Below are 57671 nucleotides of genomic sequence, written 5' to 3' on the forward strand. Positions count from 1 at the left end.
TCACCGCTGCCTCTCGGGCTTTCGCTTCTAACGCGGCATAATCACTGCTCGTCAGTTGAATATGGCTAATACGGTTTATGCCATCGCCTAACGCACCATCCAGTACCGCGTTTAGATTAGTGAGATCATTTAAGGTCACTGTCACTTGACGCTCGGCGCGGTAACCCGTTAATTCTGGAGCTTTATCTTTGGGATACTGATAACGTGGTGACAGGTTGATGTGCGCACTTTCTATTTGTTCACGCGTAACACCTTGCTTATTCAAACGGTTAATAAACTCAGCTACCGCTTTGTCCGAGGCGAGCTTGGCGGCTTTGGCGCTTTTTCTTTCTGATACTACAGCAACATGGATCATCGCCATATCTGGCTTGGCTGTCACTTCACCGACCCCTGTGATTTCAAGATGGGGAAAATCGATATTAGCCATGGCGGCAGGTGCCATCACCAGTGCACTGGTCAACAGCACCATAGCTTTGAGTTTACGCATACGGTCTCCTTAAATGGGTTCACGATTTTACTAACACTCAGGTAAGACTCTCGATGAGCCAAAAGGCTCCCTGTATTTGGTCAATTTCCGGTTAAGATTGCACTAATGCACGCTGTGCCGCTTGTTGGCAAGCATGGGTCATTTCCGACAACACACCACTTTCCATTGCCCAATAGTGCCAATAAAGATGGCGGGCCTCGACTTTACCCGGCATCACATCAATCAAGGTTCCCTCCTCGAGCTGCTTTAACACCATTAAACGGGGGATTAAACAATACGCCATACTTTTACTCGCCATCGCGACAAAGGCCTCAGACGAACGAACAATGTGACGCCGCCACCCTGCGGCAGGCATCGCAAAATGGGACGCAAGAAAGTCCGCGTGCATATCATCATGCGCATCGAAAATGACGGCGGGTGCCGCCATTAAGGCCTCCCTATCGATCCCTTGGGAGAAATATCGCTGAGCAAAAGCAGGGGTTGCTACACAGCTATAGTCCATGCGACCCAAATACAGGCAATCACATCCATGCATGGGTGTGGAGTCTGTGCTAATGGCTGCAATTGCCTCACCACTTCGCATCCGTTTCAAGGTGCGGCTCTCATCTTCAACGAGCAAATTGAGATCAATCGCTTGCGCATCTAACAAGGGGGAGAGTGCCGGTAGCAACCATGTCGCGAGGCTATCAGCATTGGTGGCAATTGATACCGAGAGTACGGAGCCATCCGCATCTGGAGCAAGCTCTGGCAATGTCTCTTGCTCCAAAAGCTGAACACGCCGGTACAAACCCAGTAGACGCTGTCCAATCGGTGTTAGCCGAGGTGGCTGCTCGCGAACCATCACAGGTTGCGCAATTTGTCGCTCCAGTTGTTTGATCCGCTGCGAGACCGCCGATTGGGTAATAAACAACGCCGCAGCGGCACGCTCAAATCCCCCTAAGGTGATCACCGCGTCTAACGCTTCCACGCCTCGATAGTCCATACTCACCTCCCATAAGTTAAACTAATTAACCATAAATATAATTAAGTTCACTTAATAGCCATCCCTGCTTAAAGTGGGAGTCATACCTCGTGATAAAAGGATCAAACCGTGAGTAGTTTTTTTGTGGCGCTCCAAGGCTTGGGGCTAAGCCTAACCATGATTATTCCTATCGGCGCACAGAATGCCTACGTGATTAACCAAGGGATCAGCCGTGAACATCATATGACCACCGCTTCTATTTGCTTTTTATGCGATATCATACTGATTTCAAGTGGTATTTTTGGCGGAGGCGCCCTGCTGGCTAGCTATCCGGTGTTGCTCAACACCATTACACTAGCCGGCATCGCATTTTTAAGTATGTATGCATGGCAGTTTATTCAAAGTGCTCGCCAGCCTGCCGAGAACGACGTGTCCACGCCCACGATGAGCCGAGGCCGACGTGCCGTGATTATCGGTGCGCTAGCGGTGACGCTACTCAATCCACATGTCTATTTAGATACAGTCGTTGTCCTGGGTGCCATTGGTGGACAGTTTGCCTTTGATGAGCGTGTTGCCTTTACGGTAGGCGCATTACTCGGCTCTTGCTTATGGTTTTATGGTTTATCCGCAGGGGCGGCGCGCTTATCTCCTTGGCTATCTACCCCGTCGATTCGCCGCCTGCTCGATATCTTAATGGCCAGTATGATGCTTTTTGTCGCGATAAAACTCGCATTAGGCTTGTACACGCGCCTCGTCGCAGGATAAAAAAACGGCACCCATTAGGTGCCGTTTGGTGATCGACGTTAAAGCGCAAGTTATTCACTCACATCACCGCGGTTGATATGTACACTCATTTGCGGGAATGGGATCTCAATATTGTGCTCGTCCAGAGCTTCTTTCATCGACTGCAGCAGCTCATAATATACGCTCCAATAGTCGCTGGTTTTCACCCAAGGGCGAACCACAAAATTCACGGATGAGTCCGCCAGTGTCATTACACCAATTGTCGGCGCAGGATCTTTCATAACCAGAGGATGATTGGTCACCACTTCCGTTAAAATGGCTTTGGTCTTTTTCAGATCCGCGTTATAAGACACGCCAATGGTGTAATCAATACGACGTGTCGCATGTTTAGAGTAGTTGGTGATTGGACTACTGATCACCGAGCCATTAGGCACCACAACCATCTTATTATCAGGCGTGGTCAATACCGTGGAGAAAATTTGAATCGACTCGACCGAACCGGCGACGCCAGCCAATTCGACGTAATCACCTGATTTAAATGGACGAAAGGTAACAATTAAGACACCAGCAGCAAAGTTGGCTAGTGACCCTTGCAAAGCCAAGCCCACCGCTAAACCTGCCGCACCGAGAATCGCGATGACGGACGCGGTTTGTACCCCAATCCGGCTGAGCGCGGCAATCAATACAATGATAAAGAGCAGATAACGCACCAAGCCGTGAATAAACTCCACCACTGCGTTATCCATTTGACGCTTGCGCATCACCGCAGCCAGTGAATTGGCCAAGCCTTTCACCACGAGGTTACCGATAATTAGGATCAGTAACGCAGACAAGATGTTCACGCCATACTGGATCAATAGATCTTGGTGATCGACAAACCATGTTTGCGCAAACTTAGCGCCTTCTACTACCGCGTTTTCCTCACTCATTCCCTTGTCCCTCTTTTTGGACCATCAATGATAAAGCTATGCTAACAGGGTTTGGCCTACTTGTGTCTAGCTTTGTAGCACGAAACTGAGACAGTTATAGGCGACGTCTCCGAAGTGGTATCCAATCAGGTATAAAAAAACCCGCCAAATGGCGGGTTTTGATGACCGGAGAAACGATACTTACAGTACGTCAATCGCGTTAAGGTCAGAGAATGCTTGCTCCAAACGGACAACCATAGATTCTTGACCTTTACGTAGCCATACGCGTGGGTCGTAGAATTTTTTGTTTGGTTGGTCGTCGCCTTTCGGGTTACCGATTTGGCCTTGCAGATAGGCTTCGTTCTCTTGGTAGTATTGACGAATACCGTTCCAAGTCGCCCACTGGGTATCGGTATCGATGTTCATTTTGATCACACCGTAACCGATAGACTCTTCGATCTCTGCTTGTGAAGAACCAGAACCACCGTGGAATACGAAGTTCAGCGCGTTTGGTGCAAGACCAAATTTCTCTGCACAGTAGGCTTGAGAATCACGCAGGATGGTTGGTTTTAGAACCACGTTACCTGGCTTGTATACGCCGTGTACGTTACCGAATGAAGCGGCGATGGTGAAACGGTGGCTAACTGCAGACAGTTTCTCGTACGCGTAGGCAACTTCTTCTGGCTTGGTGTAAAGATCTGCGGTATCAACATCGCTGTTGTCCACGCCATCTTCTTCACCACCGGTGATGCCCAGTTCGATTTCCAGCGTCATGCCCATTTTGTCCATGCGCGCTAGGTACTCTGCACAGATTTCCATGTTCTCTTCCAGTGACTCTTCAGACAGGTCAATCATGTGAGAAGAGAACAAAGGTTTACCGTGTTCTTTGTAGAAAGCTTCACCGGCGTCTAGCAGACCATCAATCCATGGCAGCAATTTTTTCGCTGCGTGGTCAGTATGCATGATCACAGGCACACCATAGACTTCAGCCATTGCGTGTACATATTTTGCACCCGCTACTGCGCCTTTGATTTGTGCTTCTTGACCGTCTAGCTTCAGGCCTTTACCTGGGAAGAAGCCAGCACCACCGTTTGAGAACTGGATAACAACCGGTGCTTTTACTTTCGCAGCGGCTTCCATCACAGCGTTGATAGAGTCAGTGTTCACCACGTTGACTGCTGGCAGCGCAAATTTGTTCTCTTTGGCGACTTCAAATACTTTCTGAACGTCATCGCCCCAGATAACGCCAGGTTTTACAAAATCAAAAACTTTAGACATGGCTCTCGTCCTATTAACTCGGGTTGTCTTTGCTTAAACTTCGTGAAGGTGCCACAGCACCTTACTAGGAATGGTGCAATCGTTTACGACTCGGCCTATTGTAGTCAAACGAATGCGAAAACGGGAGACATCGCTCCCGTTTTATCACGTCAATTACGCGTCTTTAGCACGTGCTTCTAGCATTTCTACCGCTGGTAGTGGTTTGCCCTCAACAAACTCGAGGAACGCACCGCCACCTGTGGAAATGTATGACACGTCAGCTTTAATGCCAAACTGGTCGATGGCAGCCAAGGTGTCACCGCCACCCGCAACAGAGAAGCCTTCTGACTCTGCAATCGCTTGTGAAATACCCTTAGTGCCCGCTTCAAAGTTCTTGAATTCAAACACGCCTACAGGACCATTCCACAGGATGGTTTTAGCGTTTTTCAGAATGTCAGCCAGTGCTTGGGTGGATTCTGGGCCTAGGTCGAAGATCATGTCATCGTCTTGCACGTCTTCAACACGCTTGATCTCAGCGTCTGCGTTTTCATCAAACGCTTTGGCACACGCCACATCTGTTGCCACTGGAATATGGCACTCTTCCATCAGCGATTTCGCGGTCTCGACCAAGTCTGCTTCGTACAGAGACTTGCCCACATTATGACCGGCAGCAGCGATAAAGGTGTTGGCGATACCGCCACCTACAACAAGCTGATCCGCCACGGTTGACAGAGATTTCAGCACTGTCAATTTGGTCGATACTTTTGAACCACCCACAATCGCCACCATTGGGCGCGCAGGGTTATCCATCGCTTTACCCAGTGCATCTAGCTCGTTCGCCAGAAGTGGACCTGCACAGGCAATCGGTGCATGCATACCCACGCCGTGAGTCGATGCTTGCGCACGGTGTGCAGTACCAAATGCGTCCATCACAAACACATCACACAAAGCAGCGTATTGTTTTGATAAAGCTTCGTCGTTCTTTTTCTCGCCTTTGTTAAAGCGTACGTTTTCTAGAACCACCAGCTCACCGGCATTCAGTTCAAGGCCATTCAGGTAGTCTTTGGCCAAGCTAACCTTACAATCCAATGCATCGTCAAGGTAGTTAACAACAGGCTGTAGCGAGAATTTGTCTTCAGGCTGGCCTTCTTCAGGACGGCCAAGGTGAGAGGTCACCATCACTTTCGCACCTGCCGCAAGGCAGTGCTTGATGGTTGGTAGTGACGCCAAAATACGCGCGTCAGATGTGACTTTGCCATCTTTCACTGGCACGTTGAGGTCTGCACGGATAAAGACACGCTTTCCGGCAAGATCCAAGTCGGTCATCTTAATTACAGACATAAGGTCCTCTCTATAAGGTTGCAAATTGAAACTGACTTAATCAGGGCGATACCCCCACTTGCTGGCTACTGCGTTGTCGCTGCCATGGCAAGGGTGGTATCCAACATTCGGTTGGCAAAACCCCACTCGTTGTCACACCAAACCAGCGTTTTAATCAGCTGATGGTTACTCACCCGCGTTTGTGACCCATCGACAATGGCGCTATGTGAGTCATGGTTGAAGTCAATCGACACCAAGGGCGCTTCGGTATAATCCAGGATACCGTCTAATGTACATCGAGATGCGGTTTGCAGAGCTTGATTTACGTCATTAACTTTCACTTTAGTACGTACAGTGACACTTAAATCCATCGCTGTCACGTTTATCGTCGGTACTCGAACCGAGATCGCCTCAAACTTGTCAGAAAATTTCGGAAAAATCCTACCAATCCCGACATGCAATTTGGTGTCTACCGGAATAATAGACTGACTTGCCGCACGTGTGCGACGCAGATCGGTATGGTAGGCATCGATCACTTGTTGATCATTCATCGACGAGTGAATCGTGGTAATGGTGCCTGACTCAATGCCAAAGTGCTCATCCAGCGCTTTAATCACGGGCACAATGCAGTTGGTGGTACAAGAACCGTTTGAGACGATACGATCATCGCTGGTCAGTGCTTCGTGATTTACACCAAAAATAACCGTACGATCGACATCTTGGCTGGCGGGATGGGAAAACAGTACTTTTTTCGCCCCCGCGGCAATGTGAGCCTCACCATCGGCGCGCGTGCCGAATTTACCGGTACAATCGAGCACAATATCGACGTCTAGGTCGCGCCAAGGCAAAAGGTGGAGTTCGGATAAGTGAAGAAGACGAATGCTGTCAGTAGCAACGAACAGATGTTCTTGATTGAAAGACACCGGCCACCCGAAACGCCCATGGCTGGAGTCATACTGCAGCAGGTGGGCCATCGCTTCTGGTTCCGCGAGTTCATTGATCGCCACCACTTGGATGCGATCCTGTTTGCCGCTTTCATACAAGGCGCGCAATACACTGCGACCTATGCGACCAAATCCATTAATTGCGACTCTTAGTGTCATGTCCATCGGTGCTCGTTTGACAACGCCGCCCAGTGTATCTCAAGCACGTAAAAGACGCACGTCTTATGTGAGGCTAATCACGCGACTGATCATACTATCCCATCCAAAAACGCCCGTTTGGCAACAGGCCAAAACGGGCGCGGCAGTGTTATCGCGGTCTCTATTCTGATGATAAAAGAGACATACAGGTAAGAACCTCCTTAGAAGTGGATATTCATCCCTACCCAGTAGCGACGCTCATCGCTGATGTAACCGTAATCGTCATAGTCCAGCGATTTATCCAGCAGGTTGTATATCGCCCCTTGCAACTCAATGGAATCGGTCAGTTGGTAGTTCGCCCCGGCATCCACCATGGTATACGCGGGTTCGATATTGCTGCGCGATGATGGGCCTGTTACCGGATCCATTTCTTTACCACGGTAAGTCACGCTCGCCCATGGGCTGAGTTTTTCGGTTGCTTGCCAGTTCACTTCACCATGCGCTAGCGATTTCGGGATTTGATTGAGTGGCTGCCCTTTATACTCACCGGTTTTTTGTTCCGAGTCGGTATAGGTGTAGCTGGCACTCACATCCACGGTATCACCGATGGGCACGAAAATACTCGCTTCCATCCCTTGGGTAACCGCTTCATCCACATTGACGCGATAGGTTGGATCCGATCCCCATTTGTTTGGTCCCGCAGTACACACAGTATCGGGGCACGTCACGCGAGTGATCTTGTCTTTAAAGTCATTGTGGAACACACCAATCGACCCCGTGATGCCGTTATCCCCTTGATAGTTGAGGCTCAACTCGGTATTCACGGATGTTTCAGGGTCAAGGTCGGGGTTGCCGTAGATATTACCGCCACGGCTCACTTGTGCCCAGTTAGGCGTAATTTCGCGAAGTTGCGGAGACTTAAAGCCTGTTGCCACCCCACCTTTTACAATCCAGTTATCGGTAACTTGATAGACCCCATACAGGCGAGGACTGGCGTGATAATCGTAGTTTTCATCGTGATCCACACGAAGCCCTAAAGTGACACTAAACGGCTCCAAGACTCGCCATTCATCCTCAACAAAAATCGCTGATTGCGTATTATCGATACTGGTCTTGGTCGACGCTTGGTTGGAGGTAAAATCTTCCAACTTCGCATAGACAACAGAGCCACCCACCGTGAGGGTATGCGCCTCGAAATCGCGCACTAAGCTGGTTTTAAACTCGGTATTTTCGATGGTCATTTCGCGGCTTTTATTCCGACTCTGCTCGTATTGCAAGTGGCTGTCAGACCATCCCCAGTCCCAATTCCCTTTGTGGCTGACCGCTATCGACTGACGCCGATATTCATTATTGCTGTTCTCACAGCTGCCGCGACAAAGACTATCGTCACTCGGTACGGAGCGGCCGACATGACCACGGCGATCTTGTGCGTTGACGCCAAGGTCAAGCTCCCACCGGTGCAAATCGTTATGATCGTAAGTCAAAGTGGTGGATAAAGAGCGTAATGACTTATCTTCATAACCGTACTGGATATCATCTTCTTGGCGCTGCGTGTTTTGACCCGTCAGTTTCAATCCAACTTTGTCACTTAACATGCCTGATAGGTAAAAGTTAGCGCTTTGCTCATCGCCCGATGCGCGGTTTTCTTGCATCACCGTACTTAGCTGTACGTTACCGTGCCAATCTTGTTCACCACGACGAGTAATAATGTTGATAACCCCCCCGATCGCATCCGAGCCATACAGGGTTGACATAGGGCCACGAATGACCTCAATACGTTCAATCGCTTGTAGCGGTGGCAACCACCCCTGCTCAATGCCCGGGCCATCACTGTTAGGGCGTGTTTCACGGCTTGAAGTTCGTCGACCATCCACCAAAATCAGGGTGTATTTTGAAGCCATGCCGCGAATACTGATGTCCGTCGTATCGCCACCGCCAGTCACCACCACACCCGGTACCCGTTTTAATGCGTCGGTCACATCACGATAGTAACGCCCTTCTAACTGATCTCGGCTGATCACACTGATACTGGCTGGTGCTTTGGCTGTCACCTGCTCAAACCCAGAAGCAGTGATCACCATGGTTTCCGTATTGGCTSCCTCAGCGGCAGAAAGTGAGGCTATGGGCATTCCCGCTAATACCATCCCAACCACAACGGGACGAAGACGACTAGACATATCTTACTCCATTATTTGATAATAATTATCATTTGATTAGTGAGAATTATTCATATTAGAGTAAGGAAACCCAGCCCTAAAACTGGAACAACTTGTTCCAGTTTTAGAACGTGAAACAAGTAAGCATTTATTTCATCTTACTGATAAAAAAGAAAAATAGGATAAGGAAGTATGCAGGACCTTGCCGCTATCCGTGCGTTCGATGCCCTTTGCCGCCATCAAAGCTTGACCGCAGCGGCTGACGCACTTCACCAGCCCAAATCGACCATTAGTCGTCGGCTGGCACAATTAGAAAGTGATCTTGGCCAAGCGTTAACCCAACGGCAGGGAAATCGCTTGGTACTCACTAAAGCCGGCGAAACCTTTTCGCGCTATTGCTCGCAAATTTTGGCCCTTGCCGAGGAAAGCCAAGAAGCCATTCACGGTCTGAATAATGAGCTAAAAGGGCCAATTGAAGTCATTTGCCACCCGGCGCTCATGCGTGGCTGGGCTGGCCCTTTACTGAATCATTTTTTAACCGAGCACCCCAAAGTGTCCATCACCTTAACCAGTGAGCTGAGCGCACAGCGTATACAAGCGGCTGACATTGTTATCTGGGCCGACGATGTGATGCTCCCCACTAACTGTCGCACCCAAACACTGGGTCACTGGCACTACGGCATTTACGCCGCGCCCGCGTATGTTCAGGCACTTGGTCCGTTTTCACACCCATCCGCGCTGGATGATCACGCTTGGCTGGATGTATTTGCGCTCCGCCGACGTGGACTCACGCTGTTTCATTCCCATCAGGCTCCCTATCATTTGAGCGCGCTTCCCAGCCGGTTTAACTGCGATATGGTTGCGATTCAAATCGATGCCATTGCCAACGGACAAGGTGTGGGCCTACTACCTACATGGAATGCTGAAGGGTATCAGGCGCATCACCCAGACAAGATTATTCGCTGTTTGCCACAATGGCAGTCGGCCGCGATACCGATTCGATTATATAGCGCCTCAGGGAGGCTTCCTTTGCGGATAGAGACACTGGTGGAGCGGTTTATCAATCGCGCTCCCAAAGCGTGGACAGAGGCTCAGATGGCCGATGATGCGATGCCTGCAGCCGTCGAATAACGCCTGACGGAGCAATCGTTTGCTATACCTAGATAGATAGCGCTATGCATCAACTTGCTTGCGTTTGTCACAATTACGAATAGAATAGACGTCTAGAAGTTAAAACATCTGAGATGATCGGCGATCGATTTCGCCTCGTATCGTCGGTATCCTTGATAAACAATGAGAGTGTCACATGGCTAAGCACCTGTTTACTTCAGAGTCTGTCTCTGAAGGCCATCCAGATAAAATCGCAGACCAAATTTCAGATGCCGTTTTGGATGCAATTCTTGAGCAAGATCCAAAAGCGCGCGTTGCCTGCGAAACTTATGTAAAAACCGGCATGGTAATGGTCGGCGGCGAGATCACCACCTCAGCGTGGGTCGATATTGAAGAGCTGACACGCCAAACGGTTCGCGACATTGGCTATGTACACTCAGACATGGGCTTTGATGCCAACTCGTGCGCGGTGCTCAATACCATTGGTAAGCAGTCACCAGATATTAACCAAGGTGTTGACCGTGCCGATCCCAAAGATCAAGGCGCAGGCGACCAAGGTATTATGTTTGGTTACGCAACCAACGAAACCAATGTTCTTATGCCTGCCCCGATCACTTACTCGCACCGTTTGGTCGAACGCCAAGCCCAAGCGCGTAAAGACGGCACCCTAGATTGGTTGCGTCCGGACGCCAAAAGTCAGGTCACCTTTGCGTACGACAACGGCAAGATCGTCGGCATCGATGCCGTTGTACTTTCTACTCAGCATTGCGACAGCGTCTCTACCGAAACCCTGCGTGAAGCGGTGATGGAAGAGATTATCAAGCCAGTTCTGCCCGCAGAATGGCTGACCAAAGAAACCAAATACTTCATCAACCCAACCGGTCGTTTCGTGATTGGTGGCCCAATGGGCGACTGTGGTCTTACTGGCCGTAAAATTATCGTCGATACCTACGGCGGGGCAGCCCGTCACGGTGGTGGTGCATTCTCCGGTAAAGATCCATCGAAAGTTGACCGCTCAGCCGCCTATGCGGCGCGTTATGTCGCAAAGAATATTGTCGCTGCCGGTCTGGCGGACCGCTGTGAAATCCAATTGTCTTACGCGATTGGTGTCGCCGAGCCGACTTCTATCATGGTCGAAACCTTTGGTACCGAAAAAGTGGGCCCTGAAGTCATTATCAAGGCGGTGCGTGAAAACTTCGACTTGCGCCCATACGGTCTGCAGGAAATGCTAGATCTGCTACAACCGATTTATAAGCAAACCGCCGCATACGGTCACTTTGGTCGTGATATTTTCCCTTGGGAGAAAACCGACAAAGCCGAGCTATTGCGCGAGTTTGCTAAACTTGGTTAACCTTGGGCTAACGCTCATTGTGCACAAAGAAAGGAAGGGAAGCAGCGGCTTCCCTTTTTTAATCACCCATGTGTTGTGACACATGTTAAATGACGCATGTTACATGACACTAAGACGTTAACTCGAGTAAGGTAACGATTGCCATGCCCGCTGTCTCTGCGCCACTGGCTGATGCCGTTTTTGAACGGGTACGCGAGTGCATTGACACCGCCAACCACCAGCTCGGTATTCAACTGACTTATCCCGACATCGGCCTGTCGCTGCGGGGACGTGCCGCCGGCACAGCGCATCCGACCCAATGGCGATTGCGTTTTAATCCCGTGCTGCTTCAACAGTCTCCTCACGTGTTTTTTGAGGAAGTGATCCCGCATGAAGTCTGCCACCTCGTCACCTTCGCATTGTATGGACGTGTTAAGCCTCACGGCTCACAATGGCGCTCCTTGATGGAAAACGTGTTTCAGGCACCGGCCAACACCACCCATCAACTCGATATTACCGTCGTTCAAGGCAAAACGTTTGCCTATGCGTGCCATTGCGGGGAAGTGGCCTTGACCGTACGGCGCCACAATAAAGTGCGACGCGGTGAGGCGAGCTACCGATGTAAACGCTGTCACCAAACGCTGATGCCAGTATCCGCGGTACTATAATCGCGTTTTTCTCGTCTTGGTTTTTTTCGTGTCTATCCCCATATCAACACAAGCCTCCCAGTCACAGAACAGCATGTTACACTGGCAACTTATTGATCACGGAACTCAAGCATTATGCGTATTCCTCGAATTTATCACCCAGCCCCTTTGCCATCACAAGGCGATGTGACGCTCACCGACGATGCGGCCAATCATATTGGTCGCGTTTTGCGCATGCAGCCAGGCCAAGCCGTGCTGCTTTTTGATGGCAGTGGCGCTCAGTTTCCCGCCACTTTAAGCGATGTCACTAAAAAACAGGTGTCCGTGACCATCAGTGCACGAGACGATCACAGTGTGGAGTCGCCTCTTGACCTTGAGCTTGGACAAGTGATCTCGCGCGGCGAGAAAATGGAGTTCACCATTCAAAAATCGGTCGAACTGGGCGTCAATGTGATCACACCGCTGATATCAGCGCGGTGCGGCGTGAAGCTCAATGCAGAACGACTCGAGAAAAAACGCCAACAATGGCAAAAGATCGCCATTGGTGCCTGCGAACAAAGTGGCCGCAACCGCGTCCCAGAAGTTCGTCCTGTGATGATGTTGGAGGCGTGGAGCCAAGAAGCCTTTGCCGGACTGAAGCTCAACCTACACCCTCGCGCCCCGTATTCCATTAATACGCTGCCAGAGCGTCCATCGAAGCTACGCTTATTGATAGGCCCTGAAGGTGGATTGTCCGATGAAGAAATCGCCATGACGCGCGATTGTGACTTTAAAGAAATTTTACTCGGCCCCCGTGTATTGCGGACCGAAACCGCTGCATTGACGGCCATTACCGCCTTGCAAGTTCGTTTCGGCGATTTGGGCTAGTTGGCGAACAGGAGAATCAAGATGAAAATTGGTGTTGTGATGGATCCGATCTCGGCCATCTATATAAAAAAAGATTCCACGTTTGCCATGATGTTGGCAGCACAAAAACGCGGTTGGGAAGTGCATTATATCAACATGGATGATATGTCGATGTTGCAAGGCGCGCCATACGCGAAAACCCATCAAGTCTCGCTACAAGACGATCCGAACGATTGGTATCAAATTACCCACACTCAAACACAGCCACTGAGTGCGTTTGATGCCATTTTGATGCGTAAAGATCCCCCGTTTGATACCGAATATATTTACGCGACCTACATGCTAGAGCGTGCCGAGCAAGCGGGAGTATTGATTGTTAACAAACCGCAGAGCTTGCGCGATTGCAATGAAAAGCTTTATACCGCGTGGTTCCCAGAACACACTCCGACCACGTTAGTGACCCGTCGTGCCGACGAGATCAAAGCATTCCAGGCCGAACATGGCGATGTGATTTTAAAACCGCTCGATGGCATGGGCGGCGCGTCTATCTTTCGGGTCAAACAAGGCGATCCGAACCTGTCAGTAATTATTGAAACCCTGACCGAGCACGGCAGCCGTTTTTGCATGGCGCAAACCTTCGTACCTGATATCAGCAATGGCGACAAACGTATCTTAGTGGTCGATGGTGAGCCGGTGCCGTACTGCTTGGCGCGTATTCCTGCCGATGGCGAAACACGTGGTAACCTTGCCGCTGGCGGACGTGGTGAAGCACGCCCCTTATCCCCCACCGATTGGGAGATTGCGCGCGCGGTTGCGCCAACGCTTAAAGAGAAAGGCTTAATTTTTGTCGGCCTTGATGTCATTGGCGACAAGCTGACTGAAATCAACGTCACCAGCCCCACCTGCATCCGCGAAATTGATGCAGCGTATGATATCTCGATTGGTGATTTGCTGATGGATGCCATTGCAACACGTTGCCAAGGGTAAGTCAGTGGGCGCATTTAATGCGCCTATTTTCACCTAACTTTGTTTTTTAGCGCATACTCAAAGTACGCGTCTCAACGGGAGAACGGCGATATGAATCTGAAAAATCATTTTTTAGTCGCAATGCCAAGCATGACCGATAGCCGTTTTCAACATGGTGTGATTTACGTGTGTGAGCATAACGATGACGGCGCGATGGGATTGATGATCAATCAGCCTATCAATATCTCGGTGGGCAAAATGCTCGACCAAATCGAGGTTGAACGCCAGCTTCCGCTCTCACAAGCCAAAGATAGCCTGGCTCAACCCGTCCTGTTTGGCGGCCCAGTGTCGGAAGATCGCGGCTTTGTGCTCCATCGTGCAGATCGAAGCTTTGGCACGAGCATCCCACTGTCTGACGATCTTGCGGTCACTACCTCCAAAGACATACTGTCTATTTTGGGAACCGATGAGCAACCCGACCAATTTATTGTCGCGCTCGGCTATGCCGGATGGGAGCCCGGGCAGCTTGAGCTGGAGTTAGCCGAAAACAGCTGGTTAACCTTGGAAGCCGATCCCAAAGTGATTTTTGACACCCCCCTTAGCGAGCGTTGGCAAAAAGCCCTCGATCAACTGGGGATCAACGCGGCGAATTTATCTTCAGAAATAGGACACGCATGACTTCACACACCGTGCTTGGGTTTGATTATGGCGTTAAAAGTATTGGCGTTGCGATCGGTCAATCGTTAACGGGAACCGCACGCCCCCTATGTGCATTAAAAGCCCGCGATGGGATCCCCAATTGGGAAGAGATCGCGTCATTACTCAAAGAGTGGCAACCCGATGTTTTGGTGGTCGGGTTGCCACTTGACTTGAATGGTGAACCACTTGAGACCATCACCCCGCGCGCCCGCAAATTTGCCAACCGTCTGCATGGACGTTTCGGTTATCCTGTCGAACTGCACGACGAACGTCTTTCCACTCGGGAGGCCCGCGCGGCATTGTTCGAACGTGGTGGCTATAAGGCACTGCAAAAAGGCGCGGTCGATGCACAATCTGCGGTGGTGATTATCGAAAGTTGGTTTGAACGCCAATACGCCGATTAATCCTGAGAACCCGCTCTTTCAATTCGTACATGATCCAGTGCGCTGCCCGGCGCACTGTGCTTGGCACCGGTTTTGATCATCAACTTCAATTCATTGGCCGAGTCAGCATGCCGCAGCGCCTCATCCTCACTGATACTCCCTTGCACATAAAGCGCATACAGTGATTGATCAAAGGTCTGCATACCAAAATGCTCCCCGCTCAACATGGCTTTTTTCAACGCGTGCAGTTCACCATTACGGATCAGCTCTGCCACATGCGCGTTATTGATCAATAGTTCAAAGGCACCATGCCGCCCAACTCCATTCACGCCCGGTACCAACTGTTGAGCGATGACACCTTTTAAGTTCATCGATAAATCAAATAAAAAGGTCTCTCGCTGTGCTTTAGGCATCAAGTGTAATGCTCGCTCTAGTGCTTGGTAGGCGTTATTCGCATGTAAAGTGGCCAAGCAAAGATGGCCCGTTTCCGCAAACTGAAGCGCGAAGTTCATGGTTTCTGGTGTGCGTATTTCACCAATCACCACCATATCTGGCGCTTGCCTGAGCGCATTTTTTAGCGCTGTTTCATAATCTTGGGTATCAATACCAATTTCGCGTTGACTGACAATGCATTGCTGATGCTCATGAACAAATTCGATTGGATCCTCAACCGTTAGGATATGGCCTTGGCCATAATGATTACGAAACCCCATCATCGCAGCCATGGTTGTCGACTTACCCGACCCCGTCGCCCCAACCACTAGCACCAAGCCTCGCTTTTGCATCGCAAGCTCTTCGAGCACCACTGGGGTGCCTAACGATGACAAACGCGGAATCTCGGTTTCTATCCGACGGATCACCATGCTGGGCATATCGCGCTGCCAGTAAGCACTGATCCGAAAACGCCCAACACTGCGTTTTACCGCAAAGTTCGCTTCTCGCGTGGTAATAAATTGCTGTTTTTGTTCCTCGTTCATCGCACTGTTCAACATGACGTTGATTGCCGCCAAAGACAACGGCGAAGACAGAGGTTTTAAGCGTCCATCCACACGTAACATCACAGGCGCATCCACGGAAATATACGCATCCGAAGCGGTGTGTTCTTGCATCGCCACCAGCACACTACTGAGTTTCATGCTTCCTCCTAAAGCGCACGTAATACGCGATCGCGTTGTTCAGGCGCGATCGTCCCTTGCCCGACTAAATCGGCCAGTGCTTGCTCCATAGTTTGCATCCCTTGATTGGAGCCGGTTTGAATCATCGACACCATTTGCGCCACCTTATCCTCACGGATTAGGTTACGAATCGCTGGGCTTGCGATCATGATTTCATGGGCGGCCACGCGCCCACCTTGCGCTGTTTTTATCAGTTGCTGAGACACGACCGCCCGCAGTGAGGCCGAAAGCATCGAGCGGACCAGCGGCTTATCACTGCCGGGAAAGACATCAATAATACGGTCGACTGTTTTCGCTGCGCTTGACGTATGCAAGGTGCCGAATACCAGGTGTCCGGTTTCCGCCGCCGTTAACGCCAAGCTAATGGTATCGAGATCACGCAGCTCTCCCACCAAAATCACATCGGGATCTTCACGCAACGCCGAACGCAGCGCTTGCTGAAACGATAAGGTATCGCGCTTCACTTCACGCTGATTAATCAAACTTTGTTGCGGGTGATGAATAAACTCAATTGGATCTTCAATGGTAAGAATATGTTTGGGCGCATGGCGATTAATATGATCAACCATGGCCGCCAATGTGGTGGATTTCCCCGAGCCCGTCGGGCCGGTGACCAGCACTAATCCGTTTGAGAGCTGAGCAAAATCCGCAAAAATCTCTGGTGCATGGAGATCCGCCAAACTGGGGACTGTCTCGGGGATCACCCGAAATACCGCCGCGCAGCCGTGTTGCTGATGAAATGCATTAACCCGAAAGCGTCCCACAGACTGCATATGAAATGAAAAATCCACTTCCAACTGCGCTTGAAATTCACGCTGCTGGTTATCATTCATCACATCCAAGACCAATTGATTGACCTCTTGATGGCTCAACGCTGGCAAACTCAACTTGCGCACATCGCCATCTACCCGCACCATAGGCGCCACTCCCGCGGAAAGATGTAGATCTGACGCATTATGTTTTACACTAAAGGCCAATAGCTCAGTGATATCCATTCATTTTCCTCGCAGAATCAAGTATGTGTAGTATCAAGAAAAACATTGAACAGGTCATGGAACACATAGACCACGCGACGCAAAAATGCGGCCGACCCGAAGGTTCGGTGCAATTGCTTGCGGTGAGTAAAACCAAGCCCATCGAAGCCATCGCAGAAGCTTTGGCGGCAGGACAACACGCGTTTGGTGAAAACTACGTACAAGAAGGCGTGGAAAAAGTGCAGCATTTTGCTCAGCATGCCGCACATTCCGCATTGGAATGGCACTTTATTGGCCCCATTCAGTCCAACAAAACGCGTCAAATTGCCGAGCACTTTGATTGGGTGCATTCTGTGGACCGCTTAAAAGTCGCTAAACGTTTGAGTGAGCAACGTCCCGCACATTTACCCGCCCTGAATGTGTTGGTGCAAGTGAATAGCAGCGGGGAAACGTCAAAGTCAGGGGTCGCGTTTGAGGAGGCCGAAGCGCTGATTGAGGCAATCGCTAAGTTACCGAATCTCACCGTACGGGGTTTGATGTCGATTCCTCAACCTGAAACCGACTATGCCCAACAATGTGCCGCCTTCGCCCCTTTGGCTGACATGTTTTCAGCATTAAAAGCGAAGTACGAGAGCGTCGATACGCTATCAATGGGGATGAGCGGCGACATGGAAGCAGCGATTGCATCCGGAAGCACCATGGTACGAATTGGGACAGCGGTATTTGGGGCACGAGAAAAACGCTAACGCACGGCGGGAAAAAGAAAATAGAACGACACGTGACGTGCTGGTTATCAGCATCAGGTACCACCAACAATAGGAACGTCATTCATGGAACATCGCGCACTGACTTTTATTGGCGCAGGGAACATGGCTCGCTCCATTATCGCGGGCTTAATTCAATCGGGCTATCCAGCCTCAGCGATCACTGCGGCGTCACCAAGTGCCTCGCCGAATAGCGGCTTGCAGGCCGATTTGGGTATTCAGACCACCGCAGATAATCTTGCCGCATGCCAAGGGGCAGAGGTAGTGGTATTGGCGGTCAAGCCACAGCTGATGGCGCAAGTGCTCGCCTCGCTGACCGACGTCGATTGGCAAAACAAATTAGTGATTTCGATCGCCGCAGGGATCCATGCCGATCGCCTGATGGCAATGGCAGGCACAACACTCAACCTCGTTCGCGTGATGCCCAATACCCCCTCTTTAGTCGGACAAGGGATGAGTGGCCTTTACGCCGTCCCTAGCTTGTCGGATGAGGATCGTGATTATGCGGGCGCACTCATGCAAGCTGTCGGTGAGATCTGCTGGGTCAACCAAGAATCTGACATCAATGGCGTGATTGCGGCAGCCGGCAGCGCACCCGCGTATTTCTTCCGATTTATGGAAGCCATGCATCAAGAAGCGATGCAGCAAGGCTTTGACGACCACACCGCACGTCGTTTGGTGCAACAAGCGGCGCTTGGCGCTGCGCAAATGGTGGTAGCCAACCCAGATATCGGATTAGGCACTCTGCGCGAACAGGTGACCTCCAAAGGAGGCACAACCGCTGAAGCATTGCGTGTGTTTGACGAAAACCGGATCGGTGATATTGTCGCGCAAGCCATGCAAGCGGCAGTTAGCCGTGCCGAACAAATGGAAAAAGAATTTTAATCACTAAGGCGACGATATGAATGCAATGACCTTTCTGATCAACACCGCGTTTGATCTTTACATCATGGTGGTGCTGTTGCGCGTTTGGCTACAATTAGCCCGCGCCGACTTCTATAATCCTTTCTCCCAGTTTGTGGTGAAAGCAACCCAGCCTGTTGTCGGACCGCTACGCCGTCTGATCCCATCACTGGGCAGCTTAGATCTCGCTACCGTGCTTTTTGGCTACCTGTTAATGGTCGCGAAGTTTGCCGTGCTCGATCTGGTGGCGGGTAATCCATTGACGCTAAGTGGTGGCATGTTTATTTTCTCCGCCATCGCAATCCTAAAAGCYGCTGGGAAACTGCTGTTCTGGGTGTTGATTCTGCGCGCCATTCTTAGCTGGGTCAGCCAAGGGAATAATCCGGTTGAATACGTGTTCCACCAACTGACTGAGCCCGTGTGTGCGCCGGTACGTCGCGTTATCCCACCGATTGGCGGGCTCGATTTAAGCATCTTGGTGGTGTTCATTGCGTTACAGTTTATCAATATGCTGATTGGCGATTTTCTCGGCCCAGTATGGTACGCGCTGTAATGCCCGTCCGTGTTGATACTGAGACAGGCGCAATCACATTGCGCCTGTACGTACAACCCAAAGCAAGCCGAGACCAGTGTCTGGGCCAACATGGCGATACGCTTAAGATCGCCATCACAGCCCCACCCACGGATGGCAAAGCCAATGCTTATTTATGCCGCTGGCTCGCCAAACAGTGTAAGATCGCAAAAAGCAATGTGACAGTGACCCACGGGTTAACAAATCGCCATAAGCAAGTGCAGATTGAAGCCCCCCAACAGCTTCCTGATTGGCTAACCCCGTATCTTCCCCACTGATCACTCATCGTCAATTATCCGTATTCAGTCGAGGCGACTCGCACGACAACAAGGAAGAATTATGCGTACATTCACGGTAATACTGGTCAGTTTTCTGAGTCTATTCTCGCTGTCAGCGTGGTCAGGGCAATACAAAGAGGTGGGTGAGCTCGAAGTGCACTACAACACGATCTCGACCACCTTTTTAACCCCAGCGATCGCAAAACAGTACGACATCACGCGAAGTGGCTACCGCGGACTAGTGAATATCGCCGTGCTTGATAAAATGCAGCTCGGCAAACCGGCGGTCAGTGCGACCTTGACAGGAAGCGTGAAAAACCTCGTTGGCAATAGCCGTGAGCTAGACTTCAAGGAAATACGTGAAGGTGAGGCGATTTACTACATTGCGACCTTTGCGGCTGACGATGAAGAAACGTATCAGTTTCATATCGAATTAAACGCCCAAGGCAATCGCTCCGCCACCTTGGACTACCGCTACAAATTTTACGTTGATACCCCTTAATCGGGCTTTAAGCAAATAGGTACTATTCATGAACAAAGTTGTACTCGCCACCGGCAATGCTGGAAAAGTAAAAGAAATGGCTGGCTTACTCAGCGAGTTCGGTTTTGAGGTCTTGCCTCAGAGCGATTTTGCCGTCAAAGATGCCGATGAGACCGGAACCACGTTCATTGAAAATGCCATTATCAAAGCCCGCCATGCGGCAAAAATTACTGGCCTGCCTGCCATCGCAGACGACTCAGGTCTAGAAGTTGATTACCTCAACGGCGCACCTGGGGTCTATTCTGCCCGTTATGCAGGTGAACAAGCGAGCGATAGCGACAATGTCGTCAAACTGCTAGACGCGATGCAAGACGTACCGGATGCGCAGCGTACGGCACGTTTTCACTGTGTGCTCGTATATATGCGTCATGCCAATGATCCTACTCCTCTGGTGTGCCATGGTGTGTGGGAAGGCAAAATTGCCCACACCCCTCAGGGTGACAATGGCTTTGGTTATGATCCTGTGTTCTTACCCCATGACCAACAGTGCGCCGCCGCAGAGATGCCTGCATCAGAGAAAAAACAGCGCTCCCATCGCGGCCAAGCGCTCAACCACTTATTCAATGCGTTAAAAGCGGCCCAGTAAGCATGATCCCACTGAGTTTGTACGTACACATCCCGTGGTGTGTACAAAAATGCCCATACTGCGACTTTAACTCTCATGCGCAAAAAGGGGTGATCCCTGAGTCGGACTATATCAGTGCATTGCTCGATGATCTTGATACCGACTTGGCCGCTTATCCTTCTGTCGCTGAGCGACCACTGCATTCGATTTTTATTGGTGGTGGCACGCCAAGCTTGATGTCGGCCCCCGAAATTCAGCGCTTGCTGGATGGCATCAAAGCACGCCTAATGCCAAGCGCAAACATGGAAGTGACCATGGAAGCGAACCCCGGCACGGTGGAAGCCGATAAGTTCATTGGCTACCGTCAAGCGGGCGTCAATCGAATCTCTATTGGTGTACAAAGCTTTTCCGCCGATAAACTCGAGCGCTTAGGGCGTATTCATGGTCCGGGAGAGGCCGAACGTGCGGCTCAGCTCGCACACCAAGCCGGATTGGATAGCTTCAATCTCGATTTGATGCACGGCTTACCCAATCAATCGGAGCAAGAAGCGCTGGCGGATCTTGAAAAGGCCATTGCACTGAATCCACCGCATTTGTCTTGGTATCAGTTAACCATCGAGCCTAACACCCAGTTTTACTCCAAACCGCCTACGCTGCCAGAAGAAGATACCCTTTGGGATATTTTTGACAAAGGCCATCAATTGCTCACAGACGCCGGCTATGTGCAGTATGAAACCTCGGCCTACAGCCTTGAGAACAAGCAATGCCAGCATAATCTCAACTACTGGCGATTTGGCGACTATTTAGGGATTGGCTGCGGGGCTCATGGAAAACTGACATTGCCAGATCAAGGTCAAGCAAGGGTGTTGCGCACAGTCAAAGTCAAGCATCCGCGCGGCTACCTCGACCCGGAAAAGGCCTACCTGACCGATAGTCAATGGGTCAAACCCACAGAGCTGGCCTTTGAGTTCTTTATGAATCGCTTCCGTTTATTGGAAGCTTGTCCCAAAGCTGAGTTTGTCCAGCGGACAGGCTTACCGCTATCGACACTTGATGCGCCTATGGCAGAGGCAATTGAGCAAGGATTAATCACAGACACCCGATCACACTGGCAAATCACGCCAAAAGGTAAATTATTCTTAAACGATCTGTTGGCGATTTTTTTAGCTGACGCAGACTAATCTGTCTGTGGTAAGGTGCTCATAAATACGGCGGATCACCGATCCGCCTTCGTTTATCGAGGGCATCGCCCACCGACATTCAGCAAAAAAGGATACGCCTGTGAGCCCGTCATTTCGCGTCGAGCCCAAACACTGGACCCTGATTGCAGCGCTTATCGTTGCCACCTACGCGTGTTATCTGCTTATTGAGCCCTATATTGGCGCCATTGTGCTGGCCTTTATCGTCTCGCTATTGTTTTTCCCGGTGCATAACCGTATCGAGCAACGCTTGGGCGGCCGCCCGAATACCGCCGCGGTGCTGTCCTGTGTGCTGCTAACCTTTATTATCATTATCCCGCTGACCTTAGTCGCCGCGGCCATCATCCAACAAGGTGTTAGCTTTTTTACCCAAAGTTATGACTGGTTGAATAATGGCGGCGCAAAATCCCTGATGAATAACCCGCAAGTTCAGGGTGCCCTACACTTTTTCAATCAATGGCTACCGTTTGATTTGATAGACCCGCAAGAAACGGTGAAGAAACTCGCTGCTTGGATGTCATCATTCAGTGGGCAAATGTTAGAGTTCAGCTCCAAAGTACTGGGCGATGTGACCAACTTTTTTATCAATTTTATGCTGATGCTGTTTGTGCTCTTCTTTTTACTCCGAGATCACGAAAGCATCATTCAAACTCTGCGTCATGTGATCCCACTTTCTCGCAGCCAAGAAGACCAACTGCTCGATGAAGTTGAGAAAGTCGCCAAATCTGCCGTGTTAGGCTCATTTCTCACCGCACTCGCCCAAGGCGCAGCCGGTGGCTTAGCCATGTGGGCCGTGGGACTGCCCGCCCTATTCTGGGGAACCATGATGGCTTTCGCTTCCTTTATTCCCGTGGTGGGCACAGCACTTATCTGGCTGCCGACAGTGGTGTATTTAGCCATCACTGGCGAATGGCAATGGGCGCTAGGGCTATTGATATGGAGCGTGGTGGTGGTCGGCTCGATTGATAACCTGCTACGCCCATTTTTGATGCAGGGGAACTCGGGGATGAATACCTTGCTCATCTTCTTCTCTTTGCTTGGCGGCCTGCACCTATTTGGATTGATGGGACTGATTTATGGCCCCATCATCTTCTCGCTCACCCTCGTCCTCTTTCGCATGTATGAAATTGAGTTCGAGCGTTTCCTCGATCGCCAAGACAATGCCTAACTTGGCATAGGTTGGCCTAGTGCGCACTTTGTGGGACAATCCGCTCCCCAGCGCGCACCTAAGCGCGTCGATTGTCACGTCTGAATCACGTAAAGAGAACGATCATGAGTTTAACGGCCCCGAGTGAAATTGCGCAGCGCCACCTGACGCTATTTGAAAACAAACATGTTCTATTGGCAGGTGAGCTAGAAGATGACTTTGCTCGGCAACTCCTCACACATGCAAAAAGTGTCTCTGTGTTTACCACGCATCACGGCTATGCGACGCGCATGGCCGATACGGGTGTCACTGTGCACGCAGGTGCTGAGTATGATGATGAGCAGCCGGTGGACCTTGTGCTCTTTTATTGGCCCAAATCGAAAGCGGAAGCAGACTTTCTTCTCGCGATGCTCACCCATCGCCTCGGCGCCAACGTCGACTGGATAGTGGTGGGTGAAAACCGTAGTGGCGTCAAAAGCATCGAAAAACGTTTTGCGCCTTATGGACACGTCACCAAACAAGACTCTGCGCGCCGGTGCAGCCTGTATTACGGCGAATGCACGTCCCCAGCGCCTCAGTTTGAGTTAGCGGCATGGTTTAATGATTACCCGTTGCAAATCGCAGAGATGGCCCTCACGATCCGAGCACTCCCCGGCGTATTTAGCCAAAAAAGTTTGGATGACGGGACCGCTTTACTGCTGAAAAATCTCCCCGCTATGCAAGGGGATGTGATTGACGTCGGTTGTGGCGCCGGTGTCATTGGCACCGCACTGCTGGCGAGCAACGCCAAGCTCGCGCTGACGTTTGTCGATGTGAATTACTTAGCCGTTGCCTCGACACAAGCAACCCTCGAGGCCAATGGACTCAAAGGTTCTGTGTTGGTTTCAGACATGCTAAGTGCCGTCAGTGGACAGCAGTTTGATGCCATTATCAGCAATCCCCCATTCCATGAAGGGCTAGAGACACATTACCACGCCACCGAGTCATTACTGGAAAGCGCCCCWCGCTATCTGCGTCGTCGCGGCCAACTGGTGATCGTCGCCAATAGCTTCTTACGTTACCCACCGCTTATTGAAAAAGGGTTTGGTCAGTGCGATACCCTCGCGAAAACACGTCGATTCGCGGTTTATCATGCGCAAAAAGCACGCTAGTTGCTGATAACACCATCAATCAGCGCACTAACACAGTTTTAAGACTTGATACCTGACAGCAGGTCACAGTTTTAGCTCATCGGACGTGTTAGCGTTTACTCTCTCGCGGCTGCCTTTTGGCAGCCGCTTGTGATTCAAGCCCGCGTGATCAGGGAGAGGTATTCACAGCGTGCAAATGGATATGGGTTACTCGACGCGTCTTCAACGCCGCTTTATGTGGTGGTTTTTTAGCCTTAGCATTATTCCTGTGATAATTCTGACCGGTTACTTTACATGGAGTCAGTCACAGCTGTTGATCACCCAAGCCCACCAACAGCTGGAGAACGAACGAGATCGCTACTACTTCACCATCAAAGAATATTTTCATGATCAGGTGCGTGCCGTTGTTAACCTTGCAGACTCCGACTTGGCGATCAGCAGTGGTGGGCGCTTCTATGGCTTTCCGAATGCGTTCGCCCAATTGAGTGAAGACACGTCCCAGGCGCACCGACAGCTCATGCAAATCCTGCAGCAAAACGCAGGAACACACCTCAATACCAAAAACCAGAATTATCATCGCCTTTATCGACAGTTTAACCGTCAATACCAATCATGGATGGCAAGGTATGAGTTCAATAATGTGGCGATGTTTGACCGAAGCCAACACCTCGTTTTTGCCGTCAAAGCCACGCCACAGTTGCTCGCGGATACCAGACTACGCCAAGCCGTCACCCAACTCTTAGATGCCCCGCCTAAGCGGCGCCCTAAGTGGGTACGCACTCACTTTGCTCCCCAAGGCTCACGCACCATGCAAGCATGGTATCTCGCCCCGATACTGAAAAGCGGTCAGATCCAAAGTATCCTTGCCGTAAGTACCACGACGGACAACTTGTCCTCCATGCTACGTCAGCTTCAACGCCCTCACTCAGCCTTATGGCTTATTGATCAATCGCATCAGTCCTTACTCAGTGGCTGGGTACCCCGCTCAAGTCATGCCAAACTCGCTGTTTCCCCTCCCCAAGCGGCAATTATAAAAAGCTTAGAGGGTCAACAAGGAGTATTGTCACCCAGCGTCTATGCATTGATGCCACAACTGACCGCTTATCGTCCCGTCAGCATCGGCAACACATCTTGGGCACTGATAACTTGCACCCCCAAGCAAAGTGCGTATCAGCCGCTTTATCGCCTGTATTCAATCAGTGTGGCCTTGGTGATAGCCCTGATTGTATTACTGCTATTTATTGGGCACTGGCTCTCCCATCGTCTTGCTCTCCCTATGTTGCAACTGACTTGGTGCGCAGAACAATTTGCAGCCGGTGAGCTCGACTATCCAGTGACGCATCGGCAACGCCAAGATGAAATCGGACGGCTTGCCACTGCCTTATCGCACCTGCAACACCGCTTAAAAGCGACGTGCTTTTCAACATCATCTCCCTCACCTAGTGAGCACACGCCTGCAATGCAGTCAGACAGCTTACATCACAGCTTAGTCATCGCGATGAACCTCGCGTTAGATGCATGGGGCGGTGATAAAGTCGGTTTGGCCGAGCAAAGTGGTCTATGGCGCGTCTATTCCGACAAAGGTAGCCTGCAAACAAGAACTTTGGACAAATACCTACACCTTGAAACGGTTCCCAAAACGCCGCGTTGGCGGAATGTGGTACGCAGTCTCGATTTCGTCCTTCAGCATACGGACAGACAATCGCCTTACTACCAATCCTTAAAACAGGCCCAACAAGAAATCCAACATTGGATTACCGACCGCCGTTAACGTTGTCATTGAGAGTCCGCGGCCTTATAGTGGCTCAAACCCTTAATCGCTAGGTCGTAATGGCGCTTTCACTTCCTCAATTGCGAGTGTTTTTAACTATCGTGCAAGAGGGCACGATCACCGCCGCCGCCAAGAAACTGTTTCTCAGTAAGCCAGCGGTCAGCATGGCGCTTGCCGAGTTAGAAAGTCAGCTCGGTTACCCCTTGTTTGATCGACGCGGCAACCGACTCCACCTTAACGACCAAGGTGCTGCGCTGATCCCTAAAGCGGATGAATTGCTAACCCGTAGCGATGAGATTAGCGCGGCACTGAAAGACGACAGCCAGTTGATTGGTTGCCTACGATTAGGGGGAAGCGATACGGTGGGCAACCAGCTTTTGCCGGCACTGATCAGCGATTTTCGTCATGTAACCGCGCATCAACAGCAAACATTGGTGATTGCAAACAGCCAAGAGATCATCGCTCGTCTGCAACATTTCGAGCTGGATATCGGATTAATAGAAGGTGAAATCCAACATCCCGATTTACTGCAAACGCCTTGGCTAAGTGATCAGATGGCGGTGGTGTGTCACCCTGATCACCCACTTGTCAGTCAAGCGCCGTTAAGTGTTGGGGATCTCGACAATCAAACTTGGCTGATCCGCGAATCTGGCTCGGGCACACGTGAGCACTTTCTCTCACGCCTTGCTCCTCGCTTCGAGCGCTGGCACCTTTCTTTCGAGCTCAATACCACAGAAGCGATTTTAAACGCCGCGAGTGCCGGGTTAGGCTTGGCATATCTGTCTAAGCTCTCCGCTCAACACGCCATTGCTGACGGTCGAGTCGTTGCCCTCGAACTCCCTTTGCTATTATCCCGGCGCTATTGGCTCGTGCGTCACAAAGATAAATACCAGTCAGGTCTACTGACCCGCTTCTGGGATTTCTGCTTACACTGGCAACCTCAACCTCTATCTTCTTAACCCCAAGACACCCAACTACAGATACAAAAAAGCCCCGACCGTGAGGTCAGGGCTTGGTGTTTTCTCGTCAAAGTCTTACGCACATCCGCTTTGATATTTAAATTTTTGCTAACTAAAGCCCAACATGAGGCTCTAATTAGATTATCTTGTTTGATGCGATGAGGATGTTGAATCGAGACGCGCAGTGTATGCCAATACATGAGCATCACAGATATCAATAGCATCGAGCTATCAACAAGATAAGCAATGAAAGCCTGGCGATGTCCTACTCTCACATGGGGAGACCCCACACTACCATCGGCGCTGCTTCGTTTCACTACTGAGTTCGGCATGGAATCAGGTGGGTCCAAAGCGCTATGGTCGCCAAGCAAAATTTTGTAATCTAGAAAGCTGTTCGTTCTCGCCACAATCAACTGGCTTATTTTAAGTCCAACCCAAAACCTCTTGGGTGTTGTATGGTTAAGCCTCACGGGCAATTAGTACAGGTTAGCTCAACGCCTCACAGCGCTTACACACCCTGCCTATCAACGTCGTAGTCTACGACAACCCTTTAGAGAGCTCGAAGCTCTAGGGATNGTAATCTAGAAAGCTGTTCGTTCTCGCCACAATCAACTGGCTTATTTTAAGTCCAACCCAAAACCTCTTGGGTGTTGTATGGTTAAGCCTCACGGGCAATTAGTACAGGTTAGCTCAACGCCTCACAGCGCTTACACACCCTGCCTATCAACGTCGTAGTCTACGACAACCCTTTAGAGAGCTCGAAGCTCTAGGGATGACTCATCTCGGGGCCAGCTTCGCGCTTAGATGCTTTCAGCGCTTATCTGTGCCGAACTTAGCTACCGGGCAATGCGTCTGGCGACACAACCCGAACACCAGCGGTTCGTCCACTCCGGTCCTCTCGTACTAGGAGCAGCTCCCCTCAATCATCCAACGCCCACGGCAGATAGGGACCGAACTGTCTCACGACGTTCTAAACCCAGCTCGCGTACCACTTTAAATGGCGAACAGCCATACCCTTGGGACCGACTTCAGCCCCAGGATGTGATGAGCCGACATCGAGGTGCCAAACACCGCCGTCGATATGAACTCTTGGGCGGTATCAGCCTGTTATCCCCGGAGTACCTTTTATCCGTTGAGCGATGGCCCTTCCATTCAGAACCACCGGATCACTATGACCTACTTTCGTACCTGCTCGAGCCGTCACTCTCGCAGTTAAGCGGGCTTATGCCATTGCACTAACCTCACGATGTCCGACCGTGATTAGCCCACCTTCGTGCTCCTCCGTTACTCTTTGGGAGGAGACCGCCCCAGTCAAACTACCCACCAGGCACTGTCCTCACCCCRGATAAYGGGGCTAAGTTAGAACATCAAACATACAAGGGTGGTATTTCAAGGATGGCTCCACGACAACTGGCGTCGCCGCTTCAAAGCCTCCCACCTATCCTACACATGTAGGCTCAATGTTCAGTGCCAAGCTGTAGTAAAGGTTCACGGGGTCTTTCCGTCTAGCCGCGGGTACACAGCATCTTCACTGCGATTTCAATTTCACTGAGTCTCGGGTGGAGACAGCGTGGCCATCATTACGCCATTCGTGCAGGTCGGAACTTACCCGACAAGGAATTTCGCTACCTTAGGACCGTTATAGTTACGGCCGCCGTTTACCGGGGCTTCGATCAATGGCTTCTCTTGCGATAACCACATCAATTAACCTTCCGGCACCGGGCAGGCGTCACACCGTATACGTCATCTTTCGATTTTGCACAGTGCTGTGTTTTTAATAAACAGTTGCAGCCACCTGGTATCTGCGACTGCCCATAGCTCCATCCGCAAGGGACTTCACCGTGGGCAGCGTACCTTCTCCCGAAGTTACGGTACCATTTTGCCTAGTTCCTTCACCCGAGTTCTCTCAAGCGCCTTGGTATTCTCTACCCGACCACCTGTGTCGGTTTGGAGTACGGTTGCTACTTACCTGAAGCTTAGAGGCTTTTCCCGGAAGCATGGCATCAATGACTTCACCACCTTGGTGGCTCGACATCGTGTCTCGGCCTTGATTTCCCGGATTTGCCTAAGAAATCAGCCTACGCACTTGAACCTGGACRACCATCGCCAGGCCCACCTAGCCTTCTCCGTCCCCCCATCGCAGTAAGCAGCAGTACGGGAATATTAACCCGTTTCCCATCGACTACGCCTTTCGGCCTCGCCTTAGGGGCCGACTTACCCTGCCCCGATTAACGTTGGACAGGAACCCTTGGTCTTCCGGCGAGGAGGTTTTTCACCCCCTTTATCGTTACTCATGTCAGCATTCGCACTTGTGATACCTCCAGCATGCCTCTCAGCACACCTTCAACRGCTTACACAACGCTCCCCTACCCAATATCCATRAGGACATTGCCGCAGCTTCGGTGTATCGCTTAGCCCCGTTACATCTTCCGCGCAGGCCGACTCGACCAGTGAGCTATTACGCTTTCTTTAAATGATGGCTGCTTCTAAGCCAACATCCTGGCTGTCTGAGCCTTCCCACATCGTTTCCCACTTAGCGATAACTTTGGGACCTTAGCTGGCGGTCTGGGTTGTTTCCCTCTCCACGACGGACGTTAGCACCCGCCGTGTGTCTCCCGGATAGTACTTACTGGTATTCGGAGTTTGCAAAGGGTTGGTAAGTCGGGATGACCCCCTAGCCTTAACAGTGCTCTACCCCCAGTAGTATTCGTCCGAGGCGCTACCTAAATAGCTTTCGGGGAGAACCAGCTATCTCCGAGTTTCGGTCACCCCACGAAGAGGCTCCCACTGCTTGTACGTAGACGGTTTCAGGTTCTATTTCACTCCCCTCACAGGGGTTCTTTTCGCCTTTCCCTCACGGTACTGGTTCACTATCGGTCAGTCAGGAGTATTTAGCCTTGGAGGATGGTCCCCCCATGTTCAGACAAGATATCACGTGTCCCGTCCTACTCGTTTTCACGRCTAAGGCGCTGTCGGTTACGGGGCTATCACCCTTTATTGCCAGGTTTTCCAACCTGTTCACCTAACGCCTAAGCCGCTTAAGGGCTGCTCCGGGYTCGCTCGCCGCTACTGCCGGAATCTCAATTGATTTCTTTTCCTTCGGGTACTTAGATGTTTCAGTTCCCCGAGTTCGCCTCTTAGCGCTATGTATTCACGCTAAGATACCTGCTTATGCAGGTGGGTTTCCCCATTCGGAAATCCCAGAYTCAAATGGCTTTTACTGCCTTATCTGGGCTTATCGCAAGTTAATACGTCCTTCATCGCCTCTGACTGCCAAGGCATCCACCGTCTACGCTTARTCACTTAACCATACAACCCCAARAGGTCTTTTTGCTCGATCTTTCTCTTTTATACGGCCTCTTGCTCACCGTTTGCTTGGTCACGTAACACGTTACGCTCCCCGCGACAAACGCCTCGCGCGAGATTGTCTAAAAAAGAAATCTRCGTCGCAAAACCACTSAGTGTTGAATCATCAACYAATTAAGGTTTTGTTTTTGCCGGACTCAAAATAGAGACTTTGCTTATCACTAAGACAAAGCCCAAGCACACTTGATTGTGTGAGTGACATTTCTGTCACTGATTGAGAACTTTACTGTCATTCTTTAAGAATGACTTGTCAGCTTTCCAGATTGTTAAAGAGCATGTGTGTCTATCATAAAGACAAACCACTTTATTATTTGCTTTCAGACACAGCTTTTCGCAACAGGAGATAACTGCTGTGAAAAACGAATAATAAAGTGGTGGAGCTATGCGGGATCGAACCGCAGACCTCCTGCGTGCAAAGCAGGCGCTCTCCCAGCTGAGCTATAGCCCCAATATAATATGGCGTTTCTCTTTGAAAGAGAAATGGTGGGCGATACCGGGCTCGAACCAGTGACCCCCTCCTTGTAAGGGAGGTGCTCTCCCAACTGAGCTAATCGCCCATCCTTCAGACTTGGTGGAGCTAGGCGGGATCGAACCGCCGACCTCTTGCATGCCATGCAAGCGCTCTCCCAGCTGAGCTATAGCCCCGCGTCTGAGAAATGGTGGGTTGTACAGGATTCGAACCTGTGACCAATTGATTAAAAGTCAACTGCTCTACCAACTGAGCTAACAACCCAARTGGCGTCCCATAGGGGAGTCGAACCCCTGTTACCGCCGTGAAAGGGCGGTGTCCTAGGCCTCTAGACGAATGGGACTTTATACGGATGATTTATCTTCGCTAGCCGCGTTGCTTTCATTGCTCAGGCAATCACATAGTACTCCTATGCTCAGGCCATTCGCACTTCAAACGCCTTGCTATCTAAGCAAATCATCACGCCTAAGCAATAATTCCTAGGCGTGTTTGGCATTGGGATGCCAAACCTCTCTTTATACTTCAACCTATACAATCTGTGTGAACACTCGCAAGAATAGCGTCAGTAAGGAGGTGATCCAGCCCCAGGTTCCCCTAGGGCTACCTTGTTACGACTTCACCCCAGTCATGAACCACACCGTGGTAAACGCCCTCCCGAAGGTTAAGCTATCTACTTCTGGTGCAGCCCACTCCCATGGTGTGACGGGCGGTGTGTACAAGCAATCTGTGTGAACACTCGCAAGAATAGCGTCAGTAAGGAGGTGATCCAGCCCCAGGTTCCCCTAGGGCTACCTTGTTACGACTTCACCCCAGTCATGAACCACACCGTGGTAAACGCCCTCCCGAAGGTTAAGCTATCTACTTCTGGTGCAGCCCACTCCCATGGTGTGACGGGCGGTGTGTACAAGGCCCGGGAACGTATTCACCGCAGCATTCTGATCTGCGATTACTAGCGATTCCGACTTCATGGAGTCGAGTTGCAGACTCCAATCCGGACTACGACAAACTTTAAGGGATTCGCTTAACATCGCTGTCTCGCTGCCCTCTGTATCTGCCATTGTAGCACGTGTGTAGCCCTACTCGTAAGGGCCATGATGACTTGACGTCGTCCCCACCTTCCTCCGGTTTATCACCGGCAGTCTCCCTGGAGTTCCCACCNGACTTCATGGAGTCGAGTTGCAGACTCCAATCCGGACTACGACAAACTTTAAGGGATTCGCTTAACATCGCTGTCTCGCTGCCCTCTGTATCTGCCATTGTAGCACGTGTGTAGCCCTACTCGTAAGGGCCATGATGACTTGACGTCGTCCCCACCTTCCTCCGGTTTATCACCGGCAGTCTCCCTGGAGTTCCCACCTTTACGTGCTGGCAAACAAGGATAAGGGTTGCGCTCGTTGCGGGACTTAACCCAACATTTCACAACACGAGCTGACGACAGCCATGCAGCACCTGTCTCAGAGYTCCCGAAGGCACCAATCCATCTCTGGAAAGTTCTCTGGATGTCAAGAGTAGGTAAGGTTCTTCGCGTTGCATCGAATTAAACCACATGCTCCACCGCTTGTGCGGGCCCCCGTCAATTCATTTGAGTTTTAACCTTGCGGCCGTACTCCCCAGGCGGTCTACTTAATGCGTTAGCTCCGAAAGCCAAAGTCTAAAACCTCAGCCTCCAAGTAGACATCGTTTACGGCGTGGACTACCAGGGTATCTAATCCTGTTTGCTACCCACGCTTTCGCATCTGAGCGTCAGTCTTTGTCCAGGGGGCCGCCTTCGCCACTGGTATTCCTTCAGATCTCTACGCATTTCACCGCTACACCTGAAATTCTACCCCCCTCTACAAGACTCTAGCCTGCCAGTTTCAAATGCGGTTCCGAGGTTGAGCCCCGGGCTTTCACATCTGACTTAACAAACCGCCTGCATGCGCTTTACGCCCAGTAATTCCGATTAACGCTCGCACCCTCCGTATTACCGCGGCTGCTGGCACGGAGTTAGCCGGTGCTTCTTCTGCAGCTAACGTCAAGCAATGCACGTATTAAGTACACTACCTTCCTCACTGCTGAAAGTGCTTTACAACCCGAAGGCCTTCTTCACACACGCGGCATGGCTGCATCAGGGTCTCCCCCATTGTGCAATATTCCCCACTGCTGCCTCCCGTAGGAGTCTGGGCCGTGTCTCAGTCCCAGTGTGGCTGATCATCCTCTCAAACCAGCTAAGGATCGTCGCCTTGGTAAGCCRTTACCTTACCAACTAGCTAATCCTAACTGGGCCCATCCCAACGCGATAGCTTACATGYAGAGGCCACCTTTGGTCCGTAGACATTATGCGGTATTAGCCGTCGTTTCCAACGGTTATCCCCCTCGTCAGGGCAGGTTCCCAGCCRTTACTCACCCGTCCGCCGCTCGACGYCCAGTAAATCCACCGAAGCTTCAATACTGCCGTTTCCGCTCGACTTGCATGTGTTAGGCCTGCCGCCAGCGTTCAATCTGAGCCATGATCAAACTCTTCAATTAAAGTTTTTTCGAAACCGAAGTTTCAGCTCAATGAATACTGATTACTGTTTATCTCCGAAGAGAAAAACGAATTGACTGTGCCGAACAACTATAAAAGTTGTCGTTTGGTCACTCAGTTCATCGAATAAATCTTTTTGTCTATTCTCAACGAGTGCCCACACAGATTGCATAGGTCAAATTGTTAAAGAGCGYCGCTCAATCTTGAGCGGGAGTGGCATTTTACGCCACCGAGGCAGTGAGTCAAGCTTTTTGTTTACTTGGCTTTGCTGCCGTTTGTTAGCGCGGTTTGCCGTGCCAACGAGGAGCGAATTATAGGGTGATAAATTTAAGTCGCAAGTCTTTTTTTCAACGAAATTAACCGTTAGAACAAATTATCACCAAAAAGGTACAAAAGTGTGATTCTGATAGGCTCGTGTGAATTAGCTCAATGCACTTGGGACATCTGCGATGGAATCCACCACGCAGGTTGCTAACGATTCGCCTTCCTCGGTCACAGGCTTTCCTGATCTCACGAGAATGCGGGTAGCCACACCGGCAGCTTGTGCAGCCTTCATGTCATCGGCTTTATCACCGACCATCACCGAGCGTGACATATCAATATCGAGCTCTTGCTGAGCGTCAATCAACATACCCGGCTTGGGTTTGCGACAATCGCAATCAATCCGATACTCACCGACCCCTTCACTGGCATGATGTGGGCAGTAATAAATACCGTCAAAGTCCACGCCCTTGTCGGCAAAGTTCCAATCCATCCATTCCGTCAGCTGCAAAAAGTCTTGCTCAGAGTAATAACCACGGGCGATACCGGCTTGGTTGGTCACCAGCACTAATAAATACCCTCTTTCTTTTAGGGCGCGGCATGCGTCGAACACTCCTTCGATATACTCAAAATTATCGATATCCGCCACATAGCCGTGGTCGACATTGACCACACCATCGCGATCAATAAAAACAGCGGGAAAACTCACTCACAATTCCTCATTCAGTGTCAGGCGATAATTATGACATGCTGCGTGGTTGCTTGCATCTTTGCATACTCAATGAAACTCGCGTGTTAAGATTAGCGTCGTCTATTAACCGAACTTCACCCTATGCAAGATACTTTCTCTATCTCTCCTGTTGGCACCTTGATTTCTCCGTTTAAAGAAAAGTTTGCTGTGCCGCGACAACCGGGCCTAGCACCCAGTGCCTTGGCATATATTGAATTGCGTGATGACGCGAATCAGCTTGATGCAGTAAGAGGTATTGAGCAATTTTCCCACCTTTGGTTACTATTCTTGTTCGATCGTAATTTAGATAAAGGTTGGTCCCCGACAGTTCGCCCCCCGCGTTTGGGTGGAAACGAGCGAGTCGGCGTCTTTGCCAGCCGTGCGACCTTTCGTCCCAATGGTATCGGCATGTCGGCGGTAGAGCTGGTTCGCGTTGAGTCTACACCGGGTCAAGTCCGGTTAATCGTACGGGGGTGCGATCTTGTCAATCGAACGCCAATTATCGATATCAAACCTTATATCCCCTACTCTGACTGTCTTGATAGTGCTCAGGGCGGGTTTGCTCAGCAAAAGCCTGACTTGATGCCGGTGCATTTTTCTAATCCCGCCCTCGCGACACTCTCTCAACATCCTGAGGGCATATACCAACGCCAAGTGATTGAAGAGGTGCTCGCACAAGACCCTCGCCCTGCCTATAAAAAGGGCAAGCCAGATACTAAGCACTATGCCGTCCACCTGTTCGATTTCAATGTGCGTTTCATGGTGTCTGACGACCAGATTCACGTTGAGGCCATAGAAGCTTTTGTCGAAACACCCCCGCGCTGTTAATATGCCCTACTTATTATTGATCGCTAATATCAACGGATAACTTTAAATGCGTACCAGTCAATATCTGCTTTCTACTTTGAAAGAAACCCCTAGCGACGCAGAAATTGTCAGCCACCAGCTGATGCTGCGCGCAGGTATGATTCGTAAACTTGCTTCAGGTCTATACACTTGGCTGCCGACCGGTGTACGAGTGCTACAAAAAGTTGAGCGCATCGTACGGGAAGAAATGAACAAGTCAGGCGCTGTCGAGACGCTTATGCCAGTGGTACAGCCTGCAGATCTATGGCAAGAAACAGGACGCTGGGAAAAGTTTGGTCCGGAACTGCTTCGCATCGCTGATCGTCACGAACGTCCCTTTGTACTTGGACCTACGCATGAAGAAGTGATTACTAACTTGGTGCGCAACGAGATTAACTCGTATAAACAACTGCCGATCAATCTGTATCAGATTCAAACCAAATTCCGTGATGAGGTGCGGCCACGCTTTGGCGTGATGCGTTCACGTGAATTTATCATGAAAGATGCATATAGCTTTGATATCGACAAAGCGGGTATGGAGCAAAGCTACGAGAAAATGCGTGCGGCTTACTGCGCCATTTTCGATCGCATGGGTCTTGATTACCGCGCGGTACTGGCAGACACCGGGGCGATTGGTGGCTCAGCGTCACATGAGTTCCACGTGCTCGCAGGTAGCGGGGAAGATCTGATTGCTTTCTCCACCGAGTCCGATTACGCCGCCAACATCGAAAAAGCAGAAGCACTCGCGCCTAAAGATCAGGCTGAGGCGCCAACCCAAGCGATGGAATTGGTCGACACGCCAAATGCAAAAACCATTGCCGAGTTGGTTGAGCAATTTAAGTTGCCGATCGAAAAAACCGTCAAGACCCTGTTTGTTAAGGCCTCTGATGAAGTAGACGCCGACCTGATCGCGCTGATTATTCGCGGCGATCATGAACTCAACGAAGTGAAGGCAGAAAACCTTCCTGAAGTTGCGGCGCCATTAACCTTTGCGACAGAAGAAGAAATTCGCGCCTTGGTCGGTGCTGGTCCCGGTTCATTAGGTCCGGTCAATCTTCCTGCGCCATTTATTGTCGATCGCAGCGTCGCGGTAATGAATGATTTCGGCGCCGGTGCCAACATTGACGACAAACACTACTTTGGCATCAACTGGGGCCGTGACGTTGAACTTGGCCAAGTTGCCGATTTGCGTAATGTGGTTGAAGGCGATCCTAGCCCATGTGGCAAAGGCACCTTGATGTTTAAGCGCGGTATTGAAGTTGGCCATATTTTCCAGTTGGGTAACAATTACTCGGAGAAAATGGGCGCAGGCGTCCTCGGCCAAGATGGCAAAAATACAACCCTAGAAATGGGCTGTTATGGTATTGGTGTGACACGTGTGGTTGCAGCTGCGATTGAGCAAAACCATGATGAAAATGGCATCATTTGGCCTGACGCGATTGCACCGTTTACCGTTGCGATTGTGCCGATGAATATGCACAAGTCTGAGCGTGTCCGCGAAGCGGCTGAAAAGCTTTACGCTGATCTTACAGCTGCCGGTATCGAGGTACTCTTTGATGATCGTAAAGAGCGTCCCGGGGTAATGTTCTCAGACATTGAGCTAGTCGGTGTGCCGCATACCATCATAATCGGTGAGCGCAGCATGGATAATGGCGTGTTTGAATATAAGCATCGCCGCGACGGTGAGAAAGTGCCGTTCGCTATCGACAACTCCTTGTCGTTTATCCAAGCAAAACTGGCTTAAGCCTTATCGTGTAATGAGTGAATGCCCCGCGTTGCGGGGCATTTTTTTAACCGATCGCTTGCTGATACGCTTTTTCGGCAAATGACCAATTCACCACCTTCCACCACGCATTCACGTAGTCAGGACGTTTATTCTGGTAATTAAGATAATAAGCATGCTCCCAGACATCGCACCCTAAAATCGGTTCACCTTTGACCTCTGCAATATCCATCAATGGATTGTCTTGATTAGCCGTTGATGTGATCGCAAGCTGGCCATCCTCTTTCACCACCAGCCACGCAAAACCTGAACCAAACTGACCAATTGCCGCCTGACTAAACGCCTCTTTAAATGCATCAAGCGAGCCGAAGGTCTCTACAATCGCATCGTAGAGTGCGCCTTCTGGCGCAGGCTTAGGATTCGGCGTCATCGATTGCCAGTAAATAAGGTGGTTATAGTACCCTCCCCCATGATTACGAATCGCAGCCGGCAGCGACGAGATATCTCGAAACAAATCCTCAACCGGTTCACCGTCGCGGGCTGTCTCTTTTATCGCAGCCACGAATTTATCGAAATAGGTTTTGTGGTGACGCTGGTGATGAATGCGCATGGTAGCCTCATCAATATGCGGTTCGAGAGCATCATAGGTATAAGGTAAATCTGGAAACGAATAAGTCATCTTGTCACTCCATCGATTAATTGACCTCCTCACCATAGATCGAATTGATAATGATTTTCAACCTCATTATCTATAGTAAAAAAGAAACGGATGTTGTGATGACCAACGTGCGACAGGGCGCGTGAAGTAACTATAATCAAGCTGTTAGCCTTTTAACGTCGTCGGTTATATGCCTACACACAAGCCTAAAATCGCTCTCGTCCTGACTGGTGGTGGTGCACGTGCGGCCTATCAAGTCGGTGTGCTAGCTGCCATTGCTGAATGGTATCCTCGCGTTCATACCAGTCCATTTACGATATATTCCGGCACATCTGCCGGCGCAATCAATGCGGTGTCTCTGGCTAGCTATGCGTCATCTTTTCGACTGGGCGTCAAAAAGTTGTCATGGCTATGGCATCGGCTCGATACGTCACGTATTTTTGCCAGTCAGCCTATTGGCTTGTTAAGTCACCTCGCTAGCCAAACAGGACAACGCTTTCAATCACGCTATCAACCCACTTCACCTTTTGGCCTGTTAAATAATCGCCCATTGCGTGAATTGCTTAATCAAACCATTAATTTTAATAAGTTAAACTATCAGTTACTGTCCGGTCACCTCCATGGCCTATCGGTGACTGCTTCCAACTATCAAACCGGCCAATCGGTCAGTTTTTTTCAAGGTGATGCCAGTATTTCGCCGTGGGAGCGGGCAAGGGCTGTCGGCCGACGCAGTCAACTCTCGACAGAACATTTACTGGCCTCTTCTGCTATTCCCTTTGTATTCCCTGCTTCACGCATTGGCCATGAGTTTTATGGGGATGGTGCGATTCACCAAATCGCCCCTTTGCGACCGGCGATTAAAATGGGTGCGGAACGGATCCTCATCTTGGACTTAACCACAGGTATTCGCACTGCCGGTAATATCGACCCGTCAGCGCCAGGGCTCGCCATGCTGGGTGGTCACCTGATGAACGCAATATTTGCTGATACCTTGTCTGCCGATTTAGAAAACTTGCAGCGCATGAACCAAATTCACCTTGCCCTGAACGACGCGCAGCGCCACCAGCTAGGATTAAGAAAAGTGAATGTCTTACACCTGCGTCCATCGGTCCCTTTCGAGCCCGTGGCCAAGCGGTTTTATCGTCAAATGCCCTTTGCCGCACGCGCCCTGTTAAGGCTTTTAGGCATCAATGCCTCACAAGATGCCACCTTTGCCAGTTATTTATTGTTCGAGCCGGCATATCTTCGCCAGTTAATTGACATCGGATACCAAGACGCACAGAATCACAGATCCCAAATCCTCTCCTTGTTGATAGAATAGTCATCCCAAAAGAACGAGATAGATCGCAGCCAAACGACGTCTCTTCGCCTTGATAATAGGCTGGCATGGATTCTGCTTATTCAGCATGACCCACAAATCAGATAGCTGTTGATTATTAATGACTGCCTCGCATTTAAAGCAATTCACACACTCTGGCATCGCCCCGCGTAAAGTTCCGCTGGGTGCTGATCAGCGTTTGTTGTTGCTACAAAAGCTGCAAGGACACCTCGATATCAAGGTATTGTTTGAGGTGTATGCACGAGAGGTAGAAAAGCAGATTGATATTGGTCGTATCATTTGGGAGCACGACGAAATCTCAAACATTATCCGTCGTGGTGAGCAACATACTTTCCGCCAAACCTTCGCGATTAAATTTAATAAGCAACCATTAGGGGTGCTGCAGTACTCCACCCCGTATAAGCTTGATCCGGATGAAATTAGCCTGTTACACACTTACCATAAGTTACTTGCCGGTCCACTGACCAATGCGGTTGAATATACCCGTGTAAAGAACATGGCACTGCTAGATGGATTAACCGGACTGCACAACCGAACCAGCTTTGAGCAGGATTTGCAGCACGCGGTTGCCGTTTGTGAACGACAAAATATTGGCTTGGTCATGATGATGTTTGATATGGATAACTTTAAACAAGTCAATGACAACTATGGCCATCTAGACGGTGATAAAGTGCTTCGTCGTTTTTCGTTGCTGGTCAAAGAGGCGGTGCGAGGTAGCGACCGCTGTTATCGTTTAGGCGGTGACGAATTCGCGGTGTTGCTGCAGCCCGCCGGTGATGATTCTGTCGCCAATGTCACCGATAGAGTCAAACACTTGGTCGCCAATGACCGATTACTCAGCGCGCACGATATCAGCGCATCGGTTGGCTATGCCCAATATCGCAAAGGCGATAACAGTGTTTCGCTTTATGAGCGCGCCGACCAGAGCATGTATCGCCAAAAACGCGCTCGCTAACTCTTTCCTCGACGGCTCTCCTTTCGCTATAGTGCGTGCAGTACTATTGAGGAGATCCATTATGAAAGTTGCAGATTGCTGTGAACTCATCCGCCAGCGCTATGCCGAAATTGGCAGTGGCGAACAAGGCTACATCCCTGCAGCTATCAGCTGCGCGCTGAAAGCATTAAATGATGTCGCGAGTGACGAGAGTGTTTCACCAGCTCGTCGTGAACAAGCCGCATTTGCTGCTGCCAATTTATTGATTAGCGATCACGAGGATTAAAATGGATTTGAAAAACTATGCCTCGATGGATCCAGTCATGCTAATGAGCATTATTAACATGAAGTTACGCGATGAGTTTGCCAGTTTAGAGGACTTAGTGCGTTACTATGATATCGACCGCGAGACCTTGTGTGCGCGCTTAGCGGATGCTGGCTTTACGTATTTAGAAGACGCCAAACAGTTCCGTTAACTCATCTCGCCTTGTCTGTTAAACAGCAATAAAAAAGCGGACTAATGTCCGCTTTTTTTCGTGCCATCATTCGCCTTTAGCCAAGTGAGACCCACAACACTGTGGCTACCAACACAGGACAAACAAACTTCACATACACAGGCCAGATTTTCCAGAACAGACTCTGCTCAATATCATCATAACCTTCGCGCAATGCAGCTAGCTTGCGATCACGCGACCAAATCCAACCACCAAATAGGCAGAAGAGGAGTGCCGCAAAAGGTTGGAAATATTGGGTAGCCACCTTCGCAACTAAGCCAAATAGCGCACCGAAGTTAAACACAATCACCGCACTGCAGAGCGCAATCACACCCCCTAACACCCAGCTGGTGATTTTTCGGCTTGAGCCCAAGCGCTCACTGGCCAGCGCTACAGGACACTCCAGCATAGAAATCGAGGATGTCAGTGCCGCGATGGTCATCAGCAAAAAGAAGACGAGAGACACATACGGGCCTGCCGCGCCTAAACTTTCAAATAATAAAGGCAATACAGTAAACACTAAGGTGTCTGCACTGAGCAAACTGCCGTCTTGCGCGTAAATCTCGACGCCTTGATGCATGGCAACAAACATGGCTGGCAACACCACTAGCCCAGCAATCACCGCCACTGCAGTATCGACCAAGGTGACACTCAGTGCCATTTTCGGCAGGTTTTCTTTGTGGCTAAGGTACGAGCCATAAATCAACATGGAGCATCCGCCTATGGTCAGAGAGAAGAAGCCCTGTCCCATGGCTGCTAATAGCAAATCTTTGTCCATCACTTTGCTAAAGTCGGGGATCAGGTAGTGCTTTAAGCCTTCTGTCGCGCCGGGCAGCGTCATGATATAGACAAACATCGCAGCAAAGAGGACAAACAGCGCTGGCATGAGACGGGTTGACCAACGCTCAATCCCCTGCTTGACCCCCGCCTGTACGATCACAATGGTGAGCACATAAAACACCACCGCCCCAAAGAGATTACGTGATGCTGAGAAGCCTTTTAACCAAGCGGATGCGTCTGAAAACTGGAAAATGTCTGCCACTGCAGCCAATAAAAAAGAGACTAACCATCCGCCAACAATGCTGTAAAACGCCAAAACCATACAAGGTACGGCCAAGCCAATCAGCCCCACGCCACTGCCAAAACGCTTCAGGAGAGGGTTATCACTCAGCGCACGCATACTGTCCAACGGGTTAGCGCGGCCATGACGACCAATCGCCATTTCCACGACCAACATAGGAAAAGCAACGAGTAAGATCATCAGTAAGTAGACTAATAAAAATGCGCCGCCCCCATTGCTCGCCGCCTGCGTTGGGAACCCCCAAATATTGCCTAGTCCCACAGCCGCGCCGGCTGCAGCAAGGACAAAGCCTATTCGGGTGCCAAATAATTCACGACTCGATGCCATTACTTCTTTACCGCAATGTATCATTAGACTAGTACATTAAGTAATTCGGACAATTTTAGCAAGTGTCGTTTATCTGACTGGTGGTTTTATGAGCAGACAGATAATTGGCGGGTAAGGGATATGTTAAGCAGTGTTTTCTCGCTCCCAGACTAAACTCCATAACTTTCCGGCCGCTGCTTGACTGACAAAGCAATCCGCCACGGCGATTACACCACGCTCGTCGCAAAGGATTGGCAAGCGACGCCGCTGCCAACTTGGGATACCGTATTCTTGATAAAGCTTCTTCAGCTTACGACGGCCTTGCCGTCCGGCAGGATGGGCGCTTAACCCGCTGGGATTAAACTGCACCGATAGCCAAGATTGTGGCAGAGAACCTAATGCCAATCCTTGCGCGTTCTCTGTGTAGGGAAGAAGCACCAAGCGCCCTAATCCATCCGGCAAATAGAGTGGCGATTGTGGCGTCAGTTTACCTTGCCATGCAGTGACATCCGCAGAGTCTGCAATAAGATACAAACGCTGCTGATAACGACGAATGGTCTTTCCATCAACCGACAGTTGCGGGTTAGCATCCACTCTTGCCTGCACCACATCCTGGATCAGCGTATTAAGCTGGGCCTGAGTTAAAATCAGATCATGGTACTTCAACCAGTGTCGTAACATCGCTCGACACAGAGCAAGATCCGCAAGAGGGAGATGTGCCAAAGACAAACTGTTGTCCGTATCGATGGCGTTTTCGACCAAAGGGGCGATAAATGTTGCTAAGAGCGCCGCTTGCTCTTGGCATAATTGCTGCGTGCGTTGCACGGCAGTACGAAACCCCGGCCAACGCGCGTCAGCTTCTGGGAGCCATTGTTGACGGATAAAATTACGATCAAAGTGTGTATCTTGGTTGCTCGGGTCTTCCACCCATGCCAACCCTTTTTGACGCGCGTAGTGATGCAATTGCGCCCGTGACGCTGCCAACAAAGGACGGACTAAGAGCCCTTTGCCGAGTTTTCTCACAGTGGGCATTCCCGCCAATCCTTCCAGACCACTTCCTCGCTTCAATGCCAAAAAGAAGGTCTCGATTTGATCATCGCTGTGTTGCGCGGTAAGAACGAGTCCATGGGGTTGGAGTAACCCTTGAAAGGCTTGATAGCGTGCCTCTCTAGCTGCATGCTCTGTGCTTAACTCAGGGTCGAGAGTGACATGTTTTAGGATGAAGGAAAAACCCGCTTGCTCCGCCCAAACCTGACATTGGGCCGCCCATTTATCGGCATCGGCCTGCAAACCATGATGAACATGACACACGGAATAGTCGTGCTGCGGATGCTGGTCGCGATAACTGGCCAATAGATCCAGCAGTACCCGAGAGTCTAATCCCCCACTCAGGGCTAAAAGAATTTGTCGTGGCTGAGCCGTTAGCGGCGCCAGCGTGTCTGTCAGGTATTGGATGAGCATAAGCATCTGTCATTGTGAGTCTGCGCCTATTGTTGCTGGCGCGTAGCAAAAAGAAAAGGGCCATTAGGCCCTTTCTTGTGCTCGATTGCCGAGTGGCAATTAGCAGTAACCATAACTGAGCAAACGCTGATATCGGCGGTCGCGTAGGCTTTCAGTATCCAATGCTTCCAAATCCGCGAGCTGGCTAATCAAAGTTTGTTTAATGCTCTGTGCCGTCGCTTTCATATCACGATGAGCACCACCTAGAGGCTCTTCAATCACGGCATCAATCAAGCCCAGCTCTTTCAAGCGTGGTGCAGTCATCCCCATTGCGTCTGCCGCTTGCGGTGCTTTGGCCGAATCGCGCCACAAAATAGAGGCGCAGCCTTCGGGCGAAATCACGGAGTATGTCGAATACTGAAGCATATTGACGTAGTCACCAACACCGATCGCCAAGGCACCGCCTGAGCCGCCTTCACCAACCACATTACAGATCACCGGCACTGTCAGGCCCGCCATTTCCTTCAAGTTACGTGCAATGGCTTCTGACTGACCACGCTCTTCTGCTCCCACGCCTGGGTAAGCACCAGCAGTATCAATAAAAGTGATCACCGGCATGTTGAATCGCTCTGCCATTTTCATCAAGCGTAATGCTTTGCGATATCCTTCAGGCTTTGGCATACCAAAATTACGCTTTACCTTCTCGTTGGTATCACGGCCTTTTTGGTGACCAATTACCATCACTGGACGTCCTTCTAAGCGAGCAACACCGCCAACCAAGGCTTTGTCATCCGCATAGGCGCGATCGCCCGCCAGCTCGTCAAACTCGTGAAAGATAAGATCGACATAGTCATAGGTGTAAGGACGTTGAGGGTGGCGCGCCAGTTGTGCCACTTGCCACGCCCCTAAATCACCAAAGATCTTGCGCGTAAGCTCAAGACTCTTGGTTTCCAGTTGTTCAATTTCCTTATCGAGATTAACCGCATCTTCTCCGCCACGCTTGGAGACAGCGCGAAGGGCTTCGATTTTAGCTTCTAGCTCTGCGATCGGTTGTTCGAATTCTAAAAAGTTAAGACTCATACCAAGAGAATCCTATTGGTCACCGCCGGTGTACGCGAGGCRTCACCAGCTAAGCTTAGTTAAACTCTAATTCGACCTGCTCGTCGCCAAGCAAGCCTTTTAAATTATCGATCAGTTCATCCGCGGGGGTAATTCGCCACTCCGCCCCTAAACGTAACCGCGCCCGTGCATCACGGCGCTGGTAATAAAGATTCACTGGCACAGTCCCTGAGCGGTAAGGTGCCAACGTATCATGAAACCGTTCAAAAAACGGGGCATCAATTTGATCTTCCATGATAGAGATGCCCAAACAGCGCGCATACTTTTCTCGCGCTTGGCTGATGTCCATGACTTCACGGGCCGTCATTTTAAGCCCACCATTGAAGTCATCAAAGCTGACCTGTCCTGAGACCACCAGAATTCTGTCTTTCTCAACCAGATCGAGATATTTGTCGAGTACGTCAGAAAAAAGCATCACTTCCATACGGCCCGAGCGATCATCGAGGGTTAAGATTCCAAGACGTGAGCCGCGCTTGGTGGTCATGACACGCGCAGCAATCACAAGACCGGCAACCGTAGACACCACATCACGCTTAGTGGCATGCGCATCTTCCAATCGCCATGTCACATAGTGTTTAAGCTCTTTACGATAGCTATTGATGGGATGGCCGGTCAAATACAGCCCTAGGGTTTCTCGCTCCCCTTCCAGCCACACCTTATCTGGCCAAGGCGCCACATTCGCGTAGGCGTGCTCGACCTCTTCCGGTGCATCCGTGAGAACACCAAACATATCCGTTTGTCCGTAAGACTCGGCTTGATGATGCTGACTGGCCGCGCGAATAGCGTCATCGAGTGATGCCATCATTGCCGCACGATGAGGGCCAAGCCTATCCATGGCGCCTGCGCGAATCAAGCGTTCAATCACACGCTTATTGACTTTTTTGGTATCAATGCGCGCACAGAAATCAAATAAGTCACGGAAGTAGCCATCTTGCTCTCGCGCCGCGACAATATTGTCGATCGGTCCTTCACCCACCCCTTTAATCGCGCCAATACCGTAAACAATCTCTCCTTTGTCATTGACGGTAAAGCGGTGCAAACCCGCGTTCACATCTGGGGGAAGCACCGTCAGTTTCATGCGACGGCACTCTTCCACCAGTCCGACAACTTTATCGGTGTTATCCATATCTGCGGTCATAACGGCCGCCATGAATTCAGCCGGATAATGCGCCTTTAACCACAGTGTTTGATAAGAAACCAAGGCATAAGCGGCGGAGTGCGATTTGTTGAAACCATAACCGGCAAACTTTTCCACCAAGTCAAAGATACGCATGGCAAGTTCGCCATCAATCCCGTTTGCGATCGCGCCTTTTTCAAAGATGTCGCGCTGCTTGGCCATTTCTTCGGGTTTTTTCTTACCCATCGCACGACGCAGCAAATCAGCACCACCGAGCGTATACCCGGCTAAGATCTGGGCAATTTGCATCACCTGCTCTTGATACAAGATGATGCCGTAGGTAGGTTCAAGGGTCTCTTGCAGTGACTCATGCTGCCACTTCTCATCGGGATAAGAGACTTGTTCTCGTCCGTGTTTACGATCGATAAAGTTATCCACCATCCCTGATTGCAATGGGCCTGGGCGGAACAGAGCCACCAGTGCGATCATGTCTTCAAAACAGTCCGGTTGGAGGCGCTTGATCAGCTCTTTCATGCCCCGCGATTCCAGCTGGAACACTGCTGTCGTCTCAGCCTTACGCAGCATCTCGAATGATGCTTGGTCCGCCATCGGAATCGCCGCGATATCGATCGGGTCTTTGCCTTGCGCTTGTAAGCGAGGGTTAATCATTCCCAGCGCCCAGTCGATAATGGTCAACGTCCGCAGCCCCAAGAAGTCAAACTTCACAAGACCGGCCGTTTCAACATCGTTTTTATCAAACTGGGTGACAGGGTGATGCCCTTCACTGTCACAATATAGCGGTGCAAAGTCCGTAATGGTCGTCGGTGAAATCACCACCCCGCCCGCGTGCTTACCCGCGTTACGTGTCACCCCTTCGAGCATGCGGGCCATGTCGATCAACGCTTTGACTTCTTCGTCTGCGTTATAAACCTCAACCAACTGCGGTTCAGCTTCAAACGCCTTTGCCAGCGTCATGCCTGGGTCGGGCGGCACCAATTTAGAAATACGGTCAACAAAGCCATAAGGGTGACCCAATACACGACCCACGTCTCGGATCACCGCTTTGGCCGCCATGGTACCGAAAGTAATGATCTGGGATACCGCATCCCGGCCGTACATTTCGGCCACGTGATCGATCACCAAATCACGCTTATCCATGCAAAAGTCGACATCGAAGTCGGGCATGGAAACCCGCTCTGGGTTCAAGAAGCGTTCAAAAAGCAGATCGAACTCTAGCGGATCCAAATCTGTGATTTTAAGGGCGTACGCAACCAAGGAGCCGGCCCCTGAGCCCCGTCCGGGTCCCACAGGAATATCGTTATCTTTTGACCATTGGATAAACTCCATCACGATCAAAAAGTAACCGGGGAAGCCCATTTGGTTAATCACACCGAGTTCACGGTCAAGGCGCTCGTCGTATTCAGGTCGCTTGAGGGCGCGCTCTTTCTCATCGGGGAAGAGAAACGCCAGTCGCTCTTCTAGGCCTTCTTTGGAGCGTTTGACCAAGTACTGATCAATCTCCATCCCTTCGGTTGGGAAGTTCGGCAGGAAGTATTCATTAAGCCTGACCGGCACATTACAGCGCTTGGCAATTTCCACGCTATTTGCCAATGCTTCTGGGATATCCGCAAAGAGCTCGCACATCTCTTGCTCGGTGCGCAGATATTGTTCGGCACTATAGTTTTTCGGGCGACGAGGATCGTCTAACGTGTAACCATCGTGGATGGCCACTCGGATCTCGTGGGCGTCAAACTCGTCGGGCGAGATAAAGCACACTTCGTTCGTCGCCACCACTGGCAAGTCGTGCTCGGTGGCAAAGTCGACCGCAAAGTGCAGGTACACTTCTTCATCCTGACGTCCGGTGCGAACGAGTTCCATGTAGTAAGCATTCGGAAAATGGGCTTGATAAAAACGGGCGCACTCTTCAGCAAGCGCCTTATTGCCTTTCAGCAAGGCTTTACCCAAGTCTCCTCGGCAACCGCCAGATAATACAATCAACCCGTCAGCATGTTCTACCAGCCACTCTTGGTCGATCACTGGCGTGTGTTGAACATGGCCGCGCAAGTAAGCTTTGGATATCAGTAAAGTGAGGTTTTTATACCCCGCTTTATCCGCAGCAAGAAGGGTCAGCTGGCATAATTCATCGCCAAACGCTTCCGACTGCACCTTAAAATCGGCACCAATGATAGGTTTCACACCCACATTATTCGCGGTGTTATAGAACTTTACCAACCCACAAAGGTTGCTAAAGTCTGTCAAGGCCATCGCAGGCATGCCCATTTCGGCCACTTTCTTAACCAGTGGCGGGACTTTGGACAACCCATCGACCATGGAGAAATCACTGTGAATACGTAAATGGACGAAACGTGGCTCAGACATAAAACTCGTTACTATCTAGGGATTGGAAATGATAAAGCGCCGTCACTTACGCTAAACCAAGGGCGCGTTTAACCGGTTTAAAGCTTTTTCGGTGCATCGGTAAAGCGCCATGCTCACTCAATGCGGCCATATGCGCCTTGGTAGGATAGCCTTTATGCTGGGCAAATCCATAGGCCGGATAGGCGATGTCCAACTCAGCCATTTCTCTATCACGGTCTACTTTCGCCAAGATCGACGCCGCACTGATCTCGGCAACGCGCAAGTCGCCTTTCACTACCGCTTGCGCTGGCATCGGAAGCGAAGGAACACGATTTCCATCAATCAATGCGTAGTCGGGAGTCACGGCTAGGCCTGCAATGGCGCGTTGCATCGCAACCATGGTGGCCTGAAGAATATTTAGGCGGTCAATCTCTTCGGGTTCTGCGCGCCCCACCGACCATGCCAAGGCTTTGGCTTTGATCTCATCGTACAACGCGAGACGTTTTTTCTCACTCAGCTTTTTTGAATCGGTGAGCCCCTCAATCGGTTGATTCGGATCAAGGATAACAGCCGCCGTGACAACCGCGCCCACTAAAGGACCTCGTCCGACTTCATCCACGCCAGCAATCAAGCGTGCGTCAGGATATAAAAATGCCTCATCTGTCATGATTTTTTACTAACTCTAATACTGCGGAGGCTGCAGAGGCATCCGCATCTTTACGAATGGTTTGATGCAGCTGTGTAAAAGTCTCAAGCAAGGCTTGGTTATCGCCATCCAACATACGTGCAACAGCCGCTGACAATGCCTCAGGCTCGCACTCTTCTTGCAATAACTCGGGCACCAAAGGGGCATCGGCGAGGATATTGGGCAAAGACACATAGCGCGTTTTGAGCAAGCGCCGTGCTAGCCACGCAGTCAAAGGCTTCACCTTATAGCCCACAACCATGGGACGCTTCAGCAACATGCACTCAAGAGCAACGGTACCTGAGGCCAGCAACACCGCATCAGAGGCACTGATCACTTGCCTTGCCGTGTCATTCACCAAAGTAAATGACAATTCCGGCGCATGGGTTTGCCACGCCTGCTCGAATTGTGCGCGGCGTGCGTCATTCACCAAGGCAACCACAAAGCCGAGATCAGGATACTGCTGTGACAGACGCTGGCAGGTTTGCAAAAATGGCGGCGCCAACATCGCCATCTCACTCCCACGACTTCCCGGCAAGACGGCTAACCAACGTTTATTGGTATCCAGCCCCAACGCTTGTTGTGCTTCGCGCTGATCGACTTGCATGGGAATGCTATCGGCCATAGTGTGGCCGACAAACGCGCAGGGCACGTTGAACTTATCGTAAAACGCTTTTTCGAAGGGCAAAAACGCCAAGACAAGATCGGTCGCGGCCGCAATTTTAAAAATACGCTTTTGACGCCATGCCCATACGGAGGGACTGACGTAGTGAACCGTTTTAATACCGGCCTGTTTTAACGATGCTTCGAGACGTAAGTTGAAATCAGGCGCATCAATACCGATAAACACATCGGGGGGGTGGGTAGTGAAGTGTTTGACGAGGCTCGCTTTCACCTTCAGTAAACGGGGCAAACGGCCAAGTACTTCAACCAGCCCCATCACGGCAAGTTCTTCCATATCAAATAGGCTCTGGCAGCCTTGCGCAATCATGCGCGGCCCACCAATACCGACAAATTCTACATTGCCGTATTGGGCTTTAATTGCCTTGATAAGGCCTTCACCTAAAACATCGCCGGAGATTTCTCCGGCGACAATTCCCACTCGTAATGGACGTTCGCTGGGCAACATTAACGAATGATGCCTCGTGTTGAACGTGCAAAGAAGTCAACAAAAAGGGCCAAGGCAGGATCGTCCTCGACCTGACCAGCCAACGCCTGTTTGACCTCTTCAAGGGTTTTACCGGAACGATACATGTTCTTATAAACCGCACGAATCGCACGAATCGAGGCTTTCTCGAATCCGCGACGCTTCAAACCTTCCACGTTAATACCGAAAGGCGCGCAATGATTACCCTGAGCCATCACATAGGGTGGTACATCTTGGACCACAATAGAACCGCCACCTAACATCGCATGGCTACCCACTACACAGAATTGGTGGATCGCAGACATGCCGCCCACAATGACGTAATCGTCGATGTGTACATGACCGGCCAGGGTCGCATTGTTGGCAAAAATACAGTGATTTCCGATCACACAATCGTGCGCCACGTGGGCGTTGATCATGAATAGGTTATCATTGCCAACTTTAGTCTCACCTTTGTCTTGTACCGTACCACGGTGCATGGTGACACTTTCACGAATGGTGTTGCGATCGCCAATTTCTAGCGTCGTGGGCTCACCCGCATATTTCAGGTCTTGGCACGCTTCACCGATCGATGCGAATTGATAGATGCGGTTATCTTGGCCGATACGCGTAGGCCCTTTAATCACGACATGGGTCATGACTTCGGTACCCGCACCAATCTCGACACCTTCTCCGATAAAAGAAAATGCGCCAATCTTAACGTTTTCTCCCAATGTCACCCCGTCTTCTACAACGGCGGTCGGGTGGATATAGGCAGTTTCGTGGATCACAATTAGATCTCTCTTCTTGCGCACTTCAGTTCCGCCGAGCAGACAACGTCTCCGTCTACTTTCGCCACTCCGGTAAAGGCAGCAATTCCTCGGCGCTCTTTAATAAACTCCACCTCGAGGACCAGTTGGTCTCCCGGTGTGACAGGACGGCGGAATTTCGCGTTATCAACGCTTGCAAAATAGTATAGCTCGTTGTCTTTTGGCTTCCCGAATGTCTTAAAGGCCAACAAGCCGGTGGCTTGAGCCATTGATTCAAGGATCAATACGCCAGGAAACACAGGCAACTGAGGAAAGTGGCCGGTAAATTGAGGCTCATTCACGGTAATATTTTTTATCGCGTGAAGGTATTGGCCTTCTTCATAATCGGTAACGCGATCGATCAACAAAAACGGATAGCGATGTGGTAGCAGCTCTTTGATTTCGTTGATGTGTAACACTTTGTTTTCGCGAGTCAAGGTAGTATTCCCGTTCAAATCCAATACTGACTTCTTTAACGCAAAACGGCCCGCGTTTTTGAGGCGGGCCTGCAATCTGTTGCGTTAAGCTTGGTTGTCGAGCTGTTTTTCGAGCTCTTTTAGCCGCTTGTGCATCTCGTCAATCTTGAGCACACGCGCGGCTGTTTTCCGCCACTCGCGGTTGGGCTGTAACGGAATGCCGGACGAGTACATGCCCGGCTCAGTAATCGGTCGCATTACCATCGCCATACCTGTGATGGTAACGTTGTCTGTGATTTCCATATGGCCATTAAACACACTGGCGCCGCCGATGATGCAGTGCTTACCTACTTTTAGGCTGCCTGCCATCACAGTTGCACCAGCCACTGCCGTGTTTTCGCCGATCGATACATTATGCGCAATCTGGCACTGGTTGTCGATAATCACGCCATCAGCAATGCAGGTATCGTCCAATGCACCACGGTCAATGGTCGTACACGCACCAATTTCGACGCGATCACCAATCACAACACGACCTAGCTGCGGGATCTTAATCCACTTACCTTTTTCATTCGCGTAGCCAAAGCCATCCGCGCCGATTACGGTTCCCGCCTGCACCAAGCAGTCCTCACCCAAAACCACATCGTGGTAAATGGTGACATTGGCCCAAAGCTTGGTTCGCGCCCCCAGTTTGGTGCCCTTACCAACAAAACAGCCGGCACCAATCTGCACGCCATCACCAATTAAGGTTCCAGATTCGACCACCGCATTAGAACCAATCGCCACGCCTTCACCCAGAATGGCGTCTTCGGCAATCACCGCAGTCGGCGCAATGTCAGTGGCACAAGCAGGTGTGGTATCTAAAATTTGGGCCACTTTGGCATAAGCCACATAAGGGTCAGCAACCACCAAGGCATTGCCTTGGCAGTATGACACGTCCGCTTCTTTTAGCATCACCGCACTGGCGCGACACTGCAGCAAGTGTTTGCGGTATTTCGGGCTCGATAAGAAGGTGATTTGCCCTTCTCTCGCTGAATTCATCCCTGCTAGCGAGGTTATTATTACAGCACCGTCTCCGTGGAGCTGAGCGTCCAGTTTTTCCGCTAATTCAGCGAGAGTGATCGAAACCATGGGCTCCTCGATTGTTTGTTATTTTACTGCATTAATGACTTTTTCAGAGAGATCATCGCCTGGGTTGGCATACAAGATAGCATTGGAGTCCAACACGATGTCGTAACCTTCTTGCTTAGCCACTTGATCGATGGCCGTTTTTAGCTTTTTGACCAGTTTAGACTCTTCTTGGCCACTACGCTTGCGTTGATCTTCTTGGAACGCTTTTACTTTTAATTTGTAGCTCGACTCCATCGATTGGAGTTCACGCTGCAGTTTGATGCGCTCATCTTCGCTCATCAGCTCGCCGTTACGTTTCAGCTTTTCAACCCCTTCTGAGAGCTTTTCTTTCATGCGCTCAATTTCCGCTACACGGTCTTTGAATTCAGCACGCAGCTTTTCGTTAAGATTGTTTTTTTGAGCCAGCTGGGACATCACGACCCCAGTCGATACGTAGCCCACTTTCTGTGCAGCATCAGCCGCTGATGCGTACATGGACGTGGTCAGAATTGCGACACTAAGTCCCGCTGCTTTCAAAAATGATTTCACAATAGTCTCCTTTCTGATGATCAGAATGTGCGCCCGATAGTGAAGGTAAAGAACTCTTCATCATCGCCAGGCTGGCTTGTAATAGGTTTTGCAATTGAAAATACCAAAGGTGCCATCGGTGACATCCACTGTAGGGCTACCCCGTAAGAGGCACTGATATTGGATGGATCCGAGTAATCTTTGATATTGCTAATGCCACTGTATTTCTCTGCAGCAGCGACGTCATATTCGGTGTCCCACACTGAGGCGGCGTCCACAAAGACACTGGTACGAATTTGCTGACGCGCTTCTTCAGAGGCAAACGGTGTAGGCACAATCAGCTCTAAGCTACCTTGTGCGATGGCGTTACCGCCCACCGAGTCACTTGAGCCATAACTGCCCTCATTTTTCTCGATATCATCGCTGCCTGGTTGCTTAGAACCTCCAGCTCCGTATACCGCTTTGGGACCCACTGTATTTGAGCGGAAGCCACGTAAGGTCGAGAAACCACCCGCGTAGTAGTTTTCATAAAACGGCAACATATGATCTTGGCCATTAATTTGGCCATAGCCATTGCCATAGCCAAGGCGACCGCGCATCAACAGCGTGAACTCATGCTCTTGGGTTAACGGCACATACTGGCGGATATCATATTGCATTTTAAAATACTGGACGTCAGAGCCCGGCACTGTCATTCGGTAAGAAGCTCGCTGATAGTTACCTGCCGTAGGGAAATAACCACGGTTGAGATTATTACGCGTCCATGAAACGGATACGTCAAAGTCATCCACTTCTAGGCCATCATTGTGATTCTTATGGTCTTCATGGCGCTTCATAAACTCATCAATCTGGTAATACTTACCGATGTTTTCGATTTTGTTGTGGGTATAGCCCAACCCAAAATCAATTGAGTTCAGTTCATCGGTCCAAAAGCCCCATGTCAATTTCGACCCATAGCTTTGGTTGGTGTATTCGACGATGTTCGCGTCTCGCGCCTCAAACTCGTTATAGAACACCTTGCCCCCGAGGCTAACACCATCGAGGGTAAAATAGGGGTCACGATACTCAAGCGTCAGGTTTTTGCGATAATCGTTAACCATGGCATTAATACCAAAGCGATTACCCGTGCCAGCAAAGTTATCTTGCTGCAGGCCCAGCTGTAAGCTTGCGCCTGACTCGGTACCATAGCCGATACCAAAGTTGATGCTGCCCGAGTTGGCTTCTTTGACTTTGTAGTTCACATCAACCTGATCGTCGGTGCCAGGAACCCGCTTGGTGTCTACTTCAGCACTTTGGAAAAAACCGGTTCGGTTGAGACGTTCTTTACCGCGAGTCACAGCCTTGGCATTAAGCCAAGTGCCTTCAAGTTGACGCATCTCACGGCGCAGCACTTCATCCTTGGTGGTGGTATTACCGGTAAAACGAATGTTTCGTACATAGATGCGTTTGCCCGGCTCAACGTTGACCGTCAGCGACACTTGCTGATTCTCATCATCAAACGTCGGCAAGGTACTCACTTTCGGGTAGGCAAAGCCGGTTTCACCAAGGTGGCGCTTAATCGCCTCCTCCAACGCAGTGACCTTATCCCCGTTATAGGTATCACCTCGGGTAAAGCCCACTAACGAGCGATAGATTTCCTCATTCTCAGGATCGCCACGGAAGCTTAGATCGGCCACTTGATAAGGCTTACCTTCGTTAACGTTTAAGGTGATGTATACCCCTTTTTTATCCGGAGAAATCGCCACTTGAGTCGATTCAACGCGGAACTTCAAATAGCCGCGATTTAAGTAGTAGCTGCGTAGCTTTTCCAAGTCACCCGCCAGCACTTGCTTTTGGTATTTCTCGTTAGCCAAGAAGTTCCACCAAGGGACATCAACACGCAAGTCGAAATTATCGCGCAGCTCTTCATCACTGAAGACTTGGTTACCCACAAAGTTAATCTGCTCGATTTTTGCAGAAACACCTTCGGTGAAGACAAATTTCAGATCCGCACGGTTACGTGGTAAGGGTGTGACCACGGCTTTCACTGACGCGCTGTATTTCCCCACGCTGTAGTAGAAATCTTCTAAGCCTTTTTCAATCTTGCTGAGCTTGGTGCGGTCTAACGCCTCACCCACACGCAACCCTGATGCGGTCAGGTTTTCTTTCAGTTGCTCTTCTTTGATGGCTTTGTTGCCTGAAAACGAAATGCTGGCAATGGTTGGGCGTTCGATCACTTTCACTAAGAGTGCATCATCATCACGATAAATACGCACATCCTCAAAGTTACCCGATGCAAACAGAGCATTGATGACATCCGCGACATCGCTATCATCCACCTTGTCTCCAACACGCACCGGCATAGAGAGCAATGCTGCCCCTAAACTGACTCGCTGTAGGCCCTCAAAACGGATATCGCTGACTTGGAATGTATCCGCGTGCGCCACACTGCTACTGACTAAAAGAGACGCTATTAATAGTTTTTTCATCGCCATGTGCTTCTGACTTATCCTTGAATACTAACCGTTTAAAGTCGGGCGAAGTCGTTAAACAATGCCACTGCCATTACCATCATCAACACGGCAGCGCCGATGCGATACCCAAAGTCTTGTACACGCTCTGGTACAGGACGGCGCGTGACCGCTTCAATACCAAAGAACAATAAATGCCCGCCGTCTAAGACCGGTAGGGGTAGCAAATTGATAATGCCGAGGTTAACGCTGATCAGCGCCATAAATCCTAAAAATGAGATCAATCCGATCTCAGCTGTCATCCCTGCGCCTTTGGCAATAGAAATCGGTCCGCTCAGGTTATTGACGCCCACATCCCCAACAATCAGCTTTTTCACCATATTGACGGTGAGGCTGATAACCTGTCCGGTTTTACTGACTGCCTCAGGGATCGCCGCAAGCGGCCCATACTGCTGCGTAAAACGGTAAGCCTCCGGCCAAGGTTCCATTTGCGGCGCAATACCTGCGTACCCGGTGACCTTGCCATTACTTTCACGCGCATCCGGTGTCAGGCTCAACACCTGCTCACGCCCGGCGCGCGTCACCGTCACCTGCAGCGGTTGATTCGGGCTTGCTTGTACCGCCTCAACCAATTCAGACCACGCATGTAATCTATTGCCATCAATCGCCACTAAGGTATCACCTGAAGCAATGCCAGCCTTCGCAGCGGCACTGCCCTCCACCACCTGAGCCACATCGAGTGTGATTGCAGGACGGTAAGGGGTGATCCCTAAGGTTGTCAACGGAGACTCAGTTTCTGGATTAAACTGCCACGCGGTTAAATCCAATCTGTAGTCCCGGCTATAACTGGATGCCACTTCTGGCTTTACTGTTATGGTCATCTGCTCATCACCGATATGGTTGATGAGTGAGAAATTAACAGCCTGCCAATCTGCGGTTTCGACGCCCGAAATGTGGGTAAGTTCCATACCCGGTTCAATTCCGGCCTCTGCAGCGATGGAGTTGGGGGTTATTTGACCAATAACGGGTTTGACCGCAGGGATCCCCATCATGAAAATCAACCAATAGGCGACCACTGCAAAAAGAAAGTTGGCAATAGGCCCTGCGGCGACAATCGCACTGCGTTGCCACAGCGGTTGATTATTAAATGCACGTGGTTTGTCATGCTCAGCGACCGCCTCAATGCGCTCGTCGAGCATTTTGACATAACCACCTAACGGAATGGCGGCAATGACATACTCGGTATCGTCTTTACCCCGCCAGCGCCATAGTGCGCGCCCAAAACCAATCGAGAAGCGTTCGACTTTTACGCCACAGCGGCGCGCGACCCAAAAGTGTCCATACTCATGAATGGCCACCAACACACCGAGAGCGACAATAAATGACGCTGCGTTCCATAGAAATGCACTCATTTTGCAACCTTAGCAATGTGCTCCTTAGCCGTAATTCGCGCCATTCTATCCAGCTCCAGCAGGCAATCCAAGCTTGATGGCGAGCGAAGTGTGCTTTGTGATAACACCGCCTCATTAATCCGTGCGATGTCAATAAAGCCTATCTGGCCTTTTAAGAAGGCATCCACCGCTTGTTCATTGGCGGCATTGAGTGTCGTTGTCGCCGCTTGCCCGTGCTGGCATGCCTCAATCGCCAAAGACAAGCAAGGGTAGCGGCGGGCATCCGGTGCCATAAAGGTAAATTCGCCAATTTGGGTAAAATCAAGCGGTGCAACCGACGTCGTCACACGTGATGGATACGCCATCGCGTGGGCGATAGGCGTGCACATATCAGGGGTGCCTAATTGGGCGAGCACCGATCCATCGCTCATTTGCACCATCGAGTGAATAACCGATTGGGGATGAATCACAACTTCGAGCTGGTCGGCACGCGCATTAAATAACCAGCGTGCTTCAATATACTCTAAGCCTTTATTCATCATGGTGGCTGAGTCGACGGAGATTTTTGGCCCCATCGACCAATTTGGATGGGCAACCGCTTCCGCTACGCTCACGGTATGCAAGGTCTCAGGTTCACGATAACGGAAAGGCCCCCCTGAGCCTGTGAGCAAGATTTTGCTCACGCCCGCGGCACTCAGATCGCAGCGGCCAGGGTTAGCTTGTACAATCTGGGGCAAACATTGGAAAATTGCATTGTGCTCACTATCGATAGGTAACAGCTCTGCGCCATATTGATAAACTGCATCGATAAAGAATTGCCCTGACATCACCAAGGCCTCTTTATTGGCAAGCAAAACGCGCTTACCCGCTTTCACCGCAGCCATGGTCGGCATCAAGCCTGCCGCCCCCACCACCGCGGCCATCACCATATCAACTTCAGGCAAAGATGCGAGTGTGCATAAACCTTGCTCACCGGCCAACACTTCTGTGTTAACCCCTTTCGCCTTAAGCGCTTGTGCCAATTCCAATGCAGCGTTCTCATCGGCCATGGCCGCAAAACGCGGCCGCCAATGCAAACACAGGCGGGTCATCTTTTCCACATGGGTATTGGCCGCCAGTGCGGTCACTTCGAACTGTTGAGGATTTGCCTCAACCACAGAAAGCGTACTGGTTCCGATCGAGCCAGTGGCACCTAATACAGTGATTTTTTGCATGTGATACGCTCGTTTTACTTAATTCGCAAACGCGAAATACAGCACGGTAAAAACGGGAAACGCAGCGGTCAAACTATCAATTCTATCCAAAATACCGCCGTGGCCGGGTAATAAATTCCCACTGTCTTTCACGCCAGAGACACGCTTAAACATGCTCTCAGCCAAATCGCCCAGCACCGACGCTAACGCTGTAACCACAGCGATACAAAGCAGCGCGCCCACACTCGCAAAATGAATATCGAGAAGCTGCGCACCGGCCCATGTCACAGCAACGGCGGCCATCAGTCCACCGAGCAAGCCTTCCAGGGTTTTGTTGGGGCTC

Annotated in this window: 50 protein-coding genes, 5 tRNA genes and 3 rRNA genes (2 of these 58 cut by a window edge); 25 read left to right on the plus strand and 33 right to left on the minus strand. The window is 50.6% G+C overall.

Annotation, left to right across the window (positions count from 1 at the left end; all coding sequences use genetic code 11):
* Window positions 1-487, minus strand: the 5' portion of a protein-coding gene (locus BZJ19_RS07365; RefSeq protein ID WP_077675122.1) for an oxidative stress defense protein. The gene continues 212 nt to the left of window position 1, outside the view; 487 of the gene's 699 nt are visible here — the first part of the coding sequence; its start codon is at window positions 485-487; its stop codon lies off the left edge, out of view.
* A gap of 91 nt (window positions 488-578) precedes the next feature.
* Entirely contained in the window at window positions 579-1469 is an 891-nt protein-coding gene (locus BZJ19_RS07370; RefSeq protein WP_077675123.1) for a LysR family transcriptional regulator ArgP, read from the minus strand.
* 156 nt (window positions 1470-1625) lie between these two features.
* Between BZJ19_RS07370 and BZJ19_RS07375 the strand changes: the two genes are divergently transcribed.
* Complete coding sequence (locus BZJ19_RS07375; protein ID WP_077675196.1) at window positions 1626-2213, plus strand: LysE/ArgO family amino acid transporter; 588 nt, start codon at window positions 1626-1628, stop codon at window positions 2211-2213.
* 50 nt (window positions 2214-2263) lie between these two features.
* Here BZJ19_RS07375 and BZJ19_RS07380 read toward each other — a convergent pair whose 3' ends face one another.
* From BZJ19_RS07380 to BZJ19_RS07400, 5 genes are all read right to left on the minus strand, one after another.
* Complete coding sequence (locus BZJ19_RS07380; RefSeq protein WP_077457400.1) at window positions 2264-3121, minus strand: mechanosensitive ion channel domain-containing protein; 858 nt, start codon at window positions 3119-3121, stop codon at window positions 2264-2266.
* 180 nt (window positions 3122-3301) lie between these two features.
* The gene (gene fbaA, locus BZJ19_RS07385) at window positions 3302-4378 is read right to left on the minus strand and encodes a class II fructose-bisphosphate aldolase (protein ID WP_077675124.1); all 1077 of its coding nucleotides are present in this window, start codon (window positions 4376-4378) and stop codon (window positions 3302-3304) included.
* A gap of 153 nt (window positions 4379-4531) precedes the next feature.
* Window positions 4532-5698, minus strand: coding sequence for a phosphoglycerate kinase (locus BZJ19_RS07390; RefSeq protein WP_077675125.1), 1167 nt, complete (start codon window positions 5696-5698; stop codon window positions 4532-4534).
* Between the two features lie 65 nt (window positions 5699-5763).
* A complete protein-coding gene (gene epd / locus BZJ19_RS07395) occupies window positions 5764-6780 on the minus strand; it encodes an erythrose-4-phosphate dehydrogenase (protein ID WP_077457434.1) in 1017 nt (338 codons plus the stop codon).
* 200 nt (window positions 6781-6980) lie between these two features.
* Window positions 6981-8936, minus strand: coding sequence for a ligand-gated channel protein (locus BZJ19_RS07400; protein ID WP_077675126.1), 1956 nt, complete (start codon window positions 8934-8936; stop codon window positions 6981-6983).
* A 171-nt stretch (window positions 8937-9107) separates the two neighbouring features.
* On the opposite strand from BZJ19_RS07400, the gene BZJ19_RS07405 reads away from it, so the two are divergent.
* The 7 genes from BZJ19_RS07405 to ruvX all read left to right on the plus strand — a co-directional run bounded on the left by BZJ19_RS07405 (window position 9108) and on the right by ruvX (window position 14917).
* A complete protein-coding gene (locus tag BZJ19_RS07405; protein ID WP_077675127.1) occupies window positions 9108-10046 on the plus strand; it encodes a LysR family transcriptional regulator in 939 nt (312 codons plus the stop codon).
* Between the two features lie 175 nt (window positions 10047-10221).
* Window positions 10222-11376 (plus strand): methionine adenosyltransferase, encoded by a 1155-nt coding sequence (gene metK / locus BZJ19_RS07410; protein WP_077675128.1) that lies wholly within the window; start codon window positions 10222-10224, stop codon window positions 11374-11376.
* Window positions 11377-11519: 143 nt separating this feature from the next.
* Complete coding sequence (locus BZJ19_RS07415; protein WP_077675129.1) at window positions 11520-12023, plus strand: SprT family zinc-dependent metalloprotease; 504 nt, start codon at window positions 11520-11522, stop codon at window positions 12021-12023.
* Between the two features lie 114 nt (window positions 12024-12137).
* Complete coding sequence (gene rsmE / locus BZJ19_RS07420; RefSeq protein ID WP_077675130.1) at window positions 12138-12869, plus strand: 16S rRNA (uracil(1498)-N(3))-methyltransferase; 732 nt, start codon at window positions 12138-12140, stop codon at window positions 12867-12869.
* Between the two features lie 21 nt (window positions 12870-12890).
* Complete coding sequence (gene gshB, locus BZJ19_RS07425) at window positions 12891-13835, plus strand: glutathione synthase (protein ID WP_077675131.1); 945 nt, start codon at window positions 12891-12893, stop codon at window positions 13833-13835.
* A 90-nt stretch (window positions 13836-13925) separates the two neighbouring features.
* The gene (locus tag BZJ19_RS07430; protein WP_069591178.1) at window positions 13926-14492 is read left to right on the plus strand and encodes a YqgE/AlgH family protein; all 567 of its coding nucleotides are present in this window, start codon (window positions 13926-13928) and stop codon (window positions 14490-14492) included.
* The gene (gene ruvX, locus BZJ19_RS07435; protein ID WP_069591176.1) at window positions 14489-14917 is read left to right on the plus strand and encodes a Holliday junction resolvase RuvX; all 429 of its coding nucleotides are present in this window, start codon (window positions 14489-14491) and stop codon (window positions 14915-14917) included. The genes BZJ19_RS07430 and ruvX overlap by 4 nt, the downstream gene beginning before the upstream one ends.
* Here the strand turns inward: ruvX and BZJ19_RS07440 are convergent.
* Complete coding sequence (locus tag BZJ19_RS07440) at window positions 14914-16032, minus strand: PilT/PilU family type 4a pilus ATPase (protein ID WP_077675132.1); 1119 nt, start codon at window positions 16030-16032, stop codon at window positions 14914-14916. The genes ruvX and BZJ19_RS07440 overlap by 4 nt on opposite strands.
* An 8-nt stretch (window positions 16033-16040) precedes the next feature.
* The gene (locus BZJ19_RS07445; protein WP_077663270.1) at window positions 16041-17066 is read right to left on the minus strand and encodes a type IV pilus twitching motility protein PilT; all 1026 of its coding nucleotides are present in this window, start codon (window positions 17064-17066) and stop codon (window positions 16041-16043) included.
* Window positions 17067-17089: 23 nt separating this feature from the next.
* Between BZJ19_RS07445 and BZJ19_RS07450 the strand changes: the two genes are divergently transcribed.
* The 11 genes from BZJ19_RS07450 to BZJ19_RS07500 all read left to right on the plus strand — a co-directional run bounded on the left by BZJ19_RS07450 (window position 17090) and on the right by BZJ19_RS07500 (window position 26873).
* The gene (locus BZJ19_RS07450) at window positions 17090-17791 is read left to right on the plus strand and encodes a YggS family pyridoxal phosphate-dependent enzyme (RefSeq protein ID WP_077675133.1); all 702 of its coding nucleotides are present in this window, start codon (window positions 17090-17092) and stop codon (window positions 17789-17791) included.
* Window positions 17792-17875: 84 nt separating this feature from the next.
* Entirely contained in the window at window positions 17876-18694 is an 819-nt protein-coding gene (gene proC / locus BZJ19_RS07455; RefSeq protein ID WP_077675134.1) for a pyrroline-5-carboxylate reductase, read from the plus strand.
* Between the two features lie 16 nt (window positions 18695-18710).
* Window positions 18711-19265, plus strand: coding sequence for a YggT family protein (locus tag BZJ19_RS07460; protein ID WP_077675135.1), 555 nt, complete (start codon window positions 18711-18713; stop codon window positions 19263-19265).
* The gene (locus tag BZJ19_RS07465; RefSeq protein WP_077675136.1) at window positions 19265-19561 is read left to right on the plus strand and encodes a DUF167 family protein; all 297 of its coding nucleotides are present in this window, start codon (window positions 19265-19267) and stop codon (window positions 19559-19561) included. Before BZJ19_RS07460 ends, BZJ19_RS07465 begins: the two co-directional genes overlap by 1 nt.
* A gap of 61 nt (window positions 19562-19622) precedes the next feature.
* Entirely contained in the window at window positions 19623-20063 is a 441-nt protein-coding gene (locus tag BZJ19_RS07470; protein WP_077675137.1) for a DUF4426 domain-containing protein, read from the plus strand.
* A gap of 28 nt (window positions 20064-20091) precedes the next feature.
* A complete protein-coding gene (gene rdgB / locus BZJ19_RS07475) occupies window positions 20092-20688 on the plus strand; it encodes an RdgB/HAM1 family non-canonical purine NTP pyrophosphatase (RefSeq protein ID WP_077663274.1) in 597 nt (198 codons plus the stop codon).
* Between the two features lie 2 nt (window positions 20689-20690).
* A complete protein-coding gene (gene hemW / locus BZJ19_RS07480) occupies window positions 20691-21848 on the plus strand; it encodes a radical SAM family heme chaperone HemW (protein WP_077479834.1) in 1158 nt (385 codons plus the stop codon).
* 100 nt (window positions 21849-21948) lie between these two features.
* On the plus strand, window positions 21949-23034 hold the full coding sequence (locus BZJ19_RS07485) for an AI-2E family transporter (RefSeq protein WP_077675138.1): 1086 nt from the start codon (window positions 21949-21951) through the stop codon (window positions 23032-23034).
* A 104-nt stretch (window positions 23035-23138) separates the two neighbouring features.
* The gene (gene rsmC / locus BZJ19_RS07490) at window positions 23139-24164 is read left to right on the plus strand and encodes a 16S rRNA (guanine(1207)-N(2))-methyltransferase RsmC (protein ID WP_077675139.1); all 1026 of its coding nucleotides are present in this window, start codon (window positions 23139-23141) and stop codon (window positions 24162-24164) included.
* A 175-nt stretch (window positions 24165-24339) separates the two neighbouring features.
* Window positions 24340-25914 (plus strand): HAMP domain-containing protein, encoded by a 1575-nt coding sequence (locus BZJ19_RS07495; protein WP_077675140.1) that lies wholly within the window; start codon window positions 24340-24342, stop codon window positions 25912-25914.
* Window positions 25915-25973: 59 nt separating this feature from the next.
* Window positions 25974-26873 (plus strand): LysR substrate-binding domain-containing protein, encoded by a 900-nt coding sequence (locus tag BZJ19_RS07500; RefSeq protein WP_077675141.1) that lies wholly within the window; start codon window positions 25974-25976, stop codon window positions 26871-26873.
* 252 nt (window positions 26874-27125) lie between these two features.
* Here the strand turns inward: BZJ19_RS07500 and rrf are convergent.
* The 9 genes from rrf to gmhB form a co-directional block, all read right to left on the minus strand.
* Window positions 27126-27241: ribosomal RNA gene (gene rrf / locus BZJ19_RS07505) — 5S ribosomal RNA — on the minus strand.
* Window positions 27242-27527: 286 nt separating this feature from the next.
* Window positions 27528-30182: ribosomal RNA gene (locus BZJ19_RS07510) — 23S ribosomal RNA — on the minus strand.
* Window positions 30183-30611: 429 nt separating this feature from the next.
* Window positions 30612-30687 (minus strand) — tRNA-Ala (locus tag BZJ19_RS07515).
* A 33-nt stretch (window positions 30688-30720) separates the two neighbouring features.
* Window positions 30721-30796: transfer RNA gene (locus tag BZJ19_RS07520), tRNA-Val, on the minus strand.
* 12 nt (window positions 30797-30808) lie between these two features.
* Window positions 30809-30884: transfer RNA gene (locus tag BZJ19_RS07525), tRNA-Ala, on the minus strand.
* Between the two features lie 12 nt (window positions 30885-30896).
* A tRNA-Lys gene (locus BZJ19_RS07530) sits at window positions 30897-30972 on the minus strand.
* A gap of 3 nt (window positions 30973-30975) precedes the next feature.
* Window positions 30976-31051: transfer RNA gene (locus BZJ19_RS07535), tRNA-Glu, on the minus strand.
* 411 nt (window positions 31052-31462) lie between these two features.
* Window positions 31463-33216: ribosomal RNA gene (locus BZJ19_RS07540) — 16S ribosomal RNA — on the minus strand.
* Together the 16S, 23S and 5S rRNA genes with 5 tRNA genes alongside form the textbook arrangement of a ribosomal RNA operon.
* A gap of 419 nt (window positions 33217-33635) precedes the next feature.
* Window positions 33636-34184 (minus strand): D-glycero-beta-D-manno-heptose 1,7-bisphosphate 7-phosphatase, encoded by a 549-nt coding sequence (gmhB, locus tag BZJ19_RS07545; protein WP_077675142.1) that lies wholly within the window; start codon window positions 34182-34184, stop codon window positions 33636-33638.
* 123 nt (window positions 34185-34307) lie between these two features.
* Between gmhB and tsaA the strand changes: the two genes are divergently transcribed.
* Window positions 34308-35033 carry a tRNA (N6-threonylcarbamoyladenosine(37)-N6)-methyltransferase TrmO gene (gene tsaA / locus BZJ19_RS07550; RefSeq protein ID WP_077675143.1) on the plus strand — a complete coding sequence of 242 codons (726 nt, stop codon included), beginning with the start codon at window positions 34308-34310 and terminating at the stop codon, window positions 35031-35033.
* 46 nt (window positions 35034-35079) lie between these two features.
* Window positions 35080-36795, plus strand: a complete 1716-nt coding sequence (locus BZJ19_RS07555; protein ID WP_077675144.1) for a proline--tRNA ligase — start codon at window positions 35080-35082, stop codon at window positions 36793-36795.
* Between the two features lie 46 nt (window positions 36796-36841).
* Here BZJ19_RS07555 and BZJ19_RS07560 read toward each other — a convergent pair whose 3' ends face one another.
* Window positions 36842-37453, minus strand: a complete 612-nt coding sequence (locus BZJ19_RS07560; RefSeq protein WP_077675145.1) for a superoxide dismutase — start codon at window positions 37451-37453, stop codon at window positions 36842-36844.
* A gap of 169 nt (window positions 37454-37622) precedes the next feature.
* On the opposite strand from BZJ19_RS07560, the gene BZJ19_RS07565 reads away from it, so the two are divergent.
* The 4 genes from BZJ19_RS07565 (at window position 37623) to BZJ19_RS07580 (ending at window position 40181) form a co-directional block, all read left to right on the plus strand.
* Window positions 37623-38753 (plus strand): patatin-like phospholipase family protein, encoded by a 1131-nt coding sequence (locus BZJ19_RS07565; protein WP_077675146.1) that lies wholly within the window; start codon window positions 37623-37625, stop codon window positions 38751-38753.
* A gap of 118 nt (window positions 38754-38871) precedes the next feature.
* Window positions 38872-39726, plus strand: a complete 855-nt coding sequence (locus BZJ19_RS07570) for a GGDEF domain-containing protein (protein WP_077675147.1) — start codon at window positions 38872-38874, stop codon at window positions 39724-39726.
* 61 nt (window positions 39727-39787) lie between these two features.
* Window positions 39788-39991, plus strand: coding sequence for a YaeP family protein (locus BZJ19_RS07575; protein ID WP_069588633.1), 204 nt, complete (start codon window positions 39788-39790; stop codon window positions 39989-39991).
* A 1-nt stretch (window position 39992) separates the two neighbouring features.
* Window positions 39993-40181: a DUF4250 domain-containing protein gene (locus BZJ19_RS07580; RefSeq protein ID WP_069588631.1), complete on the plus strand. Its 189-nt coding sequence runs from the start codon at window positions 39993-39995 to the stop codon at window positions 40179-40181.
* Window positions 40182-40257: 76 nt separating this feature from the next.
* Here the strand turns inward: BZJ19_RS07580 and BZJ19_RS07585 are convergent, their stop codons facing one another.
* From BZJ19_RS07585 to BZJ19_RS07650, 14 genes are all read right to left on the minus strand, one after another.
* A complete protein-coding gene (locus BZJ19_RS07585) occupies window positions 40258-41607 on the minus strand; it encodes a sodium-dependent transporter (RefSeq protein WP_069588629.1) in 1350 nt (449 codons plus the stop codon).
* 123 nt (window positions 41608-41730) lie between these two features.
* Window positions 41731-43047 (minus strand): tRNA lysidine(34) synthetase TilS, encoded by a 1317-nt coding sequence (gene tilS / locus BZJ19_RS07590; RefSeq protein WP_077675148.1) that lies wholly within the window; start codon window positions 43045-43047, stop codon window positions 41731-41733.
* 99 nt (window positions 43048-43146) lie between these two features.
* Window positions 43147-44106: an acetyl-CoA carboxylase carboxyl transferase subunit alpha gene (gene accA, locus BZJ19_RS07595; protein ID WP_077675149.1), complete on the minus strand. Its 960-nt coding sequence runs from the start codon at window positions 44104-44106 to the stop codon at window positions 43147-43149.
* Between the two features lie 55 nt (window positions 44107-44161).
* Window positions 44162-47641, minus strand: a complete 3480-nt coding sequence (gene dnaE / locus BZJ19_RS07600) for a DNA polymerase III subunit alpha (protein ID WP_077675150.1) — start codon at window positions 47639-47641, stop codon at window positions 44162-44164.
* A 46-nt stretch (window positions 47642-47687) separates the two neighbouring features.
* Window positions 47688-48287 (minus strand): ribonuclease HII, encoded by a 600-nt coding sequence (rnhB, locus tag BZJ19_RS07605; RefSeq protein WP_077675151.1) that lies wholly within the window; start codon window positions 48285-48287, stop codon window positions 47688-47690.
* Entirely contained in the window at window positions 48277-49434 is a 1158-nt protein-coding gene (gene lpxB, locus BZJ19_RS07610) for a lipid-A-disaccharide synthase (RefSeq protein ID WP_077675152.1), read from the minus strand. Before lpxB ends, rnhB begins: the two co-directional genes overlap by 11 nt.
* Window positions 49434-50222, minus strand: a complete 789-nt coding sequence (gene lpxA / locus BZJ19_RS07615) for an acyl-ACP--UDP-N-acetylglucosamine O-acyltransferase (protein WP_077675153.1) — start codon at window positions 50220-50222, stop codon at window positions 49434-49436. Before lpxA ends, lpxB begins: the two co-directional genes overlap by 1 nt.
* Window positions 50223-50224: 2 nt before the next feature.
* Window positions 50225-50677 (minus strand): 3-hydroxyacyl-ACP dehydratase FabZ, encoded by a 453-nt coding sequence (fabZ, locus tag BZJ19_RS07620; RefSeq protein ID WP_069588651.1) that lies wholly within the window; start codon window positions 50675-50677, stop codon window positions 50225-50227.
* A gap of 84 nt (window positions 50678-50761) precedes the next feature.
* On the minus strand, window positions 50762-51787 hold the full coding sequence (gene lpxD / locus BZJ19_RS07625; RefSeq protein ID WP_077675154.1) for a UDP-3-O-(3-hydroxymyristoyl)glucosamine N-acyltransferase: 1026 nt from the start codon (window positions 51785-51787) through the stop codon (window positions 50762-50764).
* Between the two features lie 18 nt (window positions 51788-51805).
* Window positions 51806-52315: an OmpH/Skp family outer membrane protein gene (locus BZJ19_RS07630; RefSeq protein WP_077675155.1), complete on the minus strand. Its 510-nt coding sequence runs from the start codon at window positions 52313-52315 to the stop codon at window positions 51806-51808.
* Between the two features lie 20 nt (window positions 52316-52335).
* A complete protein-coding gene (bamA, locus tag BZJ19_RS07635) occupies window positions 52336-54768 on the minus strand; it encodes an outer membrane protein assembly factor BamA (protein WP_077675156.1) in 2433 nt (810 codons plus the stop codon).
* Between the two features lie 32 nt (window positions 54769-54800).
* On the minus strand, window positions 54801-56156 hold the full coding sequence (gene rseP, locus BZJ19_RS07640; protein WP_077675157.1) for a sigma E protease regulator RseP: 1356 nt from the start codon (window positions 56154-56156) through the stop codon (window positions 54801-54803).
* The gene (gene ispC / locus BZJ19_RS07645) at window positions 56153-57349 is read right to left on the minus strand and encodes a 1-deoxy-D-xylulose-5-phosphate reductoisomerase (RefSeq protein ID WP_077675158.1); all 1197 of its coding nucleotides are present in this window, start codon (window positions 57347-57349) and stop codon (window positions 56153-56155) included. The genes rseP and ispC overlap by 4 nt, the downstream gene beginning before the upstream one ends.
* An 18-nt stretch (window positions 57350-57367) precedes the next feature.
* Window positions 57368-57671: the end of a phosphatidate cytidylyltransferase gene (locus BZJ19_RS07650; RefSeq protein ID WP_077675159.1), read on the minus strand. It continues 548 nt past the right edge of the window; only the last 304 of its 852 coding nucleotides appear in the window; its start codon lies beyond the right edge, outside the window — the gene reads right to left on this strand; the stop codon is at window positions 57368-57370.

The sequence above is a fragment of the Salinivibrio proteolyticus genome (genome assembly GCF_001996165.1).
GTDB classification, from domain to species: Bacteria; Pseudomonadota; Gammaproteobacteria; order Enterobacterales; family Vibrionaceae; genus Salinivibrio; species Salinivibrio proteolyticus.

Excerpts from the sequence above, each read along its gene's own strand:
- rdgB (WP_077663274.1), top strand. The coding sequence starts at position 20,092 with ATGAACAAAGTTGTACTCGCCACCGGCAATGCTGGAAAAGTAAAAGAA.
- BZJ19_RS07495 (WP_077675140.1), top strand. The coding sequence starts at position 24,340 with ATGGATATGGGTTACTCGACGCGTCTTCAACGCCGCTTTATGTGGTGG.
- ruvX (WP_069591176.1), top strand. The coding sequence starts at position 14,489 with ATGACTTCACACACCGTGCTTGGGTTTGATTATGGCGTTAAAAGTATT.
- rnhB (WP_077675151.1), bottom strand. The coding sequence starts at position 48,287 with ATGACAGATGAGGCATTTTTATATCCTGACGCACGCTTGATTGCTGGC.
- tilS (WP_077675148.1), bottom strand. The coding sequence starts at position 43,047 with ATGCTCATCCAATACCTGACAGACACGCTGGCGCCGCTAACGGCTCAG.
- BZJ19_RS07500 (WP_077675141.1), top strand. The coding sequence starts at position 25,974 with ATGGCGCTTTCACTTCCTCAATTGCGAGTGTTTTTAACTATCGTGCAA.
- BZJ19_RS07405 (WP_077675127.1), top strand. The coding sequence starts at position 9,108 with ATGCAGGACCTTGCCGCTATCCGTGCGTTCGATGCCCTTTGCCGCCAT.
- hemW (WP_077479834.1), top strand. The coding sequence starts at position 20,691 with ATGATCCCACTGAGTTTGTACGTACACATCCCGTGGTGTGTACAAAAA.
- BZJ19_RS07415 (WP_077675129.1), top strand. The coding sequence starts at position 11,520 with ATGCCCGCTGTCTCTGCGCCACTGGCTGATGCCGTTTTTGAACGGGTA.
- BZJ19_RS07380 (WP_077457400.1), bottom strand. The coding sequence starts at position 3,121 with ATGAGTGAGGAAAACGCGGTAGTAGAAGGCGCTAAGTTTGCGCAAACA.
- BZJ19_RS07370 (WP_077675123.1), bottom strand. The coding sequence starts at position 1,469 with ATGGACTATCGAGGCGTGGAAGCGTTAGACGCGGTGATCACCTTAGGG.
- BZJ19_RS07445 (WP_077663270.1), bottom strand. The coding sequence starts at position 17,066 with ATGGATATCACTGAGCTATTGGCCTTTAGTGTAAAACATAATGCGTCA.
- rsmE (WP_077675130.1), top strand. The coding sequence starts at position 12,138 with ATGCGTATTCCTCGAATTTATCACCCAGCCCCTTTGCCATCACAAGGC.
- dnaE (WP_077675150.1), bottom strand. The coding sequence starts at position 47,641 with ATGTCTGAGCCACGTTTCGTCCATTTACGTATTCACAGTGATTTCTCC.
- lpxB (WP_077675152.1), bottom strand. The coding sequence starts at position 49,434 with ATGTTGCCCAGCGAACGTCCATTACGAGTGGGAATTGTCGCCGGAGAA.
- ispC (WP_077675158.1), bottom strand. The coding sequence starts at position 57,349 with ATGCAAAAAATCACTGTATTAGGTGCCACTGGCTCGATCGGAACCAGT.
- BZJ19_RS07375 (WP_077675196.1), top strand. The coding sequence starts at position 1,626 with ATGATTATTCCTATCGGCGCACAGAATGCCTACGTGATTAACCAAGGG.
- tsaA (WP_077675143.1), top strand. The coding sequence starts at position 34,308 with ATGCAAGATACTTTCTCTATCTCTCCTGTTGGCACCTTGATTTCTCCG.
- gshB (WP_077675131.1), top strand. The coding sequence starts at position 12,891 with ATGAAAATTGGTGTTGTGATGGATCCGATCTCGGCCATCTATATAAAA.
- BZJ19_RS07430 (WP_069591178.1), top strand. The coding sequence starts at position 13,926 with ATGAATCTGAAAAATCATTTTTTAGTCGCAATGCCAAGCATGACCGAT.
- accA (WP_077675149.1), bottom strand. The coding sequence starts at position 44,106 with ATGAGTCTTAACTTTTTAGAATTCGAACAACCGATCGCAGAGCTAGAA.
- lpxD (WP_077675154.1), bottom strand. The coding sequence starts at position 51,787 with ATGGTTTCGATCACTCTCGCTGAATTAGCGGAAAAACTGGACGCTCAG.
- BZJ19_RS07580 (WP_069588631.1), top strand. The coding sequence starts at position 39,993 with ATGGATTTGAAAAACTATGCCTCGATGGATCCAGTCATGCTAATGAGC.
- BZJ19_RS07585 (WP_069588629.1), bottom strand. The coding sequence starts at position 41,607 with ATGGCATCGAGTCGTGAATTATTTGGCACCCGAATAGGCTTTGTCCTT.
- proC (WP_077675134.1), top strand. The coding sequence starts at position 17,876 with ATGGAACATCGCGCACTGACTTTTATTGGCGCAGGGAACATGGCTCGC.
- BZJ19_RS07440 (WP_077675132.1), bottom strand. The coding sequence starts at position 16,032 with ATGAAACTCAGTAGTGTGCTGGTGGCGATGCAAGAACACACCGCTTCG.
- BZJ19_RS07565 (WP_077675146.1), top strand. The coding sequence starts at position 37,623 with ATGCCTACACACAAGCCTAAAATCGCTCTCGTCCTGACTGGTGGTGGT.
- BZJ19_RS07575 (WP_069588633.1), top strand. The coding sequence starts at position 39,788 with ATGAAAGTTGCAGATTGCTGTGAACTCATCCGCCAGCGCTATGCCGAA.
- BZJ19_RS07570 (WP_077675147.1), top strand. The coding sequence starts at position 38,872 with ATGACTGCCTCGCATTTAAAGCAATTCACACACTCTGGCATCGCCCCG.
- rseP (WP_077675157.1), bottom strand. The coding sequence starts at position 56,156 with ATGAGTGCATTTCTATGGAACGCAGCGTCATTTATTGTCGCTCTCGGT.
- metK (WP_077675128.1), top strand. The coding sequence starts at position 10,222 with ATGGCTAAGCACCTGTTTACTTCAGAGTCTGTCTCTGAAGGCCATCCA.
- bamA (WP_077675156.1), bottom strand. The coding sequence starts at position 54,768 with ATGGCGATGAAAAAACTATTAATAGCGTCTCTTTTAGTCAGTAGCAGT.
- BZJ19_RS07390 (WP_077675125.1), bottom strand. The coding sequence starts at position 5,698 with ATGTCTGTAATTAAGATGACCGACTTGGATCTTGCCGGAAAGCGTGTC.
- BZJ19_RS07450 (WP_077675133.1), top strand. The coding sequence starts at position 17,090 with ATGTGTAGTATCAAGAAAAACATTGAACAGGTCATGGAACACATAGAC.
- BZJ19_RS07555 (WP_077675144.1), top strand. The coding sequence starts at position 35,080 with ATGCGTACCAGTCAATATCTGCTTTCTACTTTGAAAGAAACCCCTAGC.
- BZJ19_RS07560 (WP_077675145.1), bottom strand. The coding sequence starts at position 37,453 with ATGACTTATTCGTTTCCAGATTTACCTTATACCTATGATGCTCTCGAA.
- BZJ19_RS07465 (WP_077675136.1), top strand. The coding sequence starts at position 19,265 with ATGCCCGTCCGTGTTGATACTGAGACAGGCGCAATCACATTGCGCCTG.
- BZJ19_RS07470 (WP_077675137.1), top strand. The coding sequence starts at position 19,623 with ATGCGTACATTCACGGTAATACTGGTCAGTTTTCTGAGTCTATTCTCG.
- fbaA (WP_077675124.1), bottom strand. The coding sequence starts at position 4,378 with ATGTCTAAAGTTTTTGATTTTGTAAAACCTGGCGTTATCTGGGGCGAT.
- epd (WP_077457434.1), bottom strand. The coding sequence starts at position 6,780 with ATGACACTAAGAGTCGCAATTAATGGATTTGGTCGCATAGGTCGCAGT.